Genomic DNA, 47,038 nt, shown 5'->3' on the forward strand with positions numbered 1-47,038 from the left:
ATTACGGGTTACAACCTGAGTGACGGTAGCATGGAACCTTTGCAACTGGCTGTGATCGCAGGATTAATAAAGAAGCCGGATGAGGTGATCATGTATGATGACCGCCTTGAACAAATCCCTTTTGATGAGCCAACGGATCTGGTTTGTATTACGGTTGATACATTTTGTGCCAGAAGAGCCTATGAAATATCTTTAAAGTATAAAAGCAGGGACGTGAATGTTGTGCTTGGAGGTATTCACGTTTCTCTTATGCCGGAAGAAGCCATAGACAATGCGGATGCGATTGTAATTGGCGATGTGGAACCGGTTTGGGCAGAGCTGATCAGGGATGCAAAAAAAAATAAACTGAAAAGGAGATATTTCGCACCGTTTGGAATTCCACAGGATGGAACATTTCCGGATCGTGAAATCTATAAAAATAAAAATTATCTTCCTGTCTCTCTGATGCAGTTTAGCCGGGGATGCCGGTTTAGCTGCACATTTTGCTCCGTTTCGAGATTCTTTAAAGGGTCGCATGTATGCAGAAGAACGGAGGATGTATTAGCTGAAATAGAGAAAGATAAGCTCAAAACAATTCTTTTTGTTGATGACAATCTTACCCAAAATAAAAGTGAGCTGAAGATATTTCTGAAAGAACTTATTCCCTTAAAAGTTAAATGGGCCAGCCAGTCTGGTATTGATATGGTTCATGATCAGGAACTGCTTAAACTTATGGCCGACAGCGGGTGTGTTGGCAATTTGATAGGATTTGAATCCATAAATGTCAACTCATTAAAATGGTTTAAAAAATCCCCTAACATACGTGATTTCAATACATACAGGGATGCACTGGCAATTTTAAGTGATCATGGATTTTTAACCTGGGCAAGTTTCGTGATTGGCAATGATTTTGATACCGTTGAGACGATTGATAAAACAGTGGAATTTGCCATTAAGAATAAATTTGCTCTTGCATACTTTCATATTCTTATGCCCTACCCGGGAACTAAAATATATGACCAGTTTAAACGTGATGACCGGTTATTGTATGATGGAAAGTGGTGGCTTCATCCCGATTATAAATATAATCAGGCAACATTTATACCCAAATTGATGAGCGTTCAGCAACTTTATGAGGCGACAATAAAAGCAAATAAGGATTTTTATAGCATTTCATCGATAGGTAAACGGGCATTCGACCCAAAAACAAATATTCGGAACGTGTTGAATTTTATGATATACAGCAGGTTCAATTATGTACTGAGAAAAACAAGCATTTAGAAGACTGTTAATATGAAACCTGGAATACTGTTCACCTCTCCCTGTGGTCCGTATGCTAAATTGCCGATGGAAAGTGACCCTATCGATTATTTTTATTACAGGAATACCTACAAACAAAAGATCTTTCAACTTCGGTCGTTTCAAAGCTGGCATTCGCTGCACTACCTGGCTCAGAATATTCCTGTTTCATCAGTTGTACTGGAAAATCCATCAACAAAAGCATTTAGGAAGGAGGTAAATACAGGGAAATATCAAATAGTAGCAATTGGGTTTACCATACTTTTAACTCACAAAGTACTGGAAATGGCTGAGTGGTTGAAACAAAATCATCCGGGTATTGAAATTGTACTAGGCGGTTATGGGACGGCAGTTTTTAAAGAATCTTTTGAAAAATCAGGGAGACTTAAAGAAATTGTCGACCACATTTGTTATGGTGAAGGATTAGCGTTCATGAATGCCCTGATTCAGGAAAAGTGGGATCTGAAAAATCAGATAGAGAGGAGACAGGACCTGATCCCGTCAGAGAACAGTTTCTTTCGTACTCGAATTAAGCTATTCAGACAGATTATCCTTGTTGGGGGACTTGGTTGTGTCTATGGATGTTCGTTCTGTGCCACTTCGAGCCAGTTTAAAAAAAAGTATATCCCGTTATTAACGGGGCAACAGATTGTTGAGCATTTATTAAGTCAAAGAAAAAAATATCCGGGAATTCAATCCGCTGTTATTTATGATGAAGATTTTCTGCATGACAGAGCTAAAGTGCTTGACTATATGAATCATTTTCAAAATAGCGATTTGAAAAGCCAGCCATTTTTACTCACAATTTTTGCCTCGGTCAGATCCATTTTAAATTATAGCATTGAGGAACTGATTGCGTGTGGTATAGGTACGGTTTTTATCGGGGTTGAGTCATTAAATGATGAGGTTTTGGAAAGGGAAGGTCTTACAAAAAGAAAAGGAAAAGTTGAAGCTCTTTTTGAAAAATTGCATGCGCATGGAATTAACACCCTTGGTTCCCTTGTCATTGGATGGGACAATCAAACTGCAGACATTACCGTTGCCGATTCTCAGCGTTTTATCGGTCTGAATCCTACATTCTATCAGGTGGTCCCGCTTCATGTTGTTCCCGGAACAAAACTTTGGGATGTTATGAAACGTGAAGGGCGGATATCATCAGGATATCGTGTTGAAAAAGACGGGATTAACGATTTTAATTTTGTTCTTAAAAACTATTCAGATGAAAATGCCCGGGAACTTATTGCTTCAACCTATTCAGGACTTGTAAATGAAGGAGGCCCATGGCCATTCAGGATGTTTGAAAATTTATTAAATGGATATCTCAATTTGAAAAATAATAATAATCAACGATTCTCCGAAAGAGCTGCAATCTATAAATCGATGATCTTTCCTGTTTGTATTCTGGCAGTTTCCTCCGGATTTTTCTTTCAAGGGAGCGGTTTTAAAAAGCGATGGAGAGAAAGCATGAAAGCTTTTGCAAAGATATTACCGACAAGGTTCGTTTTTAGTGCATTAATATCTCCCCTGGTAATATTATATCTGTCTGTCCTTTATATTTCAGGTAACTTTTTTTATAGGATCAGGTCAGGTGGTGATCAACCTGATTACATACGAAAGGTTTATAATACCAGAGAGCAATAAGTGAAACTGTTCCTGATTAGATGCGTCACTGTGAGGAACCCATCCATATTTCCCAACTTTTTGTATATAAATATGTTATTACCATATGTCATTTTGATTGATTATCCCTAATAATAATATATTTAAAACATATCATATGAATAAAACCATTCTATTCACCTTCTTAGTTCTGACCCAGACCTTGGCAGGACAGGTTTTACATCCGGGCTTTGATAAAAATGAATATATTGAAACGCTGAAGATCAATCACAGAACACATTTTGACCTGGAGAAATGGGACAGCATTGCGAATATTGCTGAACCTGAAAAATACAGCTTTGAATACCGTTCTCCGCAGGTTGCATTTGATAACCTATGGGATTTGTGGATCAATAATGAAGAACCTGTGGCTATGATTTCAATCCGTGGAAGCATACTTACCGAGGCAAGTTTTCTGGCAAATCTTTATGCCGCAATGGTTCCAGCTCAGGGAGAAATACAACTTGATACCAATTTTTTATTTGCATATAAGCTGGCTGATAATCCCAACGCAGCTGTGCAGGTTGGATGGTTTATAGCAATGGCATATTTGTCACGAACCATTGAACCTAAAATTGATTCATTGTATAGGGCAGGCTATAAAGATTTTATTATCACAGGGCATAGTCAGGGTGGCGGCATAGGTTTTATGCTGACAGCCTATCTGCAACATTTGAAAAAGGACCATAAACTGCCTCAGGATATTTGGTTTAAAACCTATTGCAGTGCAGGGCCCAAACCGGGGAACCTGTTTTTTGCCTACGATTATGAAAATATAACAAGGGGCGGATGGGCGTTCAATGTGGTTAATGCAGCGGACTGGGTTCCTGATGTGCCGTTTTCGGTGCAGACAGTGGATGATTTTACCAATGTAAATCCGTTTTCACATGCACGAAAGATGATTAAGAAACAGAAATTTCCCAATAATCTGGTGCTCAAACATGTGTATAATCAGTTGAGTAAACCCGGAATCAGAGCTCAGAAAAATTATCAGAAATATCTGGGTAAGATGGTTTCTCGAGCTGTTGAAAAACAAATGCCCAATTACAAAGCACCGGCGTATTATAAGAGCAATTATTTTGCCAGAACAGGGAATACCATCGTTCTGTATCCGGACGAGGAATATTATAGGCAGTTTGATAACTCACCGGATAATCCTAACATCTGGATGCACCACCTTACGGATGCGTATATGTTTTTAATGGAAAGGTATAAGTAATATACCTTGTAAGCTGGTGTTCACTTTATACAATAATCTTCAAAAGTGAATGGATGTATAAAATTGATTATCATTCCGATTTTTTTCTTTCTGATTTTTCTTCTATTTTAACGACTTAAATGCAGAATATAATATTATGAGCAAGCAAATTATAGGAATCATTTTTGTGTTAACCATTTTGGTGAGTTGTCAGGCACCTCAGAGCACAGTTATAACAGAGCAAACACCCTGGGGTGAACAGGTGTTTGAAGTCCCTTCATTCAAAAATAAAGTGTACAACATTCAGGATTTTGGTGCAAAAACTGACACAAAATATAATAATCAAAAGGCCATTCAGGAAGCTATTGATAAGTGTGCTGAAGCCGGTGGTGGGAAAGTTGTTATTCCTGAAGGAACCTGGAGCACGGCCTATCTTGAATTAAAATCAAATGTGAATCTCCATCTGGACAAAGGTGCAGTATTGTCCTTTCTGGACAGCATCCCGTTGTACGCCGTTCCGACCTTTACACGTTGGGAAGGTCTGGAATGTATGAATTACCACCCACTGCTTTACACACGCAATCAGGAGAATGTAGCCATTACCGGTGAAGGTATTCTTGAGGGTAACGGTAAGGCATGGTGGGACCTGGCCAAAGGCACTCAGATAAAATCGCTGACTAAGTTATATGATCTGGTAGAGGCAGGTGTAGCACCAGAAGAACGTAACTGTCTGGCCTTTGAACCAACATCCTATCTGCGTCCGGCCATGGTTCAGTTTATTGGCTGTAAAAATGTTTTGGTGGAAGGCATAGAATTGCATTCAGGACCCATGTGGACCACCCATTTTGTTTACTGCGAAAATGTGGTTGCCAGGGATCTGAGGGTCATAACCACAGGAACAAATAATGATGGAATTGTTCCCGATGCCACTAATGGCATGCTCATCGATAATTGCTATTTCTCAACAGGAGACGACTGCATTGTAATTAAATCCGGCTTGAATGAAGATGGCTGGCGGGTTGGAAAAGCCAGTGAGAATATTGTCATCAAGAACTGTACAACCAAGCATGGTCATGGTGGTGTGGTAATTGGGAGTGAGATGTCGGGTGGTGTACGTAATGTTTATGCTCACGATTGCGACTTTAGTCAGACACAGCGTGGATTGCGTATCAAGTCTATGAAAGGCCGGGGTGGTGTGATTGAAGACCTGTGGTTTGAAAATATTCGTATGGATAATATTGAGCGGGAAGCCATTAAGATTAACATGCATTATGGCAGCAGTTCTATTAAACCGCGTACTGACAGTCTGCCAACATTCCGAAATCTTCACTATAAGGATATCACATCTAAAAATTCACAGTTTGCCATCAGAATACAGGGAATAGATAGTCTTTTTGTGGATGAGGTATATTTTGAAAACCTGACTCTTGAAAGTAAATATGGCATTGTAATAGAAAATGCGGAGAATACAGAATTTAAAAATCTGAAATCCACGACTATGGATTACTACCCTTTGAGTCTGTCAAATGTTCAAAATCTTACTTTCGATTCAGTTGAATTTGTATCTGCAAGCGAGACCATGATTAATGCAGAAAAACTGATTGAAAATGTAAGGTTTAAAGGAGTAAATGATAAGGACTTTAAAGAACTGTATAAGTCGGATTCAAATCCAGGTATCGTTGTAGAGTAAATAAACGTAAAATGAGGAGGATTTTTTCTGTTCCCGGTCTGGTTGTTATTATTTGCTTTCTGTTGCCAGTTCGTCTTGAAGCTCAGAGCATTGTATTTGAGGTAAATGTAAGTAAACAGATTACACTTCCACACATTCCGTCGGCATCTGCTTTAGTGAAATATCGTGACAGCTACTTTATTGCGGGTGATGATTCCCCATATCTGTTTCAGTTGAACACCAAATATGAGGTAGAGGATTCAATCAAAATATTCAGCACGAAACACCTTGAAAATGGCAGGCTTCCAAAGCATGAAAAGGCCGATTTTGAATGCATGACAGTTGTTCCCTGGGGAAAAGATTCTGACCTGTTGGTTTTTGGTTCAGGCAGTACCGGTGATAAAAGTGAGGTGATGAACCGAGTCGATTTTGATGGTCAGGATCATAAGGTTACGACTTACGATTTAGCTAAGCTCTACAAACATATTGCACAAAAATCTGATGCGCAGGCCGGCATAAATTTTGAAGGAGCCGGACTTTGGAAGAAGAAGCTGATCCTCCTGAACCGTGCCGACAATACATTGATAGTAATAGATATTGATGATTTCAGAGACTATGTTAAAGACGATAAAAAAGATAAACCGGACATTAAATCCATAAAATTCAACCTTCCTGCCGTTAACGGCGTATCTGCCAGATTTTCTGGTATGTGTCTGTTGCCGGAAGAAGATATTCTTGTTTTTTCTGCATCGGTGGAGAATGATCCGAACTGGATCGACAACCAAAATATTGTAGGCAGTTATATTGGACTGATAGATTTGAATCAGCTTGAAAATAGGACTCCGGTTTGTGAAAGAATAATGCATAACGGCAAACCATTGCAGGATAAAGTGGAATCTGTTTATGTGGTCAGCAGCACCAATTCAGATATAAAACTGCTGGGTGTAACAGACAATGATGATGGCAGTTCTAAACTATTGGAGATAGATTTTCGTAAAAGGACACACTAATCCTGATATAATAAATACCTGGATCTTAATTGAACAACAGGTTCTGATGTTTAAAATATACACACTTTAGATTAGTGCATACAATCTCTTGTTGATCTGATTACATTAACTTTGATAATGGTTTAGTTTATCATATGAGAATGTTGATGTTTAATTACTGCAACAATTAATTTCACCATGAAGAAATCCTTGCTAATCACGTTTGTTGCACTGATCGTTTTTTCGTGCACATCAAATAAAAAAGAAAAAATGCAGACCGGCATTTTTGAACCAACCTGGGAATCGTTGAAACAATACGAGGTTCCGGAATGGTTCAGGGATGCTAAATTTGGTATATGGGCACATTGGGGACCTCAATGTCAGCCGGAAGCCGGCGACTGGTACGGGCGTCATATGTATGTTCAGGGGCACTGGCAATACAATTATCACCTGGAACATTACGGTCATCCTTCGGAATTTGGATTTAAGGATGTAATTCATGATTGGAAGGCGGATAAATGGGATCCTGAGAAACTGGTTGCATTGTATAAGCGGGCCGGTGCAAAGTATTTCTTTGCCATGGGGAATCATCACGATAACCTCGATTTATGGGGCAGCAAATACCAGGAATGGAATTCTGTAAATGTTGGTCCGCATAAGGATATTCTTGCCGGATGGGCGAAAGCAGCCAAAGCTAACAATTTGCCATTTGGTGTCAGTATTCATTCAGCACATGCATGGCGTTGGTACGAAACAGCTCAGCAATCAGATAAAACAGGAGATCTGGCAGGCGTGCCTTATGACGGAACACTGACGAAAGAAGATGGAAAAGGTACCTGGTGGGAAGGTCTGGATCCTCAGAATTTATATGCCCAAAATCACCCCTTAAGCAAAAACAGTGAAGATCCCGGCTCAATCGGTAGTCAGTGGGCATGGGGAAATGGAGCGACTCCTCCTTCCGAAGAATACTGCCTTAATTTTTACAACCGGACTGTAGACATGATCAATACCTTTGAGCCCGATCTTATTTATTTTGATGACACCGGCTTGCCCCTATGGCCTGTCAGTAATGTTGGGCTGGAATTAGCGGCTCATTATTACAATAAAAACATGGCTGATCACGATGGAAAACTGGAGGCCGTTCTCTTTGGAAAAATATTGACAGATGACCAGAAAGAATGCCTGGTCTGGGATGTGGAACGTGGTGCACCGGATGCCATTCAGGACAAAGCATGGCAAACCTGTACCTGTATTGGTGGATGGCATTATGACCGCAGTTTGTATGAAAGAAGCGGATATAAATCAGCAAAAACTGTCATCCAGATGTTGGTGGATATTGTCAGTAAAAACGGGAATCTTTTGTTGAATATTCCTGTTCGGGGTGATGGTTCAATTGATGAAAAGGAACTTGCAGTTGTTAAAGGCATTACAGAGTGGATGGATACAAACAGTGAATGTATTTACGGAACACGGCCATGGGCCGTTTACGGTGAAGGACCCAAAGCTGATAGTGCCAACCCGATCAAAGATCAGGGATTTAATGAAGGTAGAGGAGCCGCATATTCATCTGAAGATATCCGGTTCACAAAAAAGGGAGATGTGTTATATGCTGTTGTTATGGATCAACCGGAAAGCAATCAGATACGTATTAAATCTTTAGCTGTTAATGGTCCGCATTTCAATGATAAAATGAAGAATGTGGAACTGGTAGGCGGCTCAGTTAACTCTTTTCGTTTCGATGAGAATGGCCTGAATGTTCAACTGTCCCAAAATGATCTGGCTGACATGCCGTGTGTGCTAAAAATATATTGAAGACAGAATTTCAAAAAATTAAATTCATGAAGAATTCGTACCGCACCCTGCCACATACTAAATTTTTACTGTTTATCCTCCTGTTGACTGCTTACGGTATTCCGCTTCTGGCTGAGGGTGACGGATATGGTGAAAATCCCGGAGGTGCAGGTGGAGATACTATCATCGTAGATAATGCAAACGATTTAAAATCTCTGGCTGGCTCATCCACGCCTTATGTTCTTCTGATTAAGGACACAATTGATGTTGGTTCGGAGGTTAGAGTGAGAAGTTATAAAACAATTTCAGGTCTGGATTCAACCTCAACAATTATTGGTGATATTAATATCAGTGGTGGAACTCACGATGTGGTTATAAAAAACCTTAACATAACCAATCCGGCAAATGATGGCATCACAATACGGGAAGCACGATATGTATATGTAACCAATTGTACGGTTTACGATTGTGCGGATGGGTGTATTGATGTTACGGTTGAGTCTGATTTTGTGACGATTTCATATTGCCGGTTCTATTATGACAAGGTTACCTTTCATAAGTTTGTAAATTTAATTGGTGCCGATGACAGCAATATTACCGACCGGGGGAAATTACATGTTACAATGCATCACAACTGGTGGGATACGGGATGTACTTCGCGTATGCCACGGGTGCGTTTTGGGCGGGTACATGTTTACAATAACTATTTAAGTTGTGCAGGAAATAACTATGCAAACCGTGCTGCTCTCGAAGCCCAGATATTATCGGAGTACAATTATTTTGAGGGCGTAAGAGACCCGCTAACCGTTGAAGGCGGCGAGGCCCGAAGCCAAGGCAATATTTATGATAGCTGCGAAGGTACTGTTTATGAGGGTACGGATGATGTTTTTACACCGAGTTATAATTATACCACTGTAAGTGCCGAAGATGCAAGAAGGGAGGTTATTGAAAAAGCCGGAAATGAAAACAGGGATACTGTTCAGCCCAGTCAAAAGAAAGAAACGATAATAAACTGGAATGACCTTGATCCCATTATTTTTGGTACGCCTTTGGATGAAACCCGGCTTAATGCAACTGCCAATGGAAATACAGGTTCACCCGTATACAGTCATCCCATTGGATCGCAATTGCCGGAAGGATTTAATACCATTACAGTAACTTTCCCTGAAGATGACAACTATAAGGCTGCCAGTAAAACCGTTAATATAAAAGTCAATTATGAATATTTTAAGCTGCAAGTAGTAATTCCGGATGGTGTTGATCCCGGATTAATAACCGTATTTCCTGAGGGTAATCTTGTGGAAGGAGAACGTTTATATCCCAAAGGGACAGTGGTGACTTTAATGGCATCTTCCAATCCTGTTTCAGATTTTGACCACTGGAACGACAATTATAATGATACAGCTATTACGGTTACGATGAATGAGGATATCATCGTTAATGCCTGGTTTAATCAGGCTAACTATATCGTGGGATGGGATTTCTACAAGGATGGAGAATATGTGCGTAATGCAGACTTTTATGAGTCGGAGGAAAATCAGAATGCATCATTTGTTCTTTTACAGAATGATGGGTCAATATTTAGTTGGAAGTTATTTTCAGAAGACTATCTATGGTTAGGTCGGAATGCAGCAATGATCCGTAAAGGCAAATCATCTGCAGGGCAGTATTATTTCAGAATAAAGTTTGATGCCAGTCATTACAAAAATATAAGGATTGCAGCCGGAATGTCAGGATACTCGGCTTATTATTTTACTCAGAATGTGGAGTATTCAACAGATGGTATAACTTATTTTAAGGTTGGTGAATTTAATCTTGAAGAAGATTCTGTGTGGTACGACAAGGAGTTTTATTTGCCTGATGATGCCAATCGCAAAGATTCCGTATTTGTCAGGTTTATTGCGGATAAAAGTTCAGACCTGATCACCTATGGATCAATACTGGGTGCATCTGTCAGTAACATTTTTGTATATGCTGATAACGTGACGAATGATCAGGTTCACACAATTGTGCCGGACCAGAAGGTTGTTAAAGTGATCTATTATTCAATTGATGGGAAAGAGCATCTCAAACCCGTTTCAGGAATAAATATTATTGCGTTGTACTATGAAGATGGGAGCATTGCCACCCGGAAGATTTTTATTAAAGATCCGATACCTTCCTCTACATATAATCTTTTACAATCTCGTTGACACCCTTTAAAACATAGTGTGGACGATAGGCAAATTCCTTGATGGTTTCTGTGGTTGATATGCCTGAAAGCACCAGACAGGTGTCAATTTCTGCTTCTATCCCGGCTACAATATCAGTATCCATACGGTCGCCTATAATAATGGTATCTTCACGTTGAATACCCAACTTTTTCAGGGCGATGCGCATCATTAGTGGATTAGGCTTACCTACAAAATAGGCCTGTTTGCCTGTAGCCAGTTCAATGGGAGAAATCAATGCTTTTGTGGCAGGAGCGATGCCGTTTTCAATTGGACCGGTCAGGTCAGGATTGGTTCCAACCAGTTTAGCCCCTTTGTTAACCAGGTTAACTGCTTTTTCGATGACTTCGTAGCTGTAGGACCGCGCTTCCCCCATCACCACGTAATCCGGATCGATGTTGTTGCTGGAATAGCCGGCGTTGTAAAGTGCATTGATCAATCCGGCTTCGCCAATGATATAGGCGCTGCCATTTGGCTTTTGATTCTGCAGAAAAGTAGCAGTGGCCAGGGCGCTGGTGTAAAAATGTTCGGGCCCCACATCGAGTCCCATTCGCGACAGCTTCCCCTGTAATTCTTTAATGGTACGTTCGCTGGAATTTGTGAGGAATACAAATTTCTTATTCTCCTCCTTAAGCCAGCCAACAAATTCTTTTACCCCGTCCAGAATTTTGTTACCATGATATATCACACCATCCATGTCACAGATAAATCCGGATTTGTTGCGGATATTTTCAACCATTGCTTTTTTTGTCATCAATACACTGTTTTTTATGCTTTCTAAGCACTTTTTTTCAGGCGTTAAATTACAACCTTTCTTTATGTTATCACTTATTTCTGTTCGTTTTTTAATTCTGTATTATCAGAATTAGATTAAATGAAATGTTTTTTATGCAGGATTGGTTTATTTTGTAATAGTAGAAGCTGGAATCTGAATCTATCCGGAGGCTGGTCAATGCTTTTAAAAAAATATTAGTTTAATTTGTAATATTGCAATTTCCCGGAGAATAAACACATTAAGCATGAAAACCTTAAAAAGTATAATAGTTATTATTTGCCTGATCCCGGCATTTTTGACTGCACAGGTCAAAGAACAACTGGAACTTTTCCCGTTAAACTCGGTACGTCTGCTTGAAAGTCCTTTTAAGCATGCAGAAATGAAGGATTTGGAATATATTCTGGCGCTTGATCCTGATCGATTGCTTGCGCCTTATCTGAAGGAAGCCGGTCTGGAACCCAAGGCAGAAAATTACCCAAACTGGGAGAATACAGGATTGGATGGACATATTGGAGGCCATTATCTTTCAGCTCTTGCAATGATGTATGCTGCAACCGGCGATCAGCGTATGAAAGAGAGAATGGATTATATGCTCAGTGAACTGAAACGGTGTCAGGATAATCATGACGATGGCTACCTGGGTGGTGTTCCGGGAGGACGTGCAATGTGGAAGGAAATTGCCGAAGGACATATTGATGCAGGTGCTTTCAGCCTGAATAAAAAATGGGTGCCTTTGTATAATATTCATAAAATTTATGCCGGATTGCGTGATGCATATCTTTTTGGCGGAAGTGAAGAGGCTAAGGAGATGTTGATAAAACTGACAGACTGGGCTATCAAACTGGTATCAAACTTGTCTGAGGATCAGATACAGGATATGCTGCGAAGTGAGCATGGCGGATTGAATGAAGTGTTTGCAGATGTGGCTTTTATTACAGGAAATGAGAAATATCTGACTCTTGCCAAACAATTCTCCCATCATTATGTGCTTAATCCCTTGCTTCAGCACGAAGACAAACTGACCGGAATGCACGCCAATACGCAGATTCCAAAAGTAATAGGGTTTAAACGTATTGCTGAATACGATGGGGATACAACATGGGCCGATGCTGCCCGTTTCTTCTGGGAAACCGTCGTGGATAACCGGACTGTCACAATTGGAGGGAACAGTGTACGAGAACATTTCAATCCGGTGGATGATTTTTCAGGAATGATCAATAGCGAGCAGGGTCCTGAAACTTGTAATACCTATAACATGCTCAAGTTGACTAAAATGTTGTTTCTGTCCGATCCGGACGTTAAATACATGGATTATTATGAGCGGGCATTGTATAATCATATCCTGTCAACAGAGGAACCGGATAGAGGAGGGTTCGTATATTTTACACCCATGCGTCCGGGGCACTACAGGGTATATTCTCAGCCCGAAACCAGCTTCTGGTGTTGTGTTGGTTCAGGTCTCGAAAACCATACCAAATACGGTGAGCTGATCTATGCCCATGACGGTGATGATCTGTATGTAAACCTGTTTATTCCATCTACACTTGACTGGAAGAAGAAAGGCATTAAAATTACCCAGAACACAGCATTTCCGGATAAGGAAAAGACAGAATTAACGCTTGGTTTAAAAAAGAAATCAAAATTTGGAATACATATCCGGTATCCGGAATGGATCACAAAAGGGGGGATGACCGTTTCCGTGAATGGGGAACCGGTTGAAATTCCGGATCAGCCCGGAGAATATGTAACCATATACCGAAAATGGAAAGATGGTGACAACATAAGTGTCTCCCTTCCGATGCATACAACAGTGGAGCAAATTCCTGATGGCGAACATTATTTTTCTATTCTTCACGGGCCGGTAGTGTTAGCGGCCAAAACAACAACAGATAATATGCCGGGACTCTATGCCGATGCCAGCCGCGGAGGACATATTGCATCAGGAGAAAAAATTCCGTTGCAGGAAATGCCGATTATTGTAAGCGAACCGGATCAGATTGCCGCAAAAGTCAAGCCGGTAAAGGGCGAAGCACTAACATTTACCCTCGACGATCTCTATTCAGGAGATTACAACAACCTGACGTTAATGCCGTTTTACAGGCTGCACGATTCACGCTATATTATCTACTGGCAAAGTGAAACGGAAGATGCTGTAAAGGAAATTAAAGCTGAGATCGCCGCTAAAGAAGCAGCCGAACAGGAACTGGAACGCAACACTGTTGATCTGATCTATCCAGGAGAACAGCAGCCGGAATCGGATCATTTTATAAAATTTGAGCGATCCAATGCCGGAGTCAATGCCGGCAAACACTGGCGCGATGCACAGGGATGGTTCAGTTATGAATTAAGAAATCCTGATAGGGTACCCGTAAAACTACGTGTGATGTATTTCAGCGCTGACCGTGGCCGGAATTTCAATATCCTGGCTAACGATAAGGTGATTGCAGAAGTGAATTTAAGAGGCAGGAGAGGAAATGACTTTTATACGGTAGACTATGATATTCCTGAGGACGTAGCGATAAACACTTCGGGTACATTTACTGTTAAGTTTGAGGCAAAGGAAGGTTCGGTAGCCGGAGGAGTTTATGAAGTCAGGTTGCTGAATAAATAGATTACTCTTTTGATCCGGTTTTGTTTTTGTATACAGGCAATTAAATTCAACGATCTAACCGGTCTGTAGCTCAGCTGGCAGAGCAGCTGACTCTTAATCAGCGGGTCCAGGGTTCGATTCCCTGCAGACCGACAAAAAAAGCCATCCGTCAGCTGACGGATGGCTTTTATATTGTGTTTACATTTCTTTCTAATAGAACTTAACCCTTCTGTCGTCAATCTCGGCTTTATCCTTAAGCGCATTGAATGTCTGGTAATTTGCACGGTAAACATACCCCTGGGCAAGCTGTTGTTTTTCCTGATCCAATGTAGGAACACTTTTATTTTCTTCTTCACTGACCACACGGAAAACATAAACTGCATTATCACCTTTAACGGGTTCAGAAATTTCGTTTACAGGCGCTTTCACAACAGCTCCTATCAGTGAAGGAACATATCCGTTAGCTCCCTGAATATAGTAAGAACCAAAGGTAATATTTGATGCTGATTTAATTTCAGCTCCTTCTTTTTGAGCCAGCGATGAAAGGGTCTGACTTTCGGCTTTAGCAGCATTGATTTCCTTAATAAGGTATTCTGCCTGCTTATCTTTTAACAGTTCCGCGCGAATAGAACCTTCTACTTCTTCAACCGGCTGAATGCCTTTGTCACGAATTTCCGTCACAACAGCAATCACGAACCTGTCGCCCAGTTCCTGTACATCAGACAGTTTTCCAAGCTCTGCATCATTGAACGCCCAGCGAATCAGCTCACGACTGTTATCCATGTTGTTCACTTTTTTATCACTTGATTTTACTGTAGCTGCAGTATGATGAATCTTCGCAATTGAAGGATCCTCTTTTACAGCTTTTTCAAATTTTTCGTACGTATTGTTTTCGCCAAGAAATTTACTTGCTTCGCTATAAACATCACGGTAAGTATCTGTTGATGGTTCAACATTTCTCGAAAGTGTGGCTAGTAATACTTTATCCACATTTTTGCTCTTGTCCTGAACCAAAATGATGTGAGTTCCATAAGTTGATTTAGCTTCAACTATTTCACCAACTTTTGCATTCACACACGCTTCATTAAAGCCCGGAACCATCATTCCATCCTGGAACCATCCAAGTTCACCGCCTTTTTTAGCGCTTCCCTGATCCTTGGAAAATTGTTCTGCCAGCTCAGTAAATTTACTTTTGTTATTCTTTAAAACTGTATAAATACTGTCTGCCAGTTCCTGTGTGCGTTCTGCTGTAGCTTCCTGAATCAAAATATGTTTGGCTTCAATTGAATCCGGACGCATTGCCTCGTCAACTAATTTTACTACAACATATGCATCAGAAGCATTGTCTTTATAAGGGCCGTAAACAGCTCCTGGTTTGCTTTCATCCACGAAATCCTTCAAACGGGCATCAACTGCATCCTTATCCTGATAACGATCTACGAAGCGACTGTCTGAGTTAAGATTTACATATCGGGCAATTTCTTCCTGATCGTTAATAGACTTAATTTCCGTAGCAGCTTTTTCCGCCCATTCCTTTACATCTGCATCATCCTTATCAGATGCTTTAATGTCAAATTCAACATATTCGATCTTTCTTGAAGCATCCTGCTTATAGTCATCCTTGTGAGCACTATAGTACGTTTCAATTTCAGAATCAGATACTTTTAATGTTGAATCCTTAACAGAAGTAAAAGGTTTAGAGAAGAATTCAATGTTCTTTGACTTCTTGCTGTTTTCTGTTACGAATTCAGCTTCCTTGGAGTTAGCGTACAAACCTTTTGCGATAAGTGTGTTGTATTTTTCAAATAACCTCTGACTTACAATTTCTTTTTCCCAGTATAGCCAGTATGCTTTTGCAGCCGGGTCATTCTCCTTTTGTTTCAGAAAATTCAGTACGGCAGACTTATTAACCTGACCTGTCTGACGGTTTCCAAACAATTGTCTGACAATAGGAGATAAGTGATCACCCTGAACCAGGTCGAACAATTCATCTTCTGAAACTGCGAGGCCCAATTCATTATACTCATCGCCCATGATGTACTCTCTCTGAATGTTGTTCCAAACCTGATCGTGGATCATATCAACAGTTTGCTGATCAAGCGACTGGGTCTGCTGACTTTGCTTGTAGATTTCAGTCAGTTCCTGAATTTTATTCTGTAATTCATCGATCATCACCGCGTGACCGTTAATGTCGGCAACCTCGCGTTGTGATTGACCAAAGAAAGTTGATCTTGACTTAAAGAGATCGCCCAAAATAAATGCGGCCATGGCAACGCCAATCACCACAATCAACAACACTGCCCTATTTCTGATCTTTTCTAAAGTAGCCATTTAATGTTCTTATTTTTATTATACAAATGGGTTTTTTAAACAAGGGTACGAAGATACAAATTTTAGTGAATTAACATATTATCAACCTTTTTTTTATTACTGTTTCTGCTGTAAGGCATTTTTTAGTATTTGGCAAGGTTCAAAAGTCTTCTGAACGCCCTTTAAATACTTCAACTGAACAAGCTGGCCAAAGGATGAGAATATGTATTTCCTAATCTATAAAAATATAAGTTGTGTCACGACATAAACCGGCAACAGTACAACTAAAGAAAATTTCAAAATATACCCAAAGAAACTTGGCATCTCAATTTTATTTTCTTCAGCAATTGCTTTAACCATAAAGTTTGGTCCATTACCGATGTATGTCATAGCGCCAAAAAATACAGCACCCAAACTAATTGCTTTCAACATTACTTCTGATATATGTGCGACAAGGCCGGGCGCATTCGGATCACCAACTAAACCTAATGCAAGGTTGTGGAACGAAACGGCAGTTGGAGCATTATCAAGAAATGAGCTTAATATCCCTGTCGCATAATAAAACTGATACGACTTCGTCAGTCCAAAGGATTGAGCATTTTGTTCCAGATACATTAATGCTGGTACCATTGTAATAAAAATACCGAGAAACAGAAATGCGACCTCAAGAATCGGGGCCCAGGTGAATTTATTGGATTCGTAACGCATTTTTTTGTCTGTAAATATCAACGACAAAACTGCCATTAACAAAATAACTCCTTCCCGGATAAATCCATGGTAATGGTTTTCGTGTATTTTATGAATGTAATGTTCGTTTAATAAGGCAACAGAAAGAATTACGCCCAATAAGAACAGAAAATTTATATTTCCTTTCAATTTAATCGGCTCAATATGTTCGTGGTCCTCTTTTATTGCCTTTGGAGTTTCTTTTTTGTGGTAATATCTGTCCGTAAAATAGTAAATAACCAGCAGAACAGCTACAACAAAAGCCCATTGTGGCGCAAGACTAAAGAACCACTGGAACGGTGCTCCCCTTAAATAAAGCAAAAACAATGGTGGGTCTCCAAGTGGTGTTAGCATACCGCCGGCATTAGCGACAATCGCTATAAAAAATAATATTGTATGAACTTTATATTTTCTTTCAATATTGGTTTTGATGATTGGCCTGATGAGCAACATTGCAGCCCCGGTTGTTCCCATAAAAGATGCAAGAATACCTCCAATCGCAAGAAATAATGTATTAATAGAAGGTTTTGCCTCTATATCACCTTCAAGATGAATTCCTCCGGTTATCACAAACAACGCTCCAAGCAAAACAATAAAAGGAACGTAATCAAAAAGAATCTGATGTTCAACATTAAGCAACAAACCTCTTGACGCCATTAGTATTACAACCGGGATTCCCAATGCCAGCGAAACGATCAGTTTATTTTTATTCTGCTCCCACCAGTGTTCAAAGAGTAAGGGACCAATTGCGATAAAAAGAAGCATGACCACAAAAGGGATTGACAACCACAGTGGCATACTTTCGATAACTCCATGTTCCATAGATAGATTTTTTAGATTATTAGATTCTTTATAACTGAGCCTAAAATATAAAATTATTAAATACCGTACAGCAAAAATTACTGGTAGATATATCTGATTTTCAGAAACAATATTGACTAATCCAATAATTTAGTCGAGTTTTAAAACAGCCAGGAAAGCTTTCTGCGGCACTTCTACGTTTCCGATCTGTTTCATCTTTTTCTTTCCCTTTTTCTGTTTTTCAAGCAACTTGCGTTTACGGGTGATATCGCCTCCGTAACATTTAGCGGTCACATCCTTCCTTACTGCCTTTACTGTTTCCCGGGCAATAATTTTTGACCCGATAGCAGCCTGAATGGCTATATCAAACTGTTGTCTTGGAATCAGTTCCTTTAGCTTCTCACACATTCTCCGTCCCATATTATAGGCATTATCCACATGAAGCAGTGCAGATAAGGCATCCACCGATTCACCATTCAGCAGGATATCAAGCTTAATGAGTTTCGAAGGTTTATATCCTATGGTGTAATAATCGAATGAGGCATATCCTTTGGAAACACTTTTCAGTTTGTCGTAGAAATCAAATACGATCTCTCCCAACGGCATATCAAACTGAAGTTCCACGCGGTGTGCTGTATGAAAGTCCTGTTTTTTCAGCTCAGCCCTTTTATTCAGGCAAAGCGTCATAATCTGGCCAAAATAATCGGGATGTGTTAGTATGGTTGCCCTGATAAATGGTTCTTCAATGCGTTCGATATGTGTTGGATCCGGCAGTTCACTTGGGGTGTAAACATCCTTTGCTTCGCCCTGCTTGGTATAAACCTTGTACAATACGTTCGGTACCGTAGTAATCACGTTCATATCGTATTCCCGGTCCAGACGCTCCTGTATGATCTCCATGTGAAGCAGTCCGAGAAATCCGCAACGGAAGCCAAAACCAAGCGCTGCAGAAGATTCCGGCTCAAACGTAAGAGATGCATCATTCAGCTGCAGCTTTTCCACTGCTGCCCGCAGATCCTCGTAATCATCAGAATCAATAGGGTAAACACCCGCAAATACCATGGGTTTTACTTCTTCGAAACCGGAAATGGCCTTATCACATTTTCTTTTTACATGGGTAATGGTATCGCCCACTTTTACCTCGCGTGATGTTTTAATCCCGGAAATGATATAGCCCACATCACCTGTTCTAAGTACATCGCGGGGTTGCATGGAAAGCCTTAACACACCTATCTCATCGGCATAATATTCCTTGCCGGTATTGACAAACTTCACCAGATCACCTGTCTTAATCTCTCCGTTCACAATTTTAAAATAGGCAATGATGCCTCTGAAAGAGTTAAATACAGAGTCGAAAATCAAGGCCTGTAGCGGTGCTTCGGGATCACCCAAGGGAGGTTTAATACGATGCACAATAGCTTCCAGTATCTCATCCACACCTTGCCCTGTTTTACCACTTGCCCGGATTATATCCTCAGGATCCACGCCAAGCAGTTCAACAATTTCTTCTTCCACCTCCTCGGGCATGGCATTGGGCAGATCCATTTTATTCATCACCGGAATGATTTCCAGGTCGTGTTCCAGGGCCAGGTACAAGTTTGATATGGTCTGAGCCTGGATACCCTGTGTGGCATCAATGATCAGCAACGCACCTTCGCAGGCAGCGATTGACCGCGATACTTCGTACGAAAAATCCACGTGTCCCGGAGTATCAATAAGGTTCAGTTTATATTTTTTACCTTCCAGCTCATAATCCATCTGGATGGCATGACTTTTAATGGTGATGCCCCTCTCTCTCTCCAAATCCATACTGTCAAGAACCTGTTCCTGCAAAGCTTTTCCTGTTACAGTATGTGTTCGTTCAAGTAACCTGTCGGCCAGGGTACTTTTCCCATGGTCGATGTGTGCAATGATGCAAAAGTTACGTATATGATCCATTAAAATTATTTTCCTGTTTTGGATTGCAAATATATATATAAATCACAATTTATGAATGCAGTAGCGTCAAGGTTTTGAGCTCACTCCTGTATATCATCCCAACCGTGCATTCGTTAAAATTTTAAACGCTGTTTCTACGCGTCTGCATATAAAATAAGATGGAATGTTTTTGTAAGCTTTTCCAAAGTTCAAAACTTTGGAAAAGTTTAGCCTCCTAAAACCAGAACAATACGGATTAAAAATTAAAATTTTCCGGATCGGGCCCAACACGCTGGTTACGGTCAAGCGCATTAATAGCCCTCATTTCTTCTTCGCTGAGTTCAAAATCAAAAATATCCACATTTTGTCTGATCCTTTCGGGGTGCACAGATTTTGGAATCGTTACTGTGCCACGTTGAAGGTTCCAACGCAGGGTTACCTGCACAGGAGACTTACCGTATTTTTTACCGATTTCGTTTAACAGCATCACATCCAGAACACCTCCCTGCATCAGCGGACTCCAGGCTTCGTGCTGTATGCCTTTTGATTTGCAGAAATCCACCAACGATTGCTGAACAAGATACGGATGAAATTCCACCTGGTTCACTGCAGGAATGACCTCGGCCATTTTTAATAATTCTGTTAAATGCACTTCATGAAAATTGCTGACCCCGATGGCACGAATTAAACCTTCCTTATATAGCTTTTCAAATGCCCTCCACGTATCTGTAAATTTCCCTTTAACCGGCCAGTGTACCAAATACAAATCCAGGAAATCCATTTGCAGTTTTTTCAGACTAACTTCAAACGCTTTCAACGTTTTTTCATAACCCTGATCTGAGTTCCAGACTTTAGTGGTGATAAAAATATCTTTACGGTCAACATCAGACTTAGCTAGTGCATTTCCTACGCCGGCTTCATTATGGTAAAACGAAGCGGTATCAATATGCCTGTAACCTGCTTCAAGAGCTGACAATACAGCCGTTTCAACTTCCTCTCCGTCTTTGGTCAGATAAACGCCAAGTCCCAGATAGGGCATTTCTACTCCGTTATTCAATGTTACTGTTCCTGCTAAATCTGTAATGTTCATATTTTTAAGACTTAAGATTAAAGATTTATGATATAAGACAACCTGATTTTATAATGAGTCAGGTCCCAGTTTGTTCAAAGGTTAACAAAGCTACAAAAAAAGCCGATCCCAACGGAACGGCTTTTACATATATCTTTTAAATGTTTCAGATTTCTGCGCTGGCAGTTTCCATTTCGCGGTCAACTTTTTTAACCAGTCCCTGCAATACTTTACCCGGACCAACCTCTGTAAAGGAAGTGGCACCGTCGGCAATCATATTCTGAACGGTCTGTGTCCATTTTACAGCACCTGTCAACTGTGCAATCAGGTTTTCTTTTATCACCGAAGGATCAGTCTGCGGTTTGGCATCCACATTCTGATAAATCGGACAAACCGGGGCATTTATTGTTGTTGTTTTAATGGCTTCGGCCAGTTCTTCACGGGCAGGTTCCATTAGTGGTGAATGGAAGGCACCTCCAACCGGTAAGACCAAAGCGCGTTTGGCACCTTTTTCTTTCAGGGTTTCGCAGGCAGCATTAACGGCTTCTACAGAGCCGGAAATCACCAGCTGACCAGGACAGTTGTAGTTGGCAGCGACCACAATACCTTCGGTTGTTTCGCAAACAGCTTCCACTGTTTCATCATCCATTCCAACAATGGCTGCCATGGTTGACGGTTCAACTTCGCAGGCTTTCTGCATGGCCATGGCACGTTTCGAAACCAGGGTCAATCCGTCTTCAAATGTCAGGGCTCCGGCAGACACCAGGGCAGAAAATTCGCCCAAAGAGTGACCGGCAACCATTTCAGGTATGAATTTTTCTCCCATTACTTTCGCCAGAATCGTTGAGTGTAAAAAGATAGCCGGCTGGGTAACCTTTGTTTGTTTCAGGTCATCCATGGTTCCTTCAAACATCAGATCGGTGATTCGGAAGCCCAGAATATCGTTGGCTTTTTCGAATAACTCTTTTGCAATTTCGTAATTGTCGTACAGGTCTTTTCCCATTCCTACAAACTGGGCACCCTGTCCCGGAAATACAAATGCTTTCATTGTCTATAATTTTAATTTGCGCCGCAAAGATATAAAAACTTTATGGTAGAAATAAATACATGACATTTACCTTTTTATCGTCATTTACTATCTTTATACCTTCAACCAATTTATCAATGTTGCATGTTTAAGCCACTACTATTCTTATCGGTCATTTTTCTGATCGGATGTGCCGGAAAGCAAGAAAAATCACTCCCATATATCGATCTTTCAAAGTTTGAAGATGGCATTCATCACTGGAATCTTTATAGCGAAATCAGAACACAGGAACGCTATGACTCCGCTGATGTTATAGGTATTGCGGATAATTTATTGCGTTATCAGAATAAAGACGGAGGTTGGCCCAAAAATATCGACTGGCTGGCAAAGCTGGACAGAGATTCCGTGATCAATGCCTTATCGGATCATTATCGTGAAAGCACGTATGACAACCGGAATACCTTCCCGCAAATTGAGTACCTGGCAAGTGTTTATCACTATTCAGGCAATGATAAATACAAAACAGGAGCAGAAAAAGGGTTGCATTATATTCTGAACACACAATATCCCAAAGGTGGCTGGCGGGGCTGGGATGCCGATGCCATAACCTTTAACGATGATGTGATGACCGGCATCATGAACCTCTTGCTGGATGTAAAAGAGGAACGCGATATTTATTCATGGATTGGCAATGCCCTTCGTGATTCTTTGCTCGAAGCGTATGGTAAAGGACTTAAGGTGATCCTGAATTGCCAGATAAAACTGGATGGCACAAAAACGGCCTGGTGTCAGCAGCATGATCCGGTAACGTATGAACCGGTTCAGGGCAGAAGTTACGAACTGCCATCTATCACGGCCCGTGAAAGCAGTGATATTGTCCTGTTTCTAATGCGGATTAAAGATCCGGATCAGGCTACCAAAGATGCGGTTGAATCTGCCGTAAAGTGGTTCAAAAAGGCAAAAATTACAGGATACCGCTATGCCACCATAGAAATTCCGGAACGGCCTTATCATGAAACAACGGTGGATTTTGATCGTGAGTTTGTCCCGGATAAGAACGCCAAACCTGTTTGGGCCAGGTATTACGATCTAACAAACGGAAAACCATTTCTCTGTCTGCGCGATGGTACAGTCGTTTACAGTCTCAGCGAAATTTCATTCGACCGCCGTATCGGTTACGACTGGTACGGCTTTTGGCCTGAAAAAGTCCTTGAGGCATACAAGGCATGGACGGAATAAAATAGTTTTTACATATCAGTTTTCTTTCAATAATCTTCTTTTTGTACAACTAATGCAAGTTGATTCGTCCGACTTTCCAAATCCATACGTTCGATTTCCTTAAACCTGTCGATTCAAAGCTTCCTGCCGACGTAGTTTTGTGAAGAATTTTAATGGTCAGTTTAAAATTGCTGATATAAAAGATATGGCTATGAATCATTTTACAATCATACTTTTTGCGTTAACAGGAGGGATATTTCTATCCGTTCAGGGAGGATTAAATGCACAACTAGGATCCTTGCTAAAAAGTCCGTTGCTGGCGTCTCTGGTAGCATACCTTTTCAGTACGCTGTTTGCTTTTTTGCTTGTACTTTTTAGTATAAAGCAAATTCCGTCTATACAGCAGGTCAAAGCCATACCCTTTTACCTGTGGTTTAGCGGTGCACTTTTTAGTGTGTTAGGGATCAGTCTGTATTATTATACGATTCCCAAACTTGGAATTTCTACTATGATCTCCACCGGTCTGGTCGGACAAATTCTCTTTTCTTCTCTGGCCGGACATTTTGCCTGGTTCGGGCTCCCTGAAGAACCTCTTGATATTAAGAGGATTGTCGGGTTATGTGCAATGGTTATTGGAATAGTATTACTAAACAATAAATAAAATGAATTTAATAAGAGAAAATATTGAAAACCTGACAAGTCTTTGGCAGATTGTCGGAGAGAGGGCTAATGCTTTTTATCAGAAAAAAGGATTTAGCTATTGCGGAATAAACTATTCTGAATGGCCAAACAGATTATGGTTTCATGGTGAGGTGAATGATACAAATCTTCAGGAAGCAAAAGCTTTGATATCAGGTTCCCGCGTGAATCTAAAAATTGCATACTGGGACATCTTCGAAAATAATGCTTTGGAATTATTCGAAAAACATGGTTTCATCAGAACCTCAGAACAAATTGGCATGTCCCTGAAAGTCGATAGGCCTTTCGAAACAACAAAATCCATAAAACTGGAAAAAGTAGCGAATAAGAGTCAGGCTGTATTATGGTCTGATTTGTTCAAAAAGGCATTTAACTATGACATAAGCTACATTCTACTTTTGCTGAGCTCAAAAGATATTGATTATTTCCTGGCTTACAACAATAATCAACCCGTTGGAACATGCATGGTTTTCAGCCATACGAAGGAGGTAACAGGGATACATTCTTTGGGCATCATTCCTGAAATGAGAAGAAAAGGCTATGCCGAAGAAATTATGAACCATATCCTTGACCAGTCTTATGATCAAGGCTTTAAATATGTCACCCTTCAGGCCTCAGAGATGGCCCGTGCAATGTATGAGAAACTGGGATTTTTAACCCAATTTAAAATGTACAATTATAACATATAAAAACATTTGCGTTATGGAATTACTAAAAAACATGGAATGGCGATATGCTACCAAAAAGTTTGATCCTGACAAAAAAGTGGGATCATCAGAAATTGCAAAACTTAAAAAAGCAATTCAGCTGTCTGTTTCCTCGTATGGATTACAACTATATAAAGTACTCATTATTGAAGATAAAGCGTTAAGGCAAAAACTGAAACCGGTGTCGTGGAATCAGAACCAGATTACAGATGCATCTCATTTGTTTGTCTTTTGCAACTATTCAAAAGTTGAACCATCCGATATTGAAACACATATCCATCTGACATCGGAAATAAGGAATATTGATATTGAAAAGATAAGAGGCTATGGAGATTTTATCGTATCCAAACTCAATGAAAAAACCGATATTGAAAAGACAAACTGGCTTGAGCGTCAACCATATATTGCATTGGCAAACCTGTTAATGGCATGTGCCGAACTGGGGATCGATGCCTGTCCGATGGAAGGGTTTGAGCCGGATAAGTACAACACAATTCTTGGTCTGGATCAGAAAGGATTAAATGCCTGCGTCATTGCTACGGTTGGATACAGACATAATGATGACAGATCACAAAAACAGGCAAAAGTGCGGAAGCCTTTGGAAGCACTTTTCATGGAGATTTAAAATTTTACTTAAGATCTCTGTTATAAAGATGTTGGGAGACATCGCGATTAAAAGTAAAAATTGATCAATTTTTGTTCGGAATTATAATTCCGAACATTTGTTTATCAGACCATGTTTAGTTTTACAGCATTATTTTTTCCTGAATAAATGAATTATATACGTAGTAAAGACTTCTTTCAGAATATTACTGATGTAGGGCAAAGTTTAAATCACACAGAATGAAAATATTCAGGTTTATGTTGAGGGTTGCCTCAGAAAATAGCTAACACACACATAACAGAAGATGAAAGAAATATATATAGCACCATCGCAGGAAGCGGGGCGTGACTTTGTTTTAAGAGGAATAAAAGGTCCGGTTGTAATGCTTAACCTGCTTCGTTTTCGTGAGACGGCTGATTATTCAGCCTCTCCTGAGTTAGAACCGGAGAAGCCAATCAGCGGTAAAGAAGCTTATCAGTTGTACATTGACCATACCTTGCCGTTTTTAAAAGAATCAGGTGGCGAAATTATGTTTTTGGGAGAAGGAGGAAAATATCTGATTGGCCCCAGCGGTGAACGATGGGACCTTGTGATGTTGATTAAACAAAAAAACGTGGAAAGATTTCTGAATTTCGAATCACACAAAGATTATCAAAAGGGAATAGGTCACCGGACAGCGGCATTGGAAGATTCACGATTGCTCCCTGTTGCGGAATCGAAAGAATCTGGAAAATTAATTTTTCAACAATAAATTTTCCAAAGCGTTTAACCTTCAGAAGGTTATCAAAAAGAAAATGAAACAACTCAAAAGAACACTCGAAGAACAACGAAAGGAATTTTCAAAACGAAAATTTTTAGCAACACCGCTGGCCTGATTAACAGCTTGGTTGACCTCAGGGCTTGCCGCAATCTTCTTTCCTCCATCCATAGCTGTTTGGGTATTATTTATTGCCACCGGAAGCATTGTTTACCTTGCTCTGATTATTTCAAAGTTTACCGGCGAAAATTTTCTGGACAAGCAGAAACCCAAAAATGAATTTGACAGACTCTTTATGTACAGTGTTTTTCAATCGGTTCTTGTGTACTCCATTGCCATTCCCTTTTTTCTTGTCGATTACACTTCATTACCTATGACCATTGGAATTTTGACCGGGCTAATGTGGCTTCCCTTTTCGTGGATCATTCAACACTGGATCGGAATTTTTCATGTTGTTGTCAGAACAGTCATTATTCTTGTTTTGTGGTACTTGCTACCCGGATATCGGTTTATTGCTATTCCTTTCTCAATTGTTCTGATTTATCTGGTTACAATTTTTATCCTGTTGAACCGGAAGAAAAGTTATGAAATGGCAGATGAATAGTGGCGCATATTATTTTGCGGTCAAAACGTATGAATTCTAATACAAATATTTTTCAATTAATAATTAGTGGTACAATGTTTTATATTAAACATTTCCTCACATACTATGTTAGTTTTTATAAGTCCGGATTAACCTTTATAACAAATGCAAATATTGGTGTTATTAAACTTTGCGGCTGCCTTACAGGGCATATTCTTAACTTATTTAATCGCACACAATAAGCCCAAAGACACCAAATCCATAGTTCTTGGATCATTAACATTAGTGCTTTCCATCAGCCTTTTAGGTGGGATCTATGGTATGACAGGTTATTACAAAACCTTTCCCCATCTTATTAATGTTATTGATCCTTTGTTTTTGCTTTACGGTCCTTTATTGTACGTATATATCTTTGTGCTTACAAAAAATAAGCTACCACGGTTTTATCTGTTTCACGCCATCCCGTTCTTCATCTATATCATTTCGTTTATACCTCTTTATGTGAAGAGCGGGGAAGAAAAGATTCAGTTTGCTGAATACATTTTTTTGAATAACGAAGTTCCATTAGAAGCTTTGATTATGCAACTGGGTCGGGTCTTTTACATTACTATTTATGTTGTTATAAGTCTGGTTTTGGTAAAAGATCATCAGAAAAAAATTAAAAACAACTTTTCTGATATTGAAAAGATCTCTCTGTCACAGGCAAAAAAGATCCTTTATTTTTTCCTGTTTGTGTTGCTGGTAGCATTGATTTCATTTATGCTCGGTTATAAATTTTCCTACAGTTTTTCGGTTTCAAACAACATTATCGGATTCTTTGTGGGAATTATCATTTATGCGCTTGCATATTCCACCTGGCGGACTAAAAATATTCAGCTGTTAGATACAATGGATAGCAAAGGCTATCCTGATGATAACACATCCGTTTCAAAAGGGAAGGGGAGAAGCGTATTTATTTTAAACGATGATCAGATAAAGAAATATTCAAAACTACTGACAACGGTTATAGAAAAGGATAAAGCCTACATTGAAAATGATATCTCCTTAGCTGAACTAAGTTCAAAAATCAACATTCAACCTTATCAGTTGTCAGAATTAATCAGCCGGGTTTATGGTGAATCATTTTTCGATTTTATTAACCGGCACCGGATCGAAGAAATTAAATCACGTTTGGATGATCCAAAATCCGACTCATACTCTTTACTGGGAATTGCAATGGATTGTGGCTTTAATTCAAAATCATCCTTCAATACCGCATTTAAAAAGTTTACAGGTCTGACCCCAAGCGAATACCGCAAGCAAAAAATGGTTAGCCCGACTATCTAGATATTTACTGTCTTTTACCTGTTTTTCTCTTCAATACACCGGAGCAGGAAATTTTGAAGACATGTCACGCAAAACGTCCTGTTTATCAGTTTTTTGCCAAAAAAATCAAAATGATATTTTACGTTCTTTTCAAAATTGTGTGTGTCTTAAAAATCATCATTGTATGTATAATCCCCCACAATAAAATTGGGGTTTGGGATAATTTTTTTCTGAAAAACCAGCTTATTGTGATGTGGTAAGGTATAAGCGGCATTTTTGTCAGGAATTTTCATTGCTTCAAAATTTAACTATTTCATTAAATAGCCTGTCAGATAAAGAATAGGTTGGCTTTCATTAACTTATTCAACCCTGAAAATCGCATGAAAAATCATGCGCCCTTATCATTTTTATAGATAAGCATATACATACATTTTGGCCCACTATTATAATTCCGAACACCTGCATTGCTATTCCGAACTTTTGCCAAACTCACCTCCTCTACTTTTGTCAGCGTCCTTCAATTGAAGATGTACAAATAAGTGAAACACTAGTGATAATTGATATGAAATGCTTAGCAGAAAAAAAAATCTCACAGGAACACAGGCATGGCAAGTCGCGGCCGGACTTTATTTCTAAAGAGAAATGGATGATGTCCGACTTCATAAATCCGAACGTCCGACTTACTTAAAAACGTCGAACACAGGTGGCAGGGTCTGTAGATTTGCACCATAACAAATTATAAGTCAATAGAATGAAACTTTTACTACAAATTGAAGAAACAAGCATGCTGGCGCTCTCATTTTATCTGAGTCTCCTTCTTGGTTATAAATGGTGGATATTTATTCTGTTCCTGTTTGTGCCAGATCTGAGCATGCTGGCATACTTTTTCGGAAACAGAACCGGAGCATTTATATATAATCTGTTTCACTATAAATTTCTAGCAGTAATCCTTGGCATTTCAGGTTATCTGATCTCACTGCCATCTCTCGCATTTGCAGGTACTATTCTCTTTGGACACAGTTCTTTTGACAGAATCTTTGGATACGGATTAAAGTTCAAAGACGATTTTAAACATACACATCTTAGTATTAACAATAAATTTTATTCAAAATGAAGAAATATAATCTTATAAAATTGCTGTTTCTGCTAATTCCTGTTTTTCAGGGGTTTTCGCAGGAGAAAGTTACTATAAGCGGATTTTTAAAAGACGCGGATACAGGCGAAGGATTAATTGGATCAACAATCTATGTAGAGGAACTTAGATCCGGGACAACAACAAACCTTTACGGCTTTTACTCCGTCACCTTGCCTAAAGGAGATTACAATCTTAGATATTCCTATGTTGGCTACAAGAGCATTACCATTCCGGTAGAACTTTCCGAAGATGTTAACAACGATGTTGAGATGCATATGAAATCAACTCAAATAGATGAAGTTGTAATTCTGAGTGAAGGGGCAGATAAGAACGTAAGAAAAGCTGAAATGGGAGTCATGAAACTATCTCCCAAAGAGGCTAAAATGATCCCTGTGCTTCTTGGAGAACAGGACATTTTAAAAACCATTCAGCTATTGCCTGGTGTAAGTTCGGGCACCGAAGGAACCACAGGTTTTTATGTAAGGGGTGGAGGCGTCGATCAGAACCTTATCATTCTTGATGAAGCGACGGTTTACAGTGCATCACACTTAATGGGATTTTTCTCAGTCTTCAATTCCGATGCCATTAAGGATGTAGAGCTCTATAAAGGTAATGCTCCTGCCAATTATGGTGGTCGTCTCTCGTCCATCCTGGATATTCAGATGAATGACGGGAATTATAAAAAGTTTACAGCCTCAGGCGGACTAGGACTTTTATCTTCAAGGTTAACCCTTCAGGCTCCAATTGTAAAAGATAAAAGCTCTTTTATTATTTCAGGCCGCAGAAGTTATGCCGACATATTTACGGTATTTTCACGAAGCCGGACTCAAAAAAATACAGACCTCTATTTCTACGATTTAAATGCGAAAGCAAACTACAGGATCGACAATAATAACCGCATTTTTCTGTCAGGATATTTCGGAAGGGATGTTTTTAATATACACGACCTTTTTGCCTTGAAATGGGGCAACCAGACCGGAACGCTACGCTGGAACCATGTTTTCAACAATAAACTATTCAGCAATAGTTCACTTATATACAGCAACTATAATTACGGTTTCGGATATAATTTTTCCGATAATATGATTTACATTAATTCCGGGATCAGGGACATGAATGTTAAAGAAGATTTTCAGTGTTACATCAATACAGATAATACCCTGAAATTTGGATTTAATGCGATTCATCATACGTATCGTCCCGGAGAAATAGATGCAGGAAACAATGATCTCTTTAATTCAGTATTCATGGGCAGAAAACAAGCCTACGAAGGGGCAGCATATGTCTCACACGAATTAAGCATTTCCGATCATATAAATATTACTTACGGGTTAAGGTATTCCGGTCTTGCATCAGTTGGGCCCGATACTGTTTATACATACAACGAAAGAGATGAAATAACCAGCGCGGAAGCTTATTCCAAAGGAGACATCATTCAACTTTACAGCAATCTGGAGCCGCGTGCAACATTCAACTTTAGATTGAATACCAGGAATTCTGTCAAACTCTCATACTCACGAAACGCACAGTATGTCCATTTGCTGTCCAACTCCTCTGCATCACTTCCAACCGATGTTTGGATTCCAAGCAGTAAAAATGTAAAACCGCAGATCGCAGATCAGTTCGCTCTCGGGTTTTTCAGAAATTTTAAAGATAACATGTTTGAAACATCTGTCGAAGTTTATTACAAGAACCTCAAGAATCAGATCGATTATCAAAACGGAGCAGAACTCCTGCTTAACAAGAATGTGGAATCACAGCTTATTTTCGGTAAGGGCAGAGCCTATGGCCTTGAGCTTTTCGTGAAAAAGAGGACAGGCAAATTAACCGGATGGATTGGATATACGCTTTCAAGGACTGAAAAATCTATGGATGCCATTGACAATGGGGAGTGGTATCCTGCCAAATACGACAGAACGCATGACATTTCAATTGTTGGGATGTACCAGCTTAATAAAAAATGGAACATGTCTGCCACCTGGGTCTTTAATACAGGAAATGCGGTAACATTTCCAAGTGGAAAATACCAGGTAGATGAATTTACGGTTCCTGTTTACACTAAAAGAAATGCTTACCGGATGCCGGATTATCACCGGATGGATATTGGTGCAACTTACATACCCAAAAAGAAAAAGCGGTTTGAATCAAGCTGGAACTTTTCTGTATATAACGTTTATGGCAGAAAAAACGCATTTTCCATCACTTTCAGGGAGAACGAAAGCAATCCGAATCAAACAGAAGCGTTCCGACTGTCCCTTTTTCAAATGATACCATCAGTAACTTACAATTTTAAATTTTAAATCATGAAATCAGTTAAAACATACACTTTAATATTTGGCCTGGCAATAATATTATTCGGCTGCCAGGATGTAATTGAGATAAATCTTGACTCCATTGAACCCCGGCTGGTCATAGACGGATCTATAACAGATATCGATACAACGCTTGTCGTTAAACTAACCAAATCAGGCGATTATTTTGCCCCTGAAACTTATCCTAACGTGTCCGGTTCAACAGTTACTATTACCGACGATCTTGGCTATGCAAGTCAGCTTTTGGAAACAGCTCCCGGATTATATTCCGGGAACAGGACTGGTGAAGAAGGCCGTTCATACACCATGAAAGTAGAATCGGAAGGAGAAATCTATAATGCCACTGTTGAGGTGCCATATAAAGTCGCAATAGACTCGGTATCTTTTGAGCCAACACCGGCGTATATGGAGTTTTCGGGAGGATACATTATAAACTGCCATCTGCATGATCCGGCGAATATTGAAAATTACTACCGATTAAAAGTGTATAATATTGATGATCCGGCAGGTGCAAGCCAATCCCTGAAATTATTCGATGATGCATTTACTGACGGGCATGACGTTGTATTGCAATGGGATGTTGAACAGTTTATTCCGCTCAACAGAGTTGTGGTTGAACTACAAACACTAGATAAATCAACATACGATTACTACTTTGCGTTATCTTCTCTCTTCGAAGGCGGAATGATTGGTAATGCGAACCCTTCAAACCCAATAACCAATATTTCCAACGGAGCATTAGGATATTTCGGAGCATATACTGTAAGCCGGGATACTGTTCTGATTTTCCCTTAAGTATAAAACATTAAAGCACTAAAAATAATGAATACCATACAAACGGTTCTATCAGTAAAAAAGAATGCCCGTATAGCCGGTATACTTTACCTGATCATTATCATTGCGGGTTTGTTCAGCGAGATGTTTGTCCGGTCATCTATTGTTGTTCCAGGTGATGCCCTTACAACGGCACAAAATATACTTAATCACAGCGTTTTGTACCGGGTTGGTTTTGTTAGCGATTTAATCATGATTATGAGTGATGTTGCCGTGGCCCTGTTATTTTACCTGCTGCTAAAACCGGTAAGCAAAGGATTGTCTTTGCTGGCTGCATTTTTCAGACTGGGCCAGGCTACGGTGCTGGGTCTTAATCTATTGAATTACTATATGCCTCTGCTCATTTTCGGCGACAATACTTATCTGAGTAGTTTTTCCGGAGATCAGCTTAGTTCACTGGCCTTGCTGTTTATAAATGCGCATTCATACGGGTACCTTATCAGTGGTGTGTTTTTCGGTATTAGTTGTATAATAGTAGGATCTTTAATGTATAATGCCGAATATTTTCCTAAATGGTTGGGTATTCTGATAATTGCTGCCGGAATAAGTTATCTGGTTGACTGCTTCGTCAACTTCCTCGGACCTGAGTTTTCAAACGTAAGTGAGATACTGGTCGTGACTATAGCAGTTGCCGCAGAATTGACACTTTGTTTATATCTGCTGGTCAAAGGAATTAAAGCAGATTCAGGAAATCAAATCACTATGGCCTGAAAAAGAATTCATTTCAACCACTGCATCAGATACAATTGGTGCGGTGGTTTCTCATCTGTGCTAATAGTAACGAACGAACTTAAGAATTAATCAAACAAAGGCTTAAGTCTCTTCCAATTGCTAAACAAAAGAATGACATTCAACAGTGCCACAAAAATAGCCGGCCACATCTCTTTCAGATCACTGTTTAGAATACTGAACATCATAAATGCAACGGATAGTGGAAACAATGCAATAAGTATTGCCAGTGTCCATTTGTTTAAAATAAGCAGTGCCCCAACGAGTATTTCAAACATATAAAGATACGGAAGATACATGACGACTGCATCCAGAAATGCCTGCGTGTTCTGAGGCATGTCTCCATAGCTGTTGGGAATAAAGTGAAAGAATTTGTTTAATGCATAAGCGATCATAAATACACCCAGTACTACTCTTAAAGTAGCCATAATTTTCCCATTACTTTTCATAACCTAAAATTTAAATATGATAGTGGGCGTAAATTATCATCTTTAAATACCATAGGAGTAAACAATATGTGATATAGAAAGTTTATTCCGCGATCTTTAATTTCAATCCAAAACAGCAATGGATAGCAGTGGTTGAGAATACGTTTTCATCACCGATGCTGCACTGTAAAGTGAAAGCGTAATAAGGCTTCGTTAAAGTTTAAAAAAGCATAAAAGGCAGTTCCCGTTGTAGAGAACTGCCTTTTAAAAGATAAGTTGACATCGTTTATTCTATAACTTTAATTTCTGATTCAATAGGAATAGCCATTCTGTATAAAGCCTGTACTCCGCAATACTTTTCAGCAGAAAGGTTAACCGCTTTTTCAAGTTTATCCATAGGAAGATCCTTTCCTTTGAATTCGTAGGTTACTTTCATGGACTTGTAGTATTTGGGATGTTCTTCTGTGAGTTCTCCTTCAACTTTTATGTTCAGTCCATCATATTGCACCCTCATTTTATTTAAAATTGATACGACGTCCATTCCGGTACATCCGGCCAGCGATACCAGCATTAGTTTTTTTGGTCTTGCTCCTTTATCTTGCCCACCTACTTCAGGACTTGCATCTAATGTGAGTTTATGACCATCTAAATCAGTTGAGAAGGCCATGCCTTCGTCCCAGGATAAATTAATTTCGTTCTTCATATTTAGAATTTTATATATTTAACGGAGAGATTATAAAAAAGTTCAGAATTAATACAGGTTCTTTTCTTTGAGTGCCTGGATGGCCTTTTTTGCTGCATCCTGATGGCTCTCTTTCTTTGATGTGCCGGTGCCATCGGCATAAAGTTCATCGTTAATCAGAACCTGTGTGTAAAACGTAGGTACATTGTGTTTGTTGATGACCTCTTTAACCAGAGAAAAAGTGATTTCCTTTCTGTTTTTCTGGCTCCATTCCAGCAGCAGTGATTTATAATTGCTGTCTTTTCGTACCATGTTCTTCATTTCGTCAAGCTTTTTATAAAGCCTGGTCTCAACAAAGTTTTTACAATTATTATATCCCTGATCCAGATAGATGGCGCCAATCAATGCTTCAAGGGTGTTCCCCGGAATATTAGTGTTTGGATTGTTGCTTGTGGTTTTAACCAGTTTTTCCAGTCCAAGATCTTCGGCCAGGCTATTCAGAGTGTTTCTGCTGACTAACTTGGCCCGTGCACTGGTTAAAAATCCTTCATTCCTGTTGGGGTAGTTTACGTAAATGATATCTGCTACAATGGCATCCAGTATGGCATCACCCAGAAATTCCAGGCGTTCATTATTGGCATGTCTGCCATTCTTCTGTTTTATGGAAGTGGATTTGTGAATGAAAGCGAGATCATAAATATCCGGATCATTCGGTTTAAAGCCCGTAAGTTCTTGAATGACAAACGAAAAAGACTTTTCCTTTTTGGGCAGGAAAAGTCTTTTAATTCGTTCAATATTTTTAATCACTATTTATTCAGTGAATTTTTTTATGATGACAGAAGCATTATGCCCGCCAAATCCAAAGGTGTTGGACAAAGCAGCATTAACCACACGTTTTTGTGCTTTATGGAATGTGAGGTTAAGCTTTGAATCAATGTCAGGATCTAGTTCCTGAAGATTAATTGTTGGAGGAATAATATCTTCTCTTACTGCAAGGATACATGCCATAGCTTCTGCAGCTCCTGCAGCTCCTAAAAGGTGACCGGTCATTGATTTGGTTGAACTGATATTCAGATTATACGCATGATCACCAAATACTTTTTTAATGGCCTGAGTTTCGGCGATGTCGCCCAGTGGAGTAGCTGTACCGTGTACGTTTACGTAATCGATGTCTTCCGGTGTCATTCCGGCATCTTCCAAAGCACGTTGCATTACCAGAGCAGCACCAAGCCCTTCAGGATGTGGCGCAGTAATATGGTAAGCATCAGCCGACATTCCGCCGCCAACAATTTCGGCATAAATTTTAGCACCACGCTTTACGGCATGGTCATAATCTTCCAACATTAAACAGGCACCACCTTCACCCATAACAAAACCATCGCGTGTTTTACAGAACGGACGGGATGCTGTTTCAGGATTATCATTATTAGTGGAAAGTGCCTGTGCAGAATTGAATCCACCTACACCGGATTCGGTGATGGCAGCTTCAGATCCTCCGGTGACGATCATGTTAGCTTTGCCGAGACGGATATAATTCAGTGCATCTATGATTGCATTGGTTGATGAAGCACACGCAGAAACAACACCAAAGTTTGGCCCACGTAAGCCATATTTCATAGAGATATGTCCAGGTGCAATATCAGCAATCATTTTGGGAATAAAGAAAGGGCTGAAACGAGGTGTTCCATCGCCCTTTCCAAATGCTGTTAATTCCTGCTGGAAAGTTATGAGCCCACCAATACCGGCTCCCCATATAACGCCGACTCTGTTTTTGTCAACGGAGTCATCTTCCATTATACCGGAGTCTTCAATTGCCTGGGTGGCACTAACAATAGCGTACTGAGCAAATAGGTCCAGCTTACGTACTTCTTTGCGGTCAAAATATTCTTCAGCGTTATAGTTTTTAACCTCGCACGCAAACTTCGTTTTGAATAAAGAAGGGTCGAAATGGGTTATAATACCCGATCCACTTACTCCTTTAGACAAGTTGCCCCAAAACTCCTGTACTGAATTTCCTAGTGGAGTAATAGCCCCAAGGCCAGTGATTACAACTCGTTTAAATTCCATGCAAAAATTTTAAAATGCGATTAGTTAACCAGCGTTTTCTTCTATGTACTTGATAGCATCTCCAACAGTAGAGATGTTTTCAGCCTGATCATCAGGAATAGAAATATTGAATTCTTTTTCAAATTCCATGATCAGCTCAACAGTGTCAAGCGAGTCAGCTCCTAAATCATTAGTGAAGCTAGCTTCAGGAGTCACTTCAGTTTCATCTACTCCCATTTTGTCAACGATGATCGCTTTAACTCTTGATGCAATGTCAGACATAACTTTTTAATTTTAGTTAATAATTAGTTTCGAAAATATCGCTGCAAAGAAATATATTTTTTCTGTAATAATTAAAATTTTGTGACACAAAAATCATATTTTTGAGCAGTTTAACATGCAAGTTAAGAATTTTTATTGAAAAATAATATATTGTAAATGAAGAAATTAGCGCTCTTGGCAAGTGGTTCGGGTTCCAACGTGGAGAACTTCTATAATTATTTTAAAGATAACAATAATATAAACATTTCTCTTGTGCTGTGTAATAACCCAAGTGCCTTTGTTATAGGGCGTTGCAAGCGATTGAATATCCCATGCAAGGTGTTTAACCGGGATCAGTTTTACAAAACGGAAGAGATTATCGATATGTTAAATTTGTATTCCATTGATTTTATTGTACTTGCAGGCTTTTTGTGGTTGATACCGGAATACCTGATAAGGGCTTTTGATAAAAAAATGGTTAACATACATCCGGCATTACTGCCTAAATATGGAGGAAAAGGAATGTATGGCGATAATGTTCATAAAGCTGTTGTGGAGAACAGGGAAATAAAGTCAGGTATCACGATACATTATGTAAATGAACACTTCGACGAAGGCGAGATAATATTTCAGGCTGAATGTCCGGTTCAACCCACTGATACCTATGCCGAAGTAGCCTCAAAAGTACATGAACTGGAATATGCCTGGTTTCCTAAGGTGGTAGAAGAGCTGTTAAATGATTCACCAGAATCTTAGAAGGTAAACTATGAAGGTCAGATTGGCAATTCTAACTATAATTGTTTATATATCGTCGGTTTGTTCTGCGCAGGATATGGTCACAGACCGCCCGGATCAGACTGAATCGGCAAGTATCGTTCCTAAACTTCATTTTCAGTTGGAGTCTGGATTCGATTTTACGGATGCCAATTCATTGTCCGACATTAAAGATGTGAAAAGTATACAGTCGTTACTTCGGTTTGGGCTGACTTCTGCTTTGGAACTCAGGTTGGGTTTTTCAAACGAAACGGCCACATTAGTTAGTGATCCGGAAGGTAGTGTATCCAATATTCTGAATCCTGGATTTAAGTACAGAATATTTAAAGGTGCCGGAATTATTCCTGATGTGGCGGTAATGGGGTCATTTCTGTTGCCTGTTAAAACAGATGATGCGGATCATTTCTGGTCGCCTGAAGTACGCCTTGCTGCACAGCACGATCTGCTGGATGTTTTGAGTCTGGGGTATAACCTTGCACTTTTCTGGGACAATAAAAATTATGATACCCAAAAATTTTATTCGGTTACGGCTGGTCTGAATGTTATTCCTAAGACCTGTTTGTTTTTAGAGTTTTTTGGCGAAAATTATAAAACGCCCGGTAATGCCGGGTACATTGATTTTGGCTTTACCTACAGTATTATTAATAATCTTCAGTTGGACGGATATCTTGGTTACGGTCTGAACGATAATTCCAACAATATGTTTTGGGGAGTTGGTTTTACTGTAAGGCTGCCTAAATAGGCTCTGTTATTGCTTAAAATAACTGTCCAGCGTTTCACTTATTATTTTTGCAATTACCATCTGACCTTCCGGTTTAAGATGAATTCCGTCAATGGTTACGTAATCAAAGACGCCTTCAAGGTGTGGATATGTATTAATGTAAATGCAACCTTCTTCCTTTGCCACTTTTTTAAATTCCTTGTCAAGGTACTGAATCCTGTCGTTCCCTTTCAGGTATTTTTCGTGCAGTTCCGGGTGTGGGTTCATCGGTGGAGGTGAAACAATAAACAGCTTCGGGTGCGAGGCCTGATACACGGGATGCGCTTTTATCTTTGCGATAAGGGTACGCATGCTGTCCGGTACATTTTTAATGTTATCTGTAAAAACAGCTTTGCAGTCATTGGTTCCCAACATAATAACGATGGCATCCTGTTTCCCGCTGTATGCATAAGCTTCGTCCAGGTAACGGTCAATGTTCCTGAGCGTATTTAATGCAGGTCTGTTCAGATTATCATAGCCGATTGTATTGCCTGATATGCATGAATTATAGATAAAGTCATCAAATCTGACTTTTTTAAGCTGGGTGACCCAACCGAAATAAAACTCTCCGTTGGAATCTCCAACAGCCAGAATGTTTTTGCTTTCAGCAGGATTCAGTGCCACGTCGGTTAACATTTCGTGTGTGCCTTCAAAAATAGTCAGTTCTACGATATCTTTATAGTATTTACGGTACTGGATTATCCTGTCTCCTAATTTTTCCTTTGTCAGAGCCGGAAAATTCTGTGATGTAACAAGGGTGATCATGTCACTTTCCGGAACAATGGATTCTGTTGCGGTCGGATCAAAATCGTTAACTACTTTATTGTAGAATTTAATGGATTGTGTTACCGGAACCGAGCCGGTATAACCATCATGAATACCGGTGTAAATAGAAAGTTTGGAATTTTGTCGTTTTGCAACCGGAGTTTGCATAAAAAGAGGTGAGCGCTTTATGGCCTCTCTTTTATTAATGTAAGATCCTTTTGGCCCAAATTTCTTTCCGGTGGTGGCAATGGCAATATCCCTTGCATATTTATTGCCACGTCCTTCCGATTCATTAAACCATGCTTCAAGGTCAGAAATCGGAACCCAGGCAGAGAATGTTTTTACCGGGTATTTTGTGTTCATGTAAGCCAGTAATGTGGCATATCCGCCACCACTAACGCCAATAATATGGATTTCGGTTGTGTCAACATTGGCATGTTTAATGGCGTAAGCTATGGCGTCATCAATATCCTGAATGACAAGAGGACTTCCGCAGGCATCAGGTTTGTTGTTGGCTCCACGGAAATCAGGATGTATGTATGTATAACCTTTTTGTATGCATTCCCACGATAATGTATCTTTTTGCGTGTAATCGCCGCTCCAGGTGTGCAGGCTTATAATTAACGGAGTCGGTTTGTCTGAACCGGACATAAAGAACATGGCTTTCTGTTCTGTTCCGTCAGCTGTTGAAATAATTGAAACTTCCTTGCATTCTGCCGGCCAGTCTTTGTGAGTTGTGTTGTCCCATTTCGGATCATCCTGCGCAGCAATGTTTAAACTAAGAATCAGTAAAGAGAACAGGATACTTTTAAATATTTGTTTGAAGTTCATTTTAAGCAAGTTTTAAAAATGCACGTAAAAATACAAAACCAACCAAAGGAATGAAAATCCTGCTAAGAATGATTGGTTTTTTATTGTAAATTTGAGGTTCAGGTGAAAGCCTGGGATGAACCTCAAAAATTGATGTACCATGCGAAGACTAATGTTTGCCCTCATTTTAATGCCTGTTATAACTGTCGTTCAAAGTCAGGCGCAACAACCGGATTATGGTAAAAAAGTCGACAGTTTGTTGTCGGTTATGACCCTGGATGAGAAAATCGGACAGATGAATCAGTATAACGGATTCTGGGACGTAACCGGTCCGGTTCCCACGGAGAAAAGTACAAAAGAGAAATATGATAATATTTTATCGGGGAAGGTTGGCTCGGTGCTTAATGTGCTTGGCACTGATGAAGTGCGTAAAATGCAGGAATTGGCTGTAACCAAAAGCAGGCTTGGTATACCTTTGATTTTTGGGTTTGATGTTATTCATGGCTATCGTACCTTGACCCCAATTCCTTTGGGAGAGGCGGCAAGCTGGGACCTTGTTGCCATAGAAAAATCTGCAAGAATAGCGGCGCTGGAAGCTTCAGCTGCCGGACAGAACTGGACTTTTGCCCCAATGGTGGATATTTCACGCGACGCCCGCTGGGGACGAGTGATGGAAGGTGCCGGGGAAGATCCTTACCTGGGAAGTCTCATTGCCAAAGCCAGGGTTAAAGGTTTTCAGGGTGATGATCTTTCAGCGAATAATACCATTATAGCCTGTGCGAAACACTATGCCGGTTATGGTTTTGCAGAATCAGGTAAAGACTATAACACAGTTGATGTTGGGACATCTACAATATATAACGTGATCATGCCTCCGTTCAGGGCAGCTGAGGAAGCTGGCGTAAAAACGTTTATGAATTCGTTTAATGAACTTAACGGTATACCTGCAACGGGGAATGAATTTTTACTGCGTACTATATTAAAAGGTGAGTGGGGATTCGAAGGCTTTGTGGTTTCTGATTGGGGATCAATCTCTGAGATGAGGGCTCACGGTTTTGCCAAAGATAACAGAGATGCAGCAAAAAAGGCAGTGAAGGCCGGATGTGATATGGATATGGAATCGTATGCCTATATTAATTACCTCAGGGAATTGGTGGAATCCGGAGAGGTTGATATAAATCTGATCGATGATGCGGTCAGGCGCATCCTTCTCGCCAAATATGAGCTGGGATTATTCGATGATCCTTATAAATACTGTAACCCGGACAGGGAGAAAAAGATAATAGGACAGGAGAGCAACAGAAAGGCAGCTTTGGATATGGCAAAAAAATCCATGGTGTTACTAAAAAACGACCAGATGCTATTGCCTTTGAATAAGGAAGGAATGAAGATTGCGCTCATCGGTCCGTTGGCTGATGATAAGGATAGTCCACTTGGTAACTGGAGTGGGGATGTGATTCGGAATTCGGCAGTTTCTGTTCTGGAAGGAATGGAAAAGTTTGAAGGTAACCAGTTGCGCTTTACAAAAGGTGTTCAACTGGTGAATAGTAAACCTGCATTGGCTGCGGGAGTTTCAATCAATAACACCGATACTGCTATGCTTGCAGAAGCAGTCAGTCTGGCCAAAAATGCAGATGTTGTAGTTATGGTGCTTGGGGAACACGGTTTGCAGAGTGGAGAAGGCAGAAGCAGGGCTTATATTAATCTACCGGGTTTACAGCAACAATTACTGGAAACGGTATATGCTGTAAATCCAAACATTGTTCTTGTTCTTATGAATGGAAGACCTTTGGCTATTCCCTGGGCAGCAGAACATATTCCGGCAATTCTTGAAGCCTGGCAGCCGGGAAGCATGGGAGGACAGGCTATTGCTGAGGTGTTATACGGGGAATATAATCCGTCAGGAAAACTGCCCATGTCCTTCCCCAAAAGTGTGGGGCAATTGCCATTGTACTATAATCATAAAAGTACCGGCAGACCCGGACCTAAAAAGGATGTGTATTGGTCACATTATATCGACCAGAGTAATGAGCCGTTATTCCCATTCGGTTTTGGATTAAGTTATACGGATTTTAAATATTCTGATTTGCAGGTTAAGGCTACATCTACACCGGAGGTATTTGTTGCAGTCATGGTTCAGAATACAGGGGAAATGTCTGGAGAGGAAGTGGTGCAGCTTTACATCAGGGATAAAGTTGCAAGTGTTACCAGGCCTGTTAAAGAGCTGAAAGGTTTTAAGAAGATACAACTCAAACCCGGGGAAAGCCGTAAGATATCATTCATTCTGACGAAAAATGAACTTGGTTTCTATAATAATGAAGGCGATTTTATTTTTGAACCCGGAGATTTCGATATCTGGGTAGGAACCAGTTCGGTCGATGGGTTACATACGTCCCTTTATGTTGACCAACAGGACGAATAGCAGAAATAGTTTTTAATCCCGGTCTACATCTTGACAGTGGCAAAGCTGTTTTAAGCCTTATTTATCTGTTCTTTTTAACCATTTTTCGGCCAGAACAGGCCAGGTTTCGCCTGCCAGTGAACCTTTTCGTAATCCGTAGCCATGGCCGCCTTTGGGCAGTATATGAAGTTCAACCGGAACTTTGGCATCACGTAATGCAGTAGCCATAACCAATGCACTGTTGCTGTAAGGATCGTCTGCAGTAGCAAATATAAACATAGGAGGCGTATTCTTATCCACTTTTAATTCAGGTGTGAGGCTCCTGTTTTCTCCTTTGTCTAAATATGCAGGATAGATGAGCATGGTAAAGTCCGGCTTGCACGAAACGGTATCTATAGCATCCTGAGCCGGATAGGTCTGTTCGCTGTACAAGGTAGAGGCACGTGAACTTAAACTTCCTCCGGCAGAAAATCCCATTACGCCAATTCTGTCCTTATCCAGTTGCCAGTCAGATGCATGACTCCTTACAACCCGTATAGACCGTTGCACATCCATTAATGCACCTGCCTGTTTTTGCGGGACCCTGTATTGCAATACAAATGCTGTATATCCAATGCTTGTTAACCATTCTGCAATCTCATACCCTTCTTTATCTATAGCTAAAATACTGTAACCGCCACCCGGGCAAACCACAAATGCACCTTTGTTTTTTACGTCAGGTTTTGGGTCGAACCGAACCAGAACAGGATTGGTAACTTCAGCAATGCGGGTGGTATTGCCGCCGTTATTTGAACTGATCACGGCAGAATGTTTTGGTACTGCTTCCCCGGGAACCTTATCCGGCCATATATATAATGTGTCTGTTGCTTGTCCGAATGTAGCAATTTGTACCGTCATTAAAACAATTACAAGTGTACGCCATTTCATGGGAATCAGTTTTTAAGTTTGGATCACAAATTTAATAAACATATTGGGAGTTTCTGCTTTCCCAAACCAATATTGAATTTGTTTATGTTTTATTAATGCGTTATTTTTGAGTAATTATTAACGAATTAAAACTTCACGGTTTACAAAAAAGGCTGTCCGAACGATTTCAGACAGCCTTTTCTCTCATCTATTAAACTCCAAATTCCCTAATTGGGAATGCCTTTCGTGTGCAGGGTAAACGTAAATATACTTCCCTCGCCCTTGCGACTTTCAACTTTAATGTCGCCATTATTTTTTTCTACGAATTCTTTACACAAGATTAATCCCAGGCCGGTTCCCTCTTCCTGTGCCGTTCCGTATGTTTTCACTTTTTCTGATATTTTAAATAGCTTTGAAACTTTATCGTCAGACATGCCAATGCCGGTATCGGTAATAGAAACATCTATTCGTCCTCCGTTTAACTTCGATTCTTTGCATGAAATTTTAACTTCACCTCCCTGGTTGGTAAATTTCAACGAATTGGAGAAAAGATTTCGAACTACGGTGTGGATCATGTTTTTGTCAGCATATACATAGGTGTCTCTAGGGACATCTGATTTTATTTTTATCATTTTGCTTTGAGCATGATCCTGTTGCATTTCCAGGATATCTCTGCTTATTTCTTCAAGATCGAAATATTCTGGTTCATAGTTTATGTTTCCGGTTTGAACCCTGGCCCAGTCAAGCAGATTCTGAAGCAACTTATAGGCATTCTCTGATAAACGTCTGATCCTGTTCAGGAAATTCATTTTCCCTTCGTTATCCAGTTCCTCAAAATCTTCTATCAATATTTCCGAAAATCCAATCAGCGTGTTAAAGCTTCCCTTCAGGTCGTGACCAATAATTGAGAAGAATTTATCTTTCGTGGCATTGGCTACTTCAAGTTCTTTGGTTCGTTGAAGTACTTTCTCTTCAAGTGACGCATTTAGTGAGGCCAGCTCCTTGTTTTTGCTTCTTATCTGGTTTTCCTGAACATAGCTTCGGATCGCTTCTTTAATAGTTAGCGCAAGGTCTTCTTTGTCCCAGGGTTTGGGAATATAACGGTATAACTTGGCCCAGTTGATAGCGTTAGCAACACCTTCAACACTTGCCTGTCCTGTAAGTAATATTTTATGTGTCTCAGGAGAGATTTCATGAATTTTCTTTAGTAATTCATCACCCTTCATGTAGGGCATAATATAATCTGAGATAACCACCGGGATTTTATATCCTTCTTCTCTCAGTTCATTGAATATTTCAATGGCCTCTTCCGGATTGTCTACTGTTTCAATGATAAATTTGCTGCCCCAGGTATCTTCAAGCTGGTCTTTTAGTGCATCCAGAATCATCTCTTCGTCATCAATGCAAAGAATAACTTCCTTTTCGCTTACTGTATTTTTTGTTTCGAATTTCTGCATGGCGGATCTGATGGTTTCTATCAGGTTTTCCTCATGCCATGGTTTATTGATACATGAAAAGAGGTTTGCATTTTCAATGGCATTTTGAATTGCCTCTTTCGAAGCATGTCCGGTAAGCATGATGGGTACAATTTCAGGATATAACTGATGAGCCTGAACCAGAAACTCATCACCTTTCATGCCTGGCATAAGCCAGTCTGATACAATAACAAGTATGTCAATGTTTTCTTCGCTCAGCTCCCGAAGCACTTCGTTTGCTTCATCGGCATTTTCGGCGGTTTCATAAATAAGATTGTCACCGAAATTCTTTTCGATCTGTTCTTTCAGGCTTTCCAGAATAATCGGTTCATCGTCAATGCATAAAATTGCTCTTTTCTTTGACATGGCATTAATTTTTTGGAAGTTCAATAGAAAACGTAGTGCCTTTATTTACTTCAGTATCAATGGTAATTATGCCATTATGCTTCTCAACAATGCGTTTAACAATATCGAGCCCTATTCCTGTTCCTTCTCCTGATGCTTTTGTTGTGAAAAAAGGCATAAAGATCATATCCCTTATCTCGTCGGGAATACCACATCCGGTATCCCTGAATTCTGCTATTACAGTATCTTTTTTATCTATAATACTTATATATATTTTCCCCTTGTTGTTCATGGCGTGGATGGCATTCGTGATCAGGTTATTCCAGACCTGACTGATTTCATCCGGATAGACATATATGAATGGCACCTTATCATAATTTCGTATAATCTCTACACCATGTTTCAGTTTGTTGTGGTTCAGTGTAATAATAGTTTCTATGTTATCAATAATATCTGTTTGTGATTTTTTCCCATCCGGTGTTCTGTGGATATATTTCTTAAGTGCTGCAACAACCTGTGATGCCTTCTCTGTTGCAATAGATATATTTTCACTGTTTTTAAGAACCGAAATCATACTTTTTGCCGATTTCAAGACCTTGAGAATATCAGTCTTATTGGTGTAGCTTAAAATTGTGTCTAGCTGATCCTGTTGATTCAGGTAGACAATGATATCGGCAATCGCATTTCCATTTCCGTTACCTGATCCGTTTATCTGCTTTTCAATCTCTTTCTTCAGCTGTCTTTTCTCGCGTGATCCTAAGGTGTGATTGGTAAAGCCGTTGTAATTCTGAAGCAACAGTTTTAGCAGGTTCATTTCATCATTTGAAAATTGTGCAAGGTTATTTTCTATATTATCAATCAGTTGAGTAAAAGAGGTTTTGATATTGGAATTTGAAGCATTTATTGCGCCCAACGGAGTGTTTACTTCATGGGCGATTCCTGCAATTAACTGCCCAAGCGCTGCCAGTTTCTCAGTATTAATTAACTGTGACTGGGTTGCTTTAAGGTCCGTAAGCATTTCTTCAAGTTCACTGTTTTTCCATTCGAGCTCAAAGTGTGCTTTTTCGATGGCCTTTTCAGCGTCTTTTAAGTCAGTTACATCTTTCGAAATTCCAAATGTGCCAATCAACATACCTGTATTGTCATATAAAGGTTTTTTTGTGGTATGAACCCAGGTGATTTTCCCGTTAGGCCATACTTCTTTCTCTACCTGAATGATCTCTTTACCGGTTCTCAGTATCTCCTGCTCATCGTCAAATGCCTGCTGTGCGTGTTCTTTGGCAAAAAAATCAAAGTCTGTTTTGCCAATTAATTCGTTTTGATGTTTTACACCAAATACTCTGAGTGTGGATCGGCTGGCCATAAGGAATCTGCTTTCCAGATCTTTAAAGTAGATGTACGCAGGCATTTCATCCATTATTTTTTCAAAGTAAAATTCTTTGTTGTGATTTTGGGATACAGCATTATATTGTCTGCCTGTTACCTCAAACTGTTGAAGTATTCTGTCCGGTTCATCTGATTCATATGGTATAATGGCAATCGCATTAACTTTTATATGCAGTGGTTTGCCTGATTTATGGAAGCGTTCACTGTAATATGTTACATTGGGCAGTGCATTATTTATAAGTTTTGCCAGTTCTTTTTTTTCGGGTTTTATGTTTCCCGGAGGTGTTAAATCTATTGTAGTCAATTCCAGTATTTCATCTGGAGTGTATCCAAGTAATTCTGCAAATGCTGGATTTATCTTATAAATGGTTCCCTGAATGTCCGTAATAATACTGGGAGTTACCGAGTATTCAAAGACCATATCCAATGTGCTTACTTTATTTAACGTATTGCTCACAATCAAGTTTATTAATCAGGAAACAAATATAAAATAAAAATTAAATTAACACAAAATTAATACAAAATAATTATAGGTTAATTATGAGTTAACATTAATATGGCCTCCATTAATTCGCTCAGATTTAGTAACTTTATTTATTGAAAAATATAAAACATGTTATACAGCACAATTTCAGGGGATTAAGGAATGGTAATAAAAAAGGGGTAAAAAAAGATTGAAAAAAGTTTGGAGAAATGGGATAATAATGATTTTCTTTGCAGCCGCTTTTGGAAGGGGTAGAGACCCTGGAGAGTTGGTCTTGAGTTTTGGTAAAAAATAAATCATTAATGATTTGGAGGCAAAGGAAAGAAGTATTAATTTTGCCACACTTTTTTCGGCCAATAAAAAACCGGGCCCTGCGCTTAGGTGATTTAGAGTGTTTGAGAGGGGTAAAAAAAACGAAAGGCGCAATAAAGAGCGTAAACGTTCATTGAGGAATTGTAAAGTCTTATAATAAGGTAAGAAAGAAATTTAAAACAAGCGAACCGTCATTCAATTGAAGAGCGAGGGGATCGAAGCTCTAAGGAAATTTATAACTACAACGAAGAGTTTGATCCTGGCTCAGGATGAACGCTAGCGACAGGCCTAACACATGCAAGTCGAGCGGG

The 47,038-nt window shown here is 39.8% G+C and carries 38 protein-coding genes, 1 tRNA gene and 1 rRNA gene (1 of these 40 running past the window's edge); 24 read left to right on the forward strand and 16 right to left on the reverse strand.

The annotated features are described in order from the left end of the window. The 7 genes from ACE1ET_RS16285 to ACE1ET_RS16315 all read left to right on the forward strand — a co-directional run. Positions 1-1,260: the 3' portion of a B12-binding domain-containing radical SAM protein gene (locus ACE1ET_RS16285; RefSeq protein ID WP_375729483.1), read on the forward strand. The gene continues 39 nt to the left of window position 1, outside the view; the window shows 1,260 of its 1,299 coding nt (coding positions 40-1,299); its start codon lies beyond the left edge, outside the window; it ends in the stop codon at positions 1,258-1,260. Between the two features lie 12 nt (positions 1,261-1,272). After that, entirely contained in the window at positions 1,273-2,919 is a 1,647-nt protein-coding gene (locus ACE1ET_RS16290) for a B12-binding domain-containing radical SAM protein (protein ID WP_375729484.1), read from the forward strand. 136 nt (positions 2,920-3,055) lie between these two features. After that, positions 3,056-4,156 (forward strand): lipase family protein, encoded by a 1,101-nt coding sequence (locus ACE1ET_RS16295; protein WP_375729485.1) that lies wholly within the window; start codon positions 3,056-3,058, stop codon positions 4,154-4,156. Positions 4,157-4,292: 136 nt separating this feature from the next. Next, positions 4,293-5,825 carry a glycoside hydrolase family 28 protein gene (locus ACE1ET_RS16300; RefSeq protein ID WP_375729486.1) on the forward strand — a complete coding sequence of 511 codons (1,533 nt, stop codon included), beginning with the start codon at positions 4,293-4,295 and terminating at the stop codon, positions 5,823-5,825. An 11-nt stretch (positions 5,826-5,836) separates the two neighbouring features. Then, entirely contained in the window at positions 5,837-6,814 is a 978-nt protein-coding gene (locus ACE1ET_RS16305) for a DUF6929 family protein (protein WP_375729487.1), read from the forward strand. A 177-nt stretch (positions 6,815-6,991) separates the two neighbouring features. Continuing rightward, complete coding sequence (locus tag ACE1ET_RS16310; protein WP_375729488.1) at positions 6,992-8,605, forward strand: alpha-L-fucosidase; 1,614 nt, start codon at positions 6,992-6,994, stop codon at positions 8,603-8,605. A gap of 26 nt (positions 8,606-8,631) precedes the next feature. Next, positions 8,632-10,776: a pectate lyase family protein gene (locus tag ACE1ET_RS16315; protein ID WP_375729489.1), complete on the forward strand. Its 2,145-nt coding sequence runs from the start codon at positions 8,632-8,634 to the stop codon at positions 10,774-10,776. On the opposite strand, the gene ACE1ET_RS16320 is transcribed toward ACE1ET_RS16315, so the two are convergent. Further along, positions 10,748-11,548, reverse strand: coding sequence for an HAD-IIA family hydrolase (locus tag ACE1ET_RS16320; RefSeq protein ID WP_375729490.1), 801 nt, complete (start codon positions 11,546-11,548; stop codon positions 10,748-10,750). The two genes, ACE1ET_RS16315 and ACE1ET_RS16320, sit on opposite strands and share 29 nt — an antisense overlap. A 265-nt stretch (positions 11,549-11,813) precedes the next feature. Here ACE1ET_RS16320 and ACE1ET_RS16325 point away from each other — a divergent pair, with 265 nt between their 5' ends. Together ACE1ET_RS16325 and ACE1ET_RS16330 are read left to right on the forward strand one after the other, a co-directional pair. Beyond that, positions 11,814-14,180, forward strand: coding sequence for a beta-L-arabinofuranosidase domain-containing protein (locus ACE1ET_RS16325; RefSeq protein ID WP_375729491.1), 2,367 nt, complete (start codon positions 11,814-11,816; stop codon positions 14,178-14,180). A gap of 59 nt (positions 14,181-14,239) precedes the next feature. Continuing rightward, positions 14,240-14,312, forward strand: a tRNA-Lys gene (locus ACE1ET_RS16330). A gap of 57 nt (positions 14,313-14,369) precedes the next feature. Here the strand turns inward: ACE1ET_RS16330 and ACE1ET_RS16335 are convergent. From ACE1ET_RS16335 to fabD, 5 genes are all read right to left on the reverse strand, one after another. Then, positions 14,370-16,490 (reverse strand): peptidylprolyl isomerase, encoded by a 2,121-nt coding sequence (locus tag ACE1ET_RS16335; RefSeq protein ID WP_375729492.1) that lies wholly within the window; start codon positions 16,488-16,490, stop codon positions 14,370-14,372. 216 nt (positions 16,491-16,706) lie between these two features. After that, positions 16,707-18,017 (reverse strand): sodium:proton antiporter, encoded by a 1,311-nt coding sequence (locus tag ACE1ET_RS16340; protein ID WP_375729493.1) that lies wholly within the window; start codon positions 18,015-18,017, stop codon positions 16,707-16,709. Between the two features lie 129 nt (positions 18,018-18,146). Then, positions 18,147-19,934 (reverse strand): translation elongation factor 4, encoded by a 1,788-nt coding sequence (gene lepA, locus ACE1ET_RS16345; protein ID WP_375729494.1) that lies wholly within the window; start codon positions 19,932-19,934, stop codon positions 18,147-18,149. Positions 19,935-20,169: 235 nt separating this feature from the next. After that, the gene (locus tag ACE1ET_RS16350) at positions 20,170-21,003 is read right to left on the reverse strand and encodes an aldo/keto reductase (protein ID WP_375729495.1); all 834 of its coding nucleotides are present in this window, start codon (positions 21,001-21,003) and stop codon (positions 20,170-20,172) included. A gap of 145 nt (positions 21,004-21,148) precedes the next feature. Then, positions 21,149-22,030, reverse strand: a complete 882-nt coding sequence (gene fabD / locus ACE1ET_RS16355; RefSeq protein ID WP_375729496.1) for an ACP S-malonyltransferase — start codon at positions 22,028-22,030, stop codon at positions 21,149-21,151. Between the two features lie 123 nt (positions 22,031-22,153). Here fabD and pelA point away from each other — a divergent pair, with 123 nt between their 5' ends. The 7 genes from pelA (at position 22,154) to ACE1ET_RS16390 (ending at position 27,903) form a co-directional block, all read left to right on the forward strand. Continuing rightward, on the forward strand, positions 22,154-23,248 hold the full coding sequence (gene pelA / locus ACE1ET_RS16360; RefSeq protein ID WP_375729497.1) for a pectate lyase: 1,095 nt from the start codon (positions 22,154-22,156) through the stop codon (positions 23,246-23,248). Between the two features lie 190 nt (positions 23,249-23,438). Continuing rightward, positions 23,439-23,888, forward strand: coding sequence for a DMT family transporter (locus ACE1ET_RS16365; RefSeq protein WP_375729498.1), 450 nt, complete (start codon positions 23,439-23,441; stop codon positions 23,886-23,888). A gap of 1 nt (position 23,889) precedes the next feature. Further along, complete coding sequence (locus ACE1ET_RS16370) at positions 23,890-24,615, forward strand: GNAT family N-acetyltransferase (protein WP_375729499.1); 726 nt, start codon at positions 23,890-23,892, stop codon at positions 24,613-24,615. Positions 24,616-24,628: 13 nt separating this feature from the next. Next, entirely contained in the window at positions 24,629-25,258 is a 630-nt protein-coding gene (locus ACE1ET_RS16375) for an NAD(P)H-dependent oxidoreductase (protein WP_375729500.1), read from the forward strand. 283 nt (positions 25,259-25,541) lie between these two features. Continuing rightward, complete coding sequence (locus ACE1ET_RS16380; RefSeq protein WP_375729501.1) at positions 25,542-25,988, forward strand: DUF1330 domain-containing protein; 447 nt, start codon at positions 25,542-25,544, stop codon at positions 25,986-25,988. Positions 25,989-26,124: 136 nt separating this feature from the next. Then, positions 26,125-26,598 carry a DUF7010 family protein gene (locus ACE1ET_RS16385; RefSeq protein WP_375729502.1) on the forward strand — a complete coding sequence of 158 codons (474 nt, stop codon included), beginning with the start codon at positions 26,125-26,127 and terminating at the stop codon, positions 26,596-26,598. 144 nt (positions 26,599-26,742) lie between these two features. Next, a complete protein-coding gene (locus ACE1ET_RS16390) occupies positions 26,743-27,903 on the forward strand; it encodes a helix-turn-helix domain-containing protein (RefSeq protein ID WP_375729503.1) in 1,161 nt (386 codons plus the stop codon). Between the two features lie 146 nt (positions 27,904-28,049). Here ACE1ET_RS16390 and ACE1ET_RS16395 read toward each other — a convergent pair whose 3' ends face one another. Then, positions 28,050-28,175 carry a hypothetical protein gene (locus ACE1ET_RS16395; protein WP_375729504.1) on the reverse strand — a complete coding sequence of 42 codons (126 nt, stop codon included), beginning with the start codon at positions 28,173-28,175 and terminating at the stop codon, positions 28,050-28,052. Positions 28,176-28,633: 458 nt separating this feature from the next. Between ACE1ET_RS16395 and ACE1ET_RS16400 the strand changes: the two genes are divergently transcribed. Genes ACE1ET_RS16400 through ACE1ET_RS16415 form a run of 4 tightly spaced genes read left to right on the forward strand, consistent with a single transcriptional unit; the run spans position 28,634 to position 32,874 of the window. Next, the gene (locus tag ACE1ET_RS16400) at positions 28,634-28,996 is read left to right on the forward strand and encodes a DUF4260 domain-containing protein (RefSeq protein ID WP_375729505.1); all 363 of its coding nucleotides are present in this window, start codon (positions 28,634-28,636) and stop codon (positions 28,994-28,996) included. Further along, positions 28,993-31,317, forward strand: coding sequence for a TonB-dependent receptor (locus ACE1ET_RS16405; RefSeq protein WP_375729506.1), 2,325 nt, complete (start codon positions 28,993-28,995; stop codon positions 31,315-31,317). The genes ACE1ET_RS16400 and ACE1ET_RS16405 overlap by 4 nt, the downstream gene beginning before the upstream one ends. Before the next feature lie 3 nt (positions 31,318-31,320). Beyond that, complete coding sequence (locus ACE1ET_RS16410) at positions 31,321-32,124, forward strand: DUF4249 domain-containing protein (protein WP_375729507.1); 804 nt, start codon at positions 31,321-31,323, stop codon at positions 32,122-32,124. Between the two features lie 27 nt (positions 32,125-32,151). Beyond that, positions 32,152-32,874 carry a DUF4386 domain-containing protein gene (locus ACE1ET_RS16415; protein ID WP_375729508.1) on the forward strand — a complete coding sequence of 241 codons (723 nt, stop codon included), beginning with the start codon at positions 32,152-32,154 and terminating at the stop codon, positions 32,872-32,874. An 86-nt stretch (positions 32,875-32,960) separates the two neighbouring features. Here ACE1ET_RS16415 and ACE1ET_RS16420 read toward each other — a convergent pair whose 3' ends face one another. The 5 genes from ACE1ET_RS16420 to ACE1ET_RS16440 all read right to left on the reverse strand — a co-directional run bounded on the left by ACE1ET_RS16420 (position 32,961) and on the right by ACE1ET_RS16440 (position 36,330). After that, on the reverse strand, positions 32,961-33,341 hold the full coding sequence (locus tag ACE1ET_RS16420; RefSeq protein WP_375729509.1) for a DoxX family membrane protein: 381 nt from the start codon (positions 33,339-33,341) through the stop codon (positions 32,961-32,963). Positions 33,342-33,606: 265 nt separating this feature from the next. Continuing rightward, entirely contained in the window at positions 33,607-34,023 is a 417-nt protein-coding gene (locus ACE1ET_RS16425; RefSeq protein ID WP_375729510.1) for an OsmC family protein, read from the reverse strand. Between the two features lie 48 nt (positions 34,024-34,071). Next, complete coding sequence (gene rnc / locus ACE1ET_RS16430; protein WP_375729511.1) at positions 34,072-34,809, reverse strand: ribonuclease III; 738 nt, start codon at positions 34,807-34,809, stop codon at positions 34,072-34,074. Positions 34,810-34,812: 3 nt separating this feature from the next. After that, positions 34,813-36,069, reverse strand: coding sequence for a beta-ketoacyl-ACP synthase II (fabF, locus tag ACE1ET_RS16435; protein WP_375729512.1), 1,257 nt, complete (start codon positions 36,067-36,069; stop codon positions 34,813-34,815). A gap of 24 nt (positions 36,070-36,093) precedes the next feature. Further along, a complete protein-coding gene (locus ACE1ET_RS16440; protein WP_375721626.1) occupies positions 36,094-36,330 on the reverse strand; it encodes an acyl carrier protein in 237 nt (78 codons plus the stop codon). 156 nt (positions 36,331-36,486) lie between these two features. Between ACE1ET_RS16440 and purN the strand changes: the two genes are divergently transcribed. After that, positions 36,487-37,065 (forward strand): phosphoribosylglycinamide formyltransferase, encoded by a 579-nt coding sequence (gene purN, locus ACE1ET_RS16445; RefSeq protein WP_375729513.1) that lies wholly within the window; start codon positions 36,487-36,489, stop codon positions 37,063-37,065. A gap of 10 nt (positions 37,066-37,075) precedes the next feature. Beyond that, positions 37,076-37,825, forward strand: coding sequence for a transporter (locus ACE1ET_RS16450; protein WP_375729514.1), 750 nt, complete (start codon positions 37,076-37,078; stop codon positions 37,823-37,825). Between the two features lie 6 nt (positions 37,826-37,831). On the opposite strand, the gene ACE1ET_RS16455 is transcribed toward ACE1ET_RS16450, so the two are convergent. Continuing rightward, positions 37,832-39,439, reverse strand: a complete 1,608-nt coding sequence (locus ACE1ET_RS16455) for an SGNH/GDSL hydrolase family protein (RefSeq protein ID WP_375729515.1) — start codon at positions 39,437-39,439, stop codon at positions 37,832-37,834. Between the two features lie 139 nt (positions 39,440-39,578). Here ACE1ET_RS16455 and bglX point away from each other — a divergent pair, with 139 nt between their 5' ends. After that, positions 39,579-41,840: a beta-glucosidase BglX gene (gene bglX, locus ACE1ET_RS16460; protein ID WP_375729516.1), complete on the forward strand. Its 2,262-nt coding sequence runs from the start codon at positions 39,579-39,581 to the stop codon at positions 41,838-41,840. Positions 41,841-41,897: 57 nt separating this feature from the next. Here bglX and ACE1ET_RS16465 read toward each other — a convergent pair whose 3' ends face one another. The 3 genes from ACE1ET_RS16465 to ACE1ET_RS16475 all read right to left on the reverse strand — a co-directional run bounded on the left by ACE1ET_RS16465 (position 41,898) and on the right by ACE1ET_RS16475 (position 46,388). After that, positions 41,898-42,746 (reverse strand): alpha/beta hydrolase, encoded by an 849-nt coding sequence (locus ACE1ET_RS16465; RefSeq protein WP_375729517.1) that lies wholly within the window; start codon positions 42,744-42,746, stop codon positions 41,898-41,900. Positions 42,747-42,952: 206 nt separating this feature from the next. Next, complete coding sequence (locus ACE1ET_RS16470) at positions 42,953-44,566, reverse strand: sensor histidine kinase (RefSeq protein ID WP_375729518.1); 1,614 nt, start codon at positions 44,564-44,566, stop codon at positions 42,953-42,955. Positions 44,567-44,570: 4 nt separating this feature from the next. Beyond that, the gene (locus tag ACE1ET_RS16475) at positions 44,571-46,388 is read right to left on the reverse strand and encodes a sensor histidine kinase (protein WP_375729519.1); all 1,818 of its coding nucleotides are present in this window, start codon (positions 46,386-46,388) and stop codon (positions 44,571-44,573) included. Between the two features lie 580 nt (positions 46,389-46,968). On the opposite strand from ACE1ET_RS16475, the gene ACE1ET_RS16480 reads away from it, so the two are divergent. After that, positions 46,969-47,038, forward strand: a 16S ribosomal RNA gene (locus ACE1ET_RS16480); the annotation flags it as partial.

It is taken from the genome of Quyinboa mangrovi (assembly GCF_042219825.1).
Taxonomy (GTDB): Bacteria; Bacteroidota; Bacteroidia; order Bacteroidales; family UBA5342; genus JBHJHP01.

What these genes read in the sequence shown, in the direction of transcription:
- ACE1ET_RS16440 (WP_375721626.1), bottom strand. Translation starts at nt 36,330, where the DNA reads ATGTCTGACATTGCATCAAGAGTTAAAGCGATCATCGTTGACAAAATG.
- bglX (WP_375729516.1), top strand. Translation starts at nt 39,579, where the DNA reads ATGCGAAGACTAATGTTTGCCCTCATTTTAATGCCTGTTATAACTGTC.
- ACE1ET_RS16395 (WP_375729504.1), bottom strand. Translation starts at nt 28,175, where the DNA reads ATGAAAATTCCTGACAAAAATGCCGCTTATACCTTACCACATCACAAT.
- fabD (WP_375729496.1), bottom strand. Translation starts at nt 22,030, where the DNA reads ATGAAAGCATTTGTATTTCCGGGACAGGGTGCCCAGTTTGTAGGAATG.
- ACE1ET_RS16320 (WP_375729490.1), bottom strand. Translation starts at nt 11,548, where the DNA reads ATGACAAAAAAAGCAATGGTTGAAAATATCCGCAACAAATCCGGATTT.
- ACE1ET_RS16305 (WP_375729487.1), top strand. Translation starts at nt 5,837, where the DNA reads ATGAGGAGGATTTTTTCTGTTCCCGGTCTGGTTGTTATTATTTGCTTT.
- ACE1ET_RS16335 (WP_375729492.1), bottom strand. Translation starts at nt 16,490, where the DNA reads ATGGCTACTTTAGAAAAGATCAGAAATAGGGCAGTGTTGTTGATTGTG.
- ACE1ET_RS16400 (WP_375729505.1), top strand. Translation starts at nt 28,634, where the DNA reads ATGAAACTTTTACTACAAATTGAAGAAACAAGCATGCTGGCGCTCTCA.
- ACE1ET_RS16470 (WP_375729518.1), bottom strand. Translation starts at nt 44,566, where the DNA reads ATGTCAAAGAAAAGAGCAATTTTATGCATTGACGATGAACCGATTATT.
- ACE1ET_RS16405 (WP_375729506.1), top strand. Translation starts at nt 28,993, where the DNA reads ATGAAGAAATATAATCTTATAAAATTGCTGTTTCTGCTAATTCCTGTT.
- ACE1ET_RS16310 (WP_375729488.1), top strand. Translation starts at nt 6,992, where the DNA reads ATGAAGAAATCCTTGCTAATCACGTTTGTTGCACTGATCGTTTTTTCG.
- ACE1ET_RS16380 (WP_375729501.1), top strand. Translation starts at nt 25,542, where the DNA reads ATGAAAGAAATATATATAGCACCATCGCAGGAAGCGGGGCGTGACTTT.
- ACE1ET_RS16465 (WP_375729517.1), bottom strand. Translation starts at nt 42,746, where the DNA reads ATGAAATGGCGTACACTTGTAATTGTTTTAATGACGGTACAAATTGCT.
- lepA (WP_375729494.1), bottom strand. Translation starts at nt 19,934, where the DNA reads ATGGATCATATACGTAACTTTTGCATCATTGCACACATCGACCATGGG.
- ACE1ET_RS16375 (WP_375729500.1), top strand. Translation starts at nt 24,629, where the DNA reads ATGGAATTACTAAAAAACATGGAATGGCGATATGCTACCAAAAAGTTT.
- ACE1ET_RS16455 (WP_375729515.1), bottom strand. Translation starts at nt 39,439, where the DNA reads ATGAACTTCAAACAAATATTTAAAAGTATCCTGTTCTCTTTACTGATT.
- ACE1ET_RS16420 (WP_375729509.1), bottom strand. Translation starts at nt 33,341, where the DNA reads ATGAAAAGTAATGGGAAAATTATGGCTACTTTAAGAGTAGTACTGGGT.
- pelA (WP_375729497.1), top strand. Translation starts at nt 22,154, where the DNA reads ATGTTTAAGCCACTACTATTCTTATCGGTCATTTTTCTGATCGGATGT.
- ACE1ET_RS16315 (WP_375729489.1), top strand. Translation starts at nt 8,632, where the DNA reads ATGAAGAATTCGTACCGCACCCTGCCACATACTAAATTTTTACTGTTT.
- ACE1ET_RS16290 (WP_375729484.1), top strand. Translation starts at nt 1,273, where the DNA reads ATGAAACCTGGAATACTGTTCACCTCTCCCTGTGGTCCGTATGCTAAA.
- ACE1ET_RS16300 (WP_375729486.1), top strand. Translation starts at nt 4,293, where the DNA reads ATGAGCAAGCAAATTATAGGAATCATTTTTGTGTTAACCATTTTGGTG.
- ACE1ET_RS16425 (WP_375729510.1), bottom strand. Translation starts at nt 34,023, where the DNA reads ATGAAGAACGAAATTAATTTATCCTGGGACGAAGGCATGGCCTTCTCA.
- ACE1ET_RS16410 (WP_375729507.1), top strand. Translation starts at nt 31,321, where the DNA reads ATGAAATCAGTTAAAACATACACTTTAATATTTGGCCTGGCAATAATA.
- ACE1ET_RS16370 (WP_375729499.1), top strand. Translation starts at nt 23,890, where the DNA reads ATGAATTTAATAAGAGAAAATATTGAAAACCTGACAAGTCTTTGGCAG.
- fabF (WP_375729512.1), bottom strand. Translation starts at nt 36,069, where the DNA reads ATGGAATTTAAACGAGTTGTAATCACTGGCCTTGGGGCTATTACTCCA.
- purN (WP_375729513.1), top strand. Translation starts at nt 36,487, where the DNA reads ATGAAGAAATTAGCGCTCTTGGCAAGTGGTTCGGGTTCCAACGTGGAG.
- ACE1ET_RS16365 (WP_375729498.1), top strand. Translation starts at nt 23,439, where the DNA reads ATGAATCATTTTACAATCATACTTTTTGCGTTAACAGGAGGGATATTT.
- ACE1ET_RS16450 (WP_375729514.1), top strand. Translation starts at nt 37,076, where the DNA reads ATGAAGGTCAGATTGGCAATTCTAACTATAATTGTTTATATATCGTCG.
- ACE1ET_RS16340 (WP_375729493.1), bottom strand. Translation starts at nt 18,017, where the DNA reads ATGGAACATGGAGTTATCGAAAGTATGCCACTGTGGTTGTCAATCCCT.
- ACE1ET_RS16325 (WP_375729491.1), top strand. Translation starts at nt 11,814, where the DNA reads ATGAAAACCTTAAAAAGTATAATAGTTATTATTTGCCTGATCCCGGCA.
- ACE1ET_RS16350 (WP_375729495.1), bottom strand. Translation starts at nt 21,003, where the DNA reads ATGAACATTACAGATTTAGCAGGAACAGTAACATTGAATAACGGAGTA.
- ACE1ET_RS16415 (WP_375729508.1), top strand. Translation starts at nt 32,152, where the DNA reads ATGAATACCATACAAACGGTTCTATCAGTAAAAAAGAATGCCCGTATA.
- ACE1ET_RS16390 (WP_375729503.1), top strand. Translation starts at nt 26,743, where the DNA reads ATGCAAATATTGGTGTTATTAAACTTTGCGGCTGCCTTACAGGGCATA.
- ACE1ET_RS16295 (WP_375729485.1), top strand. Translation starts at nt 3,056, where the DNA reads ATGAATAAAACCATTCTATTCACCTTCTTAGTTCTGACCCAGACCTTG.